The sequence below is a fragment of the Aeromonas sp. MR7 genome (genome assembly GCF_963899385.1).
Classification (GTDB): Bacteria; Pseudomonadota; Gammaproteobacteria; order Enterobacterales; family Aeromonadaceae; genus Aeromonas; species Aeromonas bestiarum.
Map to the genome: position 1 here is coordinate 1 of NZ_CAWQXH010000032.1, position 57,671 is coordinate 57,671.

The 57,671-nt window shown below is 56.6% G+C and carries 47 protein-coding genes, 1 tRNA gene and 1 pseudogene; 2 read left to right on the top strand and 47 right to left on the bottom strand.

The window, feature by feature from the left end:
* The 17 genes from AACW87_RS14615 to AACW87_RS14690 all read right to left on the bottom strand — a co-directional run.
* The coding region (locus tag AACW87_RS14615; RefSeq protein ID WP_277606791.1) for a contractile injection system protein, VgrG/Pvc8 family at nt 1-340 on the bottom strand (340 nt) is incomplete at its 3' end.
* Nucleotides 341-351: 11 nt separating this feature from the next.
* Nucleotides 352-639 (bottom strand): type VI secretion system PAAR protein, encoded by a 288-nt coding sequence (locus AACW87_RS14620; RefSeq protein ID WP_241325324.1) that lies wholly within the window; start codon nt 637-639, stop codon nt 352-354.
* A gap of 189 nt (nt 640-828) precedes the next feature.
* Nucleotides 829-1,347 carry a type VI secretion system effector Hcp1 gene (gene hcp1 / locus AACW87_RS14625; protein WP_042867131.1) on the bottom strand — a complete coding sequence of 173 codons (519 nt, stop codon included), beginning with the start codon at nt 1,345-1,347 and terminating at the stop codon, nt 829-831.
* A 232-nt stretch (nt 1,348-1,579) separates the two neighbouring features.
* Complete coding sequence (locus AACW87_RS14630; RefSeq protein WP_241325326.1) at nt 1,580-2,350, bottom strand: LuxR family transcriptional regulator; 771 nt, start codon at nt 2,348-2,350, stop codon at nt 1,580-1,582.
* 363 nt (nt 2,351-2,713) lie between these two features.
* Complete coding sequence (locus AACW87_RS22630) at nt 2,714-2,854, bottom strand: hemagglutinin repeat-containing protein (protein ID WP_429068260.1); 141 nt, start codon at nt 2,852-2,854, stop codon at nt 2,714-2,716.
* Between the two features lie 311 nt (nt 2,855-3,165).
* Nucleotides 3,166-3,438: a hypothetical protein gene (locus tag AACW87_RS14635; protein ID WP_241325328.1), complete on the bottom strand. Its 273-nt coding sequence runs from the start codon at nt 3,436-3,438 to the stop codon at nt 3,166-3,168.
* 388 nt (nt 3,439-3,826) lie between these two features.
* Entirely contained in the window at nt 3,827-4,135 is a 309-nt protein-coding gene (locus AACW87_RS14640; RefSeq protein WP_241325329.1) for a hypothetical protein, read from the bottom strand.
* Between the two features lie 116 nt (nt 4,136-4,251).
* Nucleotides 4,252-4,785, bottom strand: coding sequence for a hemagglutinin repeat-containing protein (locus AACW87_RS14645; RefSeq protein ID WP_339385740.1), 534 nt, complete (start codon nt 4,783-4,785; stop codon nt 4,252-4,254).
* An 88-nt stretch (nt 4,786-4,873) separates the two neighbouring features.
* Nucleotides 4,874-5,113 carry a hypothetical protein gene (locus AACW87_RS14650; RefSeq protein ID WP_241325333.1) on the bottom strand — a complete coding sequence of 80 codons (240 nt, stop codon included), beginning with the start codon at nt 5,111-5,113 and terminating at the stop codon, nt 4,874-4,876.
* Nucleotides 5,110-5,469: a hypothetical protein gene (locus AACW87_RS14655; RefSeq protein ID WP_241325334.1), complete on the bottom strand. Its 360-nt coding sequence runs from the start codon at nt 5,467-5,469 to the stop codon at nt 5,110-5,112. Before AACW87_RS14655 ends, AACW87_RS14650 begins: the two co-directional genes overlap by 4 nt.
* Nucleotides 5,470-5,597: 128 nt before the next feature.
* Nucleotides 5,598-5,840, bottom strand: a complete 243-nt coding sequence (locus AACW87_RS14660; protein ID WP_241325336.1) for a hypothetical protein — start codon at nt 5,838-5,840, stop codon at nt 5,598-5,600.
* The gene (locus tag AACW87_RS14665) at nt 5,837-6,565 is read right to left on the bottom strand and encodes a hypothetical protein (protein WP_241325338.1); all 729 of its coding nucleotides are present in this window, start codon (nt 6,563-6,565) and stop codon (nt 5,837-5,839) included. The genes AACW87_RS14660 and AACW87_RS14665 overlap by 4 nt, the downstream gene beginning before the upstream one ends.
* 494 nt (nt 6,566-7,059) lie before the next feature.
* The gene (locus tag AACW87_RS14670) at nt 7,060-9,279 is read right to left on the bottom strand and encodes a DUF637 domain-containing protein (RefSeq protein ID WP_339385741.1); all 2,220 of its coding nucleotides are present in this window, start codon (nt 9,277-9,279) and stop codon (nt 7,060-7,062) included.
* Between the two features lie 784 nt (nt 9,280-10,063).
* Nucleotides 10,064-10,222: a hemagglutinin repeat-containing protein gene (locus tag AACW87_RS22635; protein ID WP_445206857.1), complete on the bottom strand. Its 159-nt coding sequence runs from the start codon at nt 10,220-10,222 to the stop codon at nt 10,064-10,066.
* 660 nt (nt 10,223-10,882) lie between these two features.
* Nucleotides 10,883-11,329, bottom strand: a complete 447-nt coding sequence (locus AACW87_RS14680) for a hypothetical protein (RefSeq protein WP_241325342.1) — start codon at nt 11,327-11,329, stop codon at nt 10,883-10,885.
* A gap of 12 nt (nt 11,330-11,341) precedes the next feature.
* A complete protein-coding gene (locus AACW87_RS14685; protein ID WP_241325343.1) occupies nt 11,342-23,755 on the bottom strand; it encodes a two-partner secretion domain-containing protein in 12,414 nt (4,137 codons plus the stop codon).
* Between the two features lie 13 nt (nt 23,756-23,768).
* Complete coding sequence (locus AACW87_RS14690; protein ID WP_241325345.1) at nt 23,769-25,448, bottom strand: ShlB/FhaC/HecB family hemolysin secretion/activation protein; 1,680 nt, start codon at nt 25,446-25,448, stop codon at nt 23,769-23,771.
* A 234-nt stretch (nt 25,449-25,682) separates the two neighbouring features.
* Here AACW87_RS14690 and AACW87_RS14695 point away from each other — a divergent pair.
* Nucleotides 25,683-26,836, top strand: a protein-coding gene (locus AACW87_RS14695; RefSeq protein ID WP_241325346.1) for an IS3 family transposase whose coding sequence is annotated in 2 segments (ribosomal slippage) — nt 25,683-25,920 and nt 25,920-26,836 — 1,155 coding nt in all. Because the reading frame shifts where the segments join, the coding sequence is not laid out codon by codon here.
* Nucleotides 26,837-27,122: 286 nt separating this feature from the next.
* Here AACW87_RS14695 and AACW87_RS14700 read toward each other — a convergent pair.
* The 11 genes and pseudogenes from AACW87_RS14700 to AACW87_RS14750 all read right to left on the bottom strand — a co-directional run bounded on the left by AACW87_RS14700 (nt 27,123) and on the right by AACW87_RS14750 (nt 39,704).
* A pseudogene (locus tag AACW87_RS14700) lies at nt 27,123-28,486 on the bottom strand (tetratricopeptide repeat protein).
* A gap of 482 nt (nt 28,487-28,968) precedes the next feature.
* Nucleotides 28,969-29,391: an Imm26 family immunity protein gene (locus AACW87_RS14705; protein WP_241325348.1), complete on the bottom strand. Its 423-nt coding sequence runs from the start codon at nt 29,389-29,391 to the stop codon at nt 28,969-28,971.
* Between the two features lie 2 nt (nt 29,392-29,393).
* Nucleotides 29,394-30,125, bottom strand: a complete 732-nt coding sequence (locus AACW87_RS14710; protein ID WP_339385738.1) for an RHS repeat-associated core domain-containing protein — start codon at nt 30,123-30,125, stop codon at nt 29,394-29,396.
* A 223-nt stretch (nt 30,126-30,348) separates the two neighbouring features.
* Entirely contained in the window at nt 30,349-30,828 is a 480-nt protein-coding gene (locus tag AACW87_RS14715) for a hypothetical protein (protein WP_241325349.1), read from the bottom strand.
* Nucleotides 30,821-35,272, bottom strand: coding sequence for an RHS repeat-associated core domain-containing protein (locus tag AACW87_RS14720; protein ID WP_277606792.1), 4,452 nt, complete (start codon nt 35,270-35,272; stop codon nt 30,821-30,823). Before AACW87_RS14720 ends, AACW87_RS14715 begins: the two co-directional genes overlap by 8 nt.
* Nucleotides 35,273-35,281: 9 nt before the next feature.
* Entirely contained in the window at nt 35,282-35,689 is a 408-nt protein-coding gene (locus AACW87_RS14725) for a DUF1795 domain-containing protein (RefSeq protein ID WP_241325350.1), read from the bottom strand.
* 9 nt (nt 35,690-35,698) lie between these two features.
* Nucleotides 35,699-37,552, bottom strand: coding sequence for a type VI secretion system Vgr family protein (gene tssI, locus AACW87_RS14730; protein WP_241325351.1), 1,854 nt, complete (start codon nt 37,550-37,552; stop codon nt 35,699-35,701).
* Nucleotides 37,553-37,879: 327 nt separating this feature from the next.
* Nucleotides 37,880-38,398, bottom strand: coding sequence for a type VI secretion system effector Hcp1 (gene hcp1 / locus AACW87_RS14735; RefSeq protein ID WP_042653482.1), 519 nt, complete (start codon nt 38,396-38,398; stop codon nt 37,880-37,882).
* Nucleotides 38,399-38,628: 230 nt separating this feature from the next.
* The gene (locus AACW87_RS14740; RefSeq protein ID WP_277606793.1) at nt 38,629-39,102 is read right to left on the bottom strand and encodes a helix-turn-helix transcriptional regulator; all 474 of its coding nucleotides are present in this window, start codon (nt 39,100-39,102) and stop codon (nt 38,629-38,631) included.
* On the bottom strand, nt 39,086-39,391 hold the full coding sequence (locus AACW87_RS14745; RefSeq protein WP_277606794.1) for an autoinducer binding domain-containing protein: 306 nt from the start codon (nt 39,389-39,391) through the stop codon (nt 39,086-39,088). Before AACW87_RS14745 ends, AACW87_RS14740 begins: the two co-directional genes overlap by 17 nt.
* Nucleotides 39,392-39,616: 225 nt before the next feature.
* Nucleotides 39,617-39,704, bottom strand: a tRNA-Ser gene (locus tag AACW87_RS14750).
* Nucleotides 39,705-39,902: 198 nt separating this feature from the next.
* On the opposite strand from AACW87_RS14750, the gene AACW87_RS14755 reads away from it, so the two are divergent.
* Nucleotides 39,903-40,652, top strand: coding sequence for a DsbA family protein (locus AACW87_RS14755; RefSeq protein ID WP_043554743.1), 750 nt, complete (start codon nt 39,903-39,905; stop codon nt 40,650-40,652).
* A gap of 180 nt (nt 40,653-40,832) precedes the next feature.
* Here the strand turns inward: AACW87_RS14755 and galE are convergent, their stop codons facing one another.
* The 19 genes from galE to AACW87_RS14850 all read right to left on the bottom strand — a co-directional run bounded on the left by galE (nt 40,833) and on the right by AACW87_RS14850 (nt 57,665).
* Complete coding sequence (galE, locus tag AACW87_RS14760) at nt 40,833-41,858, bottom strand: UDP-glucose 4-epimerase GalE (protein WP_241325353.1); 1,026 nt, start codon at nt 41,856-41,858, stop codon at nt 40,833-40,835.
* 85 nt (nt 41,859-41,943) lie between these two features.
* A complete protein-coding gene (locus tag AACW87_RS14765) occupies nt 41,944-42,951 on the bottom strand; it encodes a hybrid-cluster NAD(P)-dependent oxidoreductase (protein WP_241325355.1) in 1,008 nt (335 codons plus the stop codon).
* Nucleotides 42,952-43,082: 131 nt separating this feature from the next.
* A complete protein-coding gene (hcp, locus tag AACW87_RS14770; protein ID WP_241325357.1) occupies nt 43,083-44,732 on the bottom strand; it encodes a hydroxylamine reductase in 1,650 nt (549 codons plus the stop codon).
* A 218-nt stretch (nt 44,733-44,950) separates the two neighbouring features.
* Entirely contained in the window at nt 44,951-45,418 is a 468-nt protein-coding gene (locus tag AACW87_RS14775; protein WP_021140949.1) for a Dps family protein, read from the bottom strand.
* A gap of 129 nt (nt 45,419-45,547) precedes the next feature.
* Nucleotides 45,548-46,105, bottom strand: coding sequence for a DUF3833 domain-containing protein (locus AACW87_RS14780; RefSeq protein WP_241325359.1), 558 nt, complete (start codon nt 46,103-46,105; stop codon nt 45,548-45,550).
* Complete coding sequence (locus tag AACW87_RS14785; protein ID WP_241325360.1) at nt 46,105-46,647, bottom strand: chalcone isomerase family protein; 543 nt, start codon at nt 46,645-46,647, stop codon at nt 46,105-46,107. The genes AACW87_RS14780 and AACW87_RS14785 overlap by 1 nt, the downstream gene beginning before the upstream one ends.
* A complete protein-coding gene (locus tag AACW87_RS14790; RefSeq protein ID WP_241325361.1) occupies nt 46,604-46,822 on the bottom strand; it encodes a TIGR02450 family Trp-rich protein in 219 nt (72 codons plus the stop codon). The genes AACW87_RS14785 and AACW87_RS14790 overlap by 44 nt, the downstream gene beginning before the upstream one ends.
* Nucleotides 46,819-47,298: a DUF2878 domain-containing protein gene (locus AACW87_RS14795; RefSeq protein WP_241325362.1), complete on the bottom strand. Its 480-nt coding sequence runs from the start codon at nt 47,296-47,298 to the stop codon at nt 46,819-46,821. Before AACW87_RS14795 ends, AACW87_RS14790 begins: the two co-directional genes overlap by 4 nt.
* Before the next feature lie 2 nt (nt 47,299-47,300).
* Nucleotides 47,301-48,557, bottom strand: coding sequence for an SAM-dependent methyltransferase (locus tag AACW87_RS14800; protein WP_241325363.1), 1,257 nt, complete (start codon nt 48,555-48,557; stop codon nt 47,301-47,303).
* Entirely contained in the window at nt 48,557-49,309 is a 753-nt protein-coding gene (locus tag AACW87_RS14805) for a DUF1365 domain-containing protein (RefSeq protein ID WP_241325364.1), read from the bottom strand. Before AACW87_RS14805 ends, AACW87_RS14800 begins: the two co-directional genes overlap by 1 nt.
* Entirely contained in the window at nt 49,306-50,565 is a 1,260-nt protein-coding gene (locus AACW87_RS14810; protein ID WP_241325365.1) for an NAD(P)/FAD-dependent oxidoreductase, read from the bottom strand. The genes AACW87_RS14805 and AACW87_RS14810 overlap by 4 nt, the downstream gene beginning before the upstream one ends.
* Nucleotides 50,562-51,296 carry an SDR family NAD(P)-dependent oxidoreductase gene (locus AACW87_RS14815; protein WP_241325367.1) on the bottom strand — a complete coding sequence of 245 codons (735 nt, stop codon included), beginning with the start codon at nt 51,294-51,296 and terminating at the stop codon, nt 50,562-50,564. Before AACW87_RS14815 ends, AACW87_RS14810 begins: the two co-directional genes overlap by 4 nt.
* Nucleotides 51,293-51,721, bottom strand: coding sequence for a nuclear transport factor 2 family protein (locus AACW87_RS14820; RefSeq protein WP_241325369.1), 429 nt, complete (start codon nt 51,719-51,721; stop codon nt 51,293-51,295). The genes AACW87_RS14815 and AACW87_RS14820 overlap by 4 nt, the downstream gene beginning before the upstream one ends.
* A gap of 1 nt (nt 51,722) precedes the next feature.
* A complete protein-coding gene (gene phrB / locus AACW87_RS14825; protein WP_241325370.1) occupies nt 51,723-53,144 on the bottom strand; it encodes a deoxyribodipyrimidine photo-lyase in 1,422 nt (473 codons plus the stop codon).
* The gene (locus AACW87_RS14830) at nt 53,141-54,028 is read right to left on the bottom strand and encodes a MerR family transcriptional regulator (protein ID WP_241325371.1); all 888 of its coding nucleotides are present in this window, start codon (nt 54,026-54,028) and stop codon (nt 53,141-53,143) included. The genes phrB and AACW87_RS14830 overlap by 4 nt, the downstream gene beginning before the upstream one ends.
* Before the next feature lie 160 nt (nt 54,029-54,188).
* Nucleotides 54,189-55,133, bottom strand: coding sequence for a YbgA family protein (locus tag AACW87_RS14835; protein ID WP_241325372.1), 945 nt, complete (start codon nt 55,131-55,133; stop codon nt 54,189-54,191).
* A 173-nt stretch (nt 55,134-55,306) separates the two neighbouring features.
* Entirely contained in the window at nt 55,307-55,936 is a 630-nt protein-coding gene (locus AACW87_RS14840; RefSeq protein WP_042867063.1) for an outer membrane beta-barrel protein, read from the bottom strand.
* 207 nt (nt 55,937-56,143) lie between these two features.
* Entirely contained in the window at nt 56,144-56,692 is a 549-nt protein-coding gene (locus tag AACW87_RS14845) for a DUF3157 family protein (RefSeq protein WP_065402276.1), read from the bottom strand.
* Between the two features lie 100 nt (nt 56,693-56,792).
* Nucleotides 56,793-57,665 carry a hypothetical protein gene (locus AACW87_RS14850; RefSeq protein WP_043554728.1) on the bottom strand — a complete coding sequence of 291 codons (873 nt, stop codon included), beginning with the start codon at nt 57,663-57,665 and terminating at the stop codon, nt 56,793-56,795.
* Nucleotides 57,666-57,671: the final 6 nt, after the last annotated feature.

Sequence of the window (57,671 nt, forward strand, 5' to 3'; positions counted from 1 at the left end):
CCTGAAAGATACGCGAATTCTGGCGAAGGGAGAGCCGCCACAGCGCCGGCTGTACCATGAGCTGATAGCGGGTACGGCGAAAGCCGCTGTCCCCTTGCGCAAAATCACTCACGACCCCGCACACCCGTCGCTGCAGCTCGCCGTTGTACCACACCAGCAGTTCGCACGGCTGGTCCAGCACGGCACCGAAGTCGACGTCCGGCTCTGGGCTCGCTAATTCCAAGCGCAGCTGGAAAGGCCCGTTCAGCGCCTCTTCCAGCGCGAACTCGGCCACCACGAAGGTGCTCTCGGGCAGTGCCCCCACCTTGACGGTAAATTGTAATCCTGTGCTGTCTGCCATAACGCTGTTCCTTATCCTGCCTGTCCGCTGCCCGAGCCAATCACAACGCCACCGCAACCTATGGCGGTGCCGGTCACGGCGATGGGCTTGCCGTTGACCAGCACGGAGCCGACGCCCCCCGAGATGCTGCGCGGATGGGGAGGATTGTTGGGTTTGACGTGAGGGGCCAGCGGATCGCCCTGCCGGGCCACCGGCTTGCCATCGAGGAACACATCGGGGCTCGCGGCAATCACGGGGGATGGGTGAAACCCATCGTGATCGGTGCCAATGTCACCGAGCAATGCAATAGTGGGACACATCACGACTGACCTCTGTTGTGCTTTGCAATAAGGTCGATGCCTTCAGCCATATGGCAAAACACAAAAGCTCCGACCACGTCCAGATGAACAGGCCGGAGAAAGCTTGCACGGGCCTGGCGACCACTGACACTGTGAACGCCAGAACCCTGGGGTGCATTACAAGGAATAACGTCAATAAGGGCTCGGGGCTTAGGCCTCGATAGGTGCACGCCAGTCGTCAGAGCCGGAGGTGCCAGCCACTGTGTGCTCCCAGTCAATCTTGCGATAGGCCAGAGAGACCTGAATCAGCTGGGTGAAGTCAGACTTCGCCGGATCCTGGCAGTGGGGCATCTGGCAGTCGATGTCGACTATGGTGGAGTCAGTCAGCACTGTGGAAAAGAAGTGCTCCTGCTTGCCTTCGACCGAGGTGCGGTACCATTTCAGGGTCACTTTCGGCAGCATCTCGCCGGAAGCCAGGGAGTTGTACATCAACGGCACGGCCTTGTTCAGAGCGACGGTGAACTTGAACGGCTTGTGGACGCGCTGGCCGGCAGGCTGACCGGATTGCGGATCGGTCGGCACGGTAACAACATGTTGGAACTCTTGTACCAGCATCTCGTCTTCATGGCCCTGCACGAAGATGTTGCCGACGGAATCGGAGGTGAAGGCACCGGCAGTGATATTGCCCTGGGTTTTACCTTCGATGCTGATATAACATGGAGTTGGCATGTGTATGCTCCTGATGGGTTGGTTAAATGAGATAGCACTCGACCAAACCATTAGCAGCGACCATGCCACTCTTTTTAGCCCTTACTTTTCAGCATCTTAAGTAAAACACCCAAGCAAACCTCACTCATGCAGCGCAATAAGTTGTGCGTTACCGGCCTTTACACCATAAATAGTTGCCCACTCAGTTGAATATTTTGCAGATCGCGCAACTACTTGCTCAATACCAATGAAATCACTGTTTCTCATCCACATTGGCAACCAGCGCCATCTCCACGTTCAACCTGACCATCCCCTGCTTCAGAGCCCATGAGATGGCCTGGCTCTTGCTGCTGGCCCCCAGCTTGCTGACCACATTGTTCAGGTGAAATGTCACGGTACGAGGGGTGATCCCCAATATCTGGGCAATATCGCTCACCTGCTTGCCCTCCGCCGCCCAGCGGCACACCTCCAGCTCCCGCAGACTCAGCGCATCGTGGGGTGACAGACCGGCCAGACAGACCCGGGCCACCGCCTCGAAAATGTGCATGGAGAGCCAGCTGAGAAAGGGCACCGCAGAAAGCCACTGCGCCCTGGTGCGAGATTCGCTGGTGATGAAGGAGAGCAGGCCCACATGGCCGTTGGCTCCGTGCCAGGGAAACGTCACGCCATCGCGAATGCCAAACTCGCTGGCCAGTTGCATCACCTCCCGGCCCTGCTCATCACCACCCTCTTCATCGCGTACCACATCGGCCCACAGAATGGGGGTGCTCTGGGTCATGCCGCGTTTGACGATGGGATCGATGGCAAAGAAACCGCTGGCCGTGTAGGTATCCACCCAGGCTTGCGGGCAACCGTTGAAGATGATGACGTCGGGGCGTTGAATGGTGCTGGGGAAGATCAGACCGAGTCTGAAAAAATCGAATCCCATGTGCGCGGTCAGTTCACGCAACAGGGTCACTATGGTGCGCTCATCAGCGGCCGTCTCAAACTGGGCGATGAGATCCAGCGCATGTAGGGTATTCATCTCTAGGGTATGGGTATTGTGCACAAGGTAGGCTAACCAAACATGGAAACATGCTGAATGTTAACAAGCGTCAATAGATGACACACCCCGGCACATCGGAAAATCAGAACTGCCCCACACTTTATGCTACTGAAGAGAAATTTTTGTAATAAAACGCTACAAAAAGTCAAAGGAATCGGGGCGCTCCAGCCTAAGGTACCGGTGGAGAGGCTGTTCTTCCTCATCCCCGCGCTACCGGCCAGTTGGGCGCGCTCACCCGGATATCAAAACCCTGCTTGCTGGCAAAGACGCCGGTCTGTTCAACTACACACTCAAAGTCACAGTTGCTCTTCTGACGGCAGGTATTGACGTAGCCAGAGGCGCTCATGATGTCAAAGGTAAAGCTGCCGCCAGCCGAGATACAGCTCTGCTGGCGCTGGTATCGTTATCCTGCGGGCTGGTCAGGCTCAGCTTGTGGCCGATGTCGGCGTTACCCTTGTTACCACTGGCCTGAGCACCCAACAATAACGTGGCATCCCACGCCCTCTGTGCGAACGCCCGATTACGCTTTGCTAGTCAAGTCTATAGCACTGCCTAATTGAACAACCCAATTGCCACTATGGCTAGCTGACAATACAAAACACCGGTTCAAGGCTAGTATCAGGTGATAACCAAACCTGTACAACCAATCAATCTCAACTGCGAAATGCACAGAACCTTATGTTTTGGAGTTTGGAGTATTGTAATTTTCAGGAGATTTATATCCTTTTGGAATTTCTGGCCAAGTCTCTAGTCGAAGAATAATTTCAGAATCTTCTACAATAGCATCAAAAAAACTAGACAGGCTCATCACATTGGTTCTTAATCTCAATAAAGTAGACTGCATTGCAATGCTCATCATTTTTTTCTTTGGCCATACTCAGCGAATTAACTTGTTCCTGCAACAGGTATAGATATTGTGCAAATCTATCATCCAGCTCAGTTCCATAATCGATGAATAGATCATTTTCATCTACTGGAACAGGGGACTTTCCTCCCAACATATATAAAAAAATCTCTTTGATACTGTCAAAAATTAAATCTCTTTTAATTTTAGTAATCTCCGCCATTCTTTAATTTCAAGTTCCCCTGTCTTTCGGCATTAGGACTACTAAAAATGTTCTTTTTTCTAGCACAGTTCAATGCGCCTTCCTCTACTCACCCTCCTTCCTGTTCACTGATGATTTATTTCTAAACTTCTCTAAAAAAGTAATTATCAACATATATAAACTTATTGCTGTTCCTGCTACAACCCCAAAAAAAACAGCCCTACCAATTTGATCTAATGGAAAGGTGAGCACCCCAACTCTCACATAAAAAAATAGCGATATGCTTCCACCAACAAGAAACAACAATAAAACAGCGCAAGAGCACAAATATATATAAATTAAAAAAAACCTACCTATGGTCATTGATTCGCCTTTTTCTCTTTCTCATCTAACCCATGCGAAAAGGATTTTACGTGTCCAGCTGAAACACCGAAGTAACTCCACCAAAATAGTCATACATAACACCTGGATCTTTAATGTCAACTGGTATTTTATCCATCCTTACAGGAATATATCTCTCAACAAAACCACCCGCCAAAGAGCCGATAATAGTTCCACCTAATGTTTCAACATCAATACCATCTGTTATTAAAGTAGCTCCAATCGCTATACTTGTATCCTCCCATATCCCTCTACCAAGTGATAGTGCACCTGTAAGAGCAGCGCTAGTACTTGCCCAGTAATCCCAAAATTTATTTTCACTCCAAGGCTGACTCATATCAAACCATTTATATGTACCATTCGCCAACACAGATATAGTTGAGCCAGTAGCTACACTTCCTACTGAGGCTACAGGACCTAGATATGCAATCCCAACAATCAGCGCACCATTTTTTATTGTCTCTTTAGCGGCTTCTTCATTAGCACGTTGAATAATAGGTGCCCCTTGCGGTAGAAATGCTCATCGGTGGCGGTCAACAGCTTGAGCATGCCGTCCGTATCCAGACTCAGGGTTTCGCCAGCCTGGATGTCACTGCCTTTGAGGGTCATGTCCCCCTGACTGGCCAGGCTCACGTTGCCACCGGCAGTGATGGTTGTCCCCTGCGCCATCACATCCTTCTGCTCTATTTCGGTAGATTTCGACTTCAGGAAGCCTTTGCTCTTGCTTTGCTCGAAGTGATAGACCTCGTTGTCTGCCGTGAGTAACTGCAGTTCACCACCGGCCTGCAACGCAGCATTCCCTTTCGCATCCAGTATACTGGCCTGAGCTAACAGGTTGTTGCCGGCCTCGAGCATCAGATTGTTGCCACTGAGTTCGACGCCCTGCTGGGTAGTGGTGCGATCGATGGAGTGTTTACAGCCACCAACGACAGGTCTGCCAGCAGGTTGCAGCCCCAGCGTTTTCTTGAGCCAACAAGCTGCCCCTATAGGCTTTGGCTCCCCAAATTGTGAAAGAACAACTAACTACAAAAATGTGGGTGTCCCAGATTTCTGTGTCGTTTCAGATTTTTTAAAATCATCGACGACCGCCATATTGCTTATATAAAAATGATGCAATTACCGACATGACACCACAAAAAGCACTTATTTTTACGTTTAAATAAAACTCATCAAAGGAATAACCAACCTTTATTACCCCTTGAAGATAAACAAGGCTAACAACCACCTTAATAATTACTGTTAAAAATGAAAAAAGCAGCATAGAGATGCTCCATGCCATAAAAAAATAAGCCATGTAAAAAATTACTTTTTTCATTTCACTTCCTTTATTGACTTTATAAGGTACTCTGTGTTTTTACTGGCCACTTCTGATGCAGCAGCACTTAAAGAACCAACAGCGACAGATGGGAAATTGTTTTTAGGATATGGATACACTATCGGTGTATTAGGGGAATATCGCCATTTCATATTATTCTTCTCTGGGTTTATCCATTTATTTAAAGGAGCTTCGCCCTTTCCAATCAAATACCCTGAACTAGAGCCTGCAACACTTGCCATCATTGGAACCCATGGACTTTTCTGCTCAATAAGACTAGTAATACCACTTCCTGCAGTATTTACTGTTGTCGCCCCCCAATACCCCATATTTACAGTAGCACCACCGGTTACCATTGAAGCACCAAAGGTAACCCAACTAAACGGTTCACCGTAATATATTTGCGCTCCAGCATTAGCAGCCCCAAAACGGTGGGTGTCCCAGATTCCTACTACCCATATTATCTACCTACTGGGGGGGATTATCACTCTCTTTTATTAATCCAAGAAATTATACAAATACCGATGCCTGCTGGAACCCCTGATGCTACACCCACCTTAAACGAATAAACAATGTCATCATTCCAATAAAAATAAAAAACACCAAACTGCATGAAATGAAAGGCAGAGACTGCAAGCCGAATAAAAAGGATAGCCCCTGTTACTATAAAAGCAGAGTACCCCGTCATTTTTAATAAAAGCAACACCCCTTTTAAATACACCTTCACTTATTCATCCTTTCCTTGCTGGAAATATCTTCAATAGCTCTTCCTGCCGCCTCAGAACCAGCTGAGCCGGTAATGTTGCCCAAGATCTCAGCCGCATTTTCTTTTACAATTGGTTTTAGCTTGTCAGAAACTACTTTACCAGATGCAGAACCTATTGCAGCACCAACCATTGCACTCTCTGGTTCTTCGTCTTTGATCTTACTTCCAATATAAGCCCCGCTGACACTAATAACTTCCGTACCAATGATACCTTTTCCTTGTGTTAAGCTCCCTGAACCAACCGCAATCAAAGCATCAACGTAGTTAAACGGCTTATTATCATTAGTTATAATTTGGGCGCTACCATTTGCAGCGCCACCAATTACACCTCCTGTAACCACTGAGCTCATACCAGTTGCTCTACCAACCCGCATCGCAGCGCTGTTGCTCATAAACAATACCCATTGCTTCAAAAATTCAGTTGCAGGCTGTTGTGCTCCAGTCCCAACTCCTCTTGTGAGGTCATTTTGTGCTTGAGAAATTTCACTCGGTGTAGCTCCATTATCAGCCATGAATTTTCCTAATGATTCTGCCGCCATCCCAGCATCAATCAGTCCACTTGGCAGATACATGTGTTCCAAAGCGTTGTATCGGTGCACCGTCTCCGCCCGGTCAGCACCAGTATCAAAGTCGTTTTCATCCCCGGTGACGGCCACGGCCGCCAACCCACCCAATACTTTGTTCAAAGCAACCTGATGCTCGGTATCAGAGAAAACCTGACTGCCCCCGCAGCAAACTTGCCACCGGTGCCACTGACCATGGCGTTCTTATTCTAGGTATGGGCCATCACCCAGGATGGGCACCAACTGAGCCAGATAAAGGGTCACGACACTGATAGATGTATATACAACAATCTTCTCCAATAAATATCCACTACTAATAGCTACTATTTATTCCTCTCAACTCATCACCAACGACTTGAAAAAGAGAGCTCTAACGCCGCCATGATAAAAATTTCGACCTAACTATCGAACATATTAAAAGCAGAAGAAAGACACCACTAAGCGATACTCCATACATTGCACCTTTCTCTGCAAATGAAATTAACAACGACCATGACAGATTCAATTTACGTCCATAGACGATGAATGTAAAGAAATTTACAGAAATATAAATAACACCGCCAATAATGGAAAATATAATTGGCGGACATAGAAAAAAAACACTCCAGAAAAATACCTCACCAGTCAGCCTCTTTTAATTCACTTTCAAAAAACTTGGTTGATAGTTCCGATGAAATGGAACCACCTGCATTTCCAAAAGAACTCGGAATAATACTTTCCGGTTTGTTCTTTTGTATAGTCAAACCTATGTCAATGAACTCATATTTTATACCATTTTGGTTCACGTTAAATAAATTTTTTGCCAATGGCTCAACGAATTTACCGGCCCAATATCCAGTACCAGCTCCCAAAGAACTCGCGAAACCACCGACAAGTGGATCTTCTCCTTTCAAATGGCTCGTATAAGCTCCACCTGCAGCATTGACAGCTACAGTTGGCCAGAAGCTCCAACCTGCTGTACCTGCACTTAAGTAAGTAGAAAATACAACCTCGCCCATATCAACTTTACTTAAGTCACCTTTATTATCCCACAGCTCAAACCCAAATTTGGCCCCTCCCCCGATTCCCCCCGCAGCTAGCAACTCTGATGGAAGCAGGGGCAAGCCCACTAATCCCAAACCAGCAATCATCATTTTTTTACATTCTGCCGATTCACCACAAGTCTTGTATTGATTTCTTTTAGCCTCCATCAACTTGGCAAATTGTTCAGGATCGCGCGCTTTCAGCGCGGCTAACGTATGTGCCATCGCATTGTACCGATGCACCGTCTCAGCCCGGTCTGCACCAGTATAGAAGTCGTTTTCATCCCCGGTGACGGCCACTGCCGCAAGTCCACCCAATACCTTGTTAAAGGCAACCTGATACTCCTCGTTGCCGCCAAAGGCGCCCAGGCTCCAGTTGCTGGCGAGTTCCGACATGGCACCACCGGCCGCCCCCGCCGCAAACTTGCCGCCAGTTATCTCTGCAATGGCACCGCTGGTCACCCCATGGGCAGCGATTTTCCCTGCCTCTGCCAACGGGCTGTTGGCAGCATCAAATTTAATGCCTTGATCCCCTATCCAGTTGGCCGTGGCTTTACCCACTTCCCCCTGAATATTGGATAACAGGCTGGCTTTAAAGGCATCCGCAAAGTGGGAGCCATTGATGGTGGTGTTAATCCCTGCGGTCACGACCGAGTGACTGGTCACCCGGTTGAAGGTGTCCCAGGAGAACAGATTGGAGGCCGCAGGCTGGCTGGCTGCATTGCTCGCTGCTGGTGCAGCACTCGCCACTCCCATCGCCTTGTCCAACCCCTGCAGTGCCCCAGCCGTTGCCACCGAGGTCGCCAATTGCTTGATGCTGGCACTGCTGCCCAGTTCTTTGAGTACCGCCCCCAAATTGCCGCCATTGTTGATGGTAGAGATAGTTGCCTGACTCACCAAAGTACTAAAAGCAGCGTTGGCCATGGCCGCTGACGTTGCACCGACGGCACTCACGCTGACCCCTTGTACTGCAGCCAACGCGGCCACCCCCCCTCCCATGGTGGCGACCGCCAAGGCAATGGCAATAATGGAAGACGCTACAGGGCTCAAGCTCTGCTGGCTGTAGTTCCACTGCTCATAAGCCTCTTGCACAACTTCCATCTTCACACCTGGCATACTGCGAACCTGCTCAACCCAGGCCATACCGGGTTGCGTCGCCAATGTATCCAGCCGTGCCTGCAGGCTTTCTCCCTCCTTCTGCCCCACTTGCAACAACACACCCTGACCCGCACTGATATTGATATCCGCACCGTCCAGCTGGTTCTGACGCTCGGCGGTACTGTTGGCGCCATTGCCGGACATCTTCACCATGACACCGCTCTTCTTCTCATCTTTGCGGTAGAAATGCTCATCGGTGGCGGTCAACAGCTTGAGCATGCCGTCCGTATCCAGACTCAGGGTTTCGCCAGCCTGGATGTCACTGCCTTTGAGGGTCATGTCCCCCTGGCTAACTAGGCTCACGTTGCCACCGGCAGTGATGGTCGTCCCCTGCGCCATCACATCCTTCTGCTCTATTTCGGTAGATTTCGACTTCAGGAAGCCTTTGCTCTTGCTCTGCTCGAAGTGATAGACCTCGTTGTCTGCCGTCAGTAACTGCAGTTCACCACCGGCCTGCAACGCAGCATTCCCTTTGGCATCCAGTGTGCTGGCCTGAGCTAACAGGTTGTTGCCCGCCTCAAGCATCAGATTGTTGCCACTGAGTTCGACGCCCAGCTGGGTAGTGGTGCGATCGATGATGTGTTTACGGCCACCAACGACAGGTCTGCCAGCAGGTTGCTGCCCCAGCGTTTTCTTGAGCCAACAAGCTACCCCTATAGGCTTTGGCCCCCCAAATTGTGAAAGAACAACTAACTACAAAAAGGTGGGTATCCCAGTGTTAGCAAGATGTAGCACTATTAGGATCGGTTAATTAGAACGGCCACTCTCCCATAATTTATTTAGGATATGAAACTGCAACCTTACATTCGTCGCAAATAAATCCTTCATCCGCCTTGTTGTGAGGTGTTATATCTGTTGAGAAATACCTTAATGAGGGTAATTCAAGTCTAATTTCAATACGCAATTCAGGTGACATTTTTTTTGAAAAAAAACCACTTGTTCTAAAGTAGAACAACCATCATATACTTCCTGCACCGAGTTCCCTTCTAAAAGGGACAGATTAATAGCATGATTTATGTAAGGTGACTTTGTCATTTATTTATCCAAATTTATTGCATCTATTAATTTCAATTGATTGCCAAAATCCTTTATAAAATACTGATTTCCATCACCAGGACCAAGTAAGGGATTGGCTATCACCTGGCCTCAAGGGACGACACCCACCTTTTTGGCTTGCTCCAAAAGGTGGGTGTCCCAGATTTTCCAGATTTTTACTCGTGCTTTCAACCTTGTACTCGGCACGATTAACAAGGTCGCTCCACCCCAGCGTACCGGTGGACAGATGATTCTTGCCAGCATCCTCACTACCCGCCAGTACGGCACCATTGAACTGGGTATGCTCACCCACCCGGATCTCAAAACCCTGTTGGCCGGCAAAGACGCCGGTCTGCTCTACCACGTTCTCAAAGTCACCGTTGATCTTCTGACAGCTAGCATTGATCTAACCAGAGGCGGTCATGCTGCCAAAAGTAAAGCTGCCGCCAGCCGAGATGCTACTCTGCTGGCTCTGGTAGTGATCGTTATCCTGTTGGCTGGTCAGGGGCAGGCTGCGGTCGATATCGGTATTAACCTTGTTACCACTGACCTGATCGCCCAACAATAACGTAGCATCCTACGCCCTCTTTGCGAACGCCCGATTACGCTTTGCTAGTCGAGCCTATACCCCAGTATTCACAATACATTCGTTATTGAATGAAATTTAATTTTACCTGTTCACTATACCTATAAAATATAATTAGCGATCTCCAGCCCTCCTCTTCTAGAAATAGCGACATCTTTAATTTTCATTATTATCCCAAACACTTCGGCATTATTAATACCCATCCTTGCATCAGTAGTTGCCACCCCTTCACTCTCCACAGCTAAAACAGCATCTATATATCCATCACCAATATCAACTTTATAAGAGAAAAATCATATCCATCAACAATACCCTCATCAACAATTGCAAATAACTTGTTAACCAAAGCAAAACTTTAAGTTATCATTTTGATATCTCCGGAAGTTTATTAGCCTCGTTTATTTAGCTACCGAGAAACAATTCTCTACCGTTAATATTTTATCCAAGTAAACTTAAAAATTTATTCTGTCGGCTGTTACCGCGCATCCCTTTACTATAAAATAATATCAATGTTGTATTACATAAGCATGGGGTGCAGGGATGACCATCCTGTTAAAAACATAGATTGAAGTCGTTATAGCCGTCTAAATAAAAACCTAAGACTTCTGTCACCTTCCATTTTAATAATTAAATTACGAGTTAAAAACCATAATGAAAGAGCATAAAGAATGACATTAAATAACATAGTCTAGAAACCCAAATGAAAATAGAAAATCTAGATAAATCATACTTTAAAAGCAATTCCTTTAAAAAGGAAAGCTCACCGGCATCATTATTTTTCATATAAAACAGTCTGCAATGCAAAAACAATGAAATAACGCCAAGAAAACCAATGCAGTAAGAAATAACTCGTTCATGAGGCTCTCCATTTACCCATGATAAAGCCAGCCCCATAGTAGATGATATAAAAAAGAACATAGACGATAGATTGGTTAGCCAACAAGACTGAAACATAATCCTGTCAATAAATAATAACACTCCTCTTGAGTCATTGAATTTTATTTTGTTTTTAACATAAAAATATATTTGGCAAAAAATAAGTAACACAAGAAAAAGTATCATACCTGATGCAAAAAATATCTTCATTCCCGCCTCCTGTTAAAAGTCGTACTTGTATATTTCTTTACCAATTTTTCCATTACCTTCCACATCGACACTCTTGATTTCTTTCGATACGCCCCCCCAACCAATAGATGGCCCAACTCCAACGGAAAAACCTACTCCATCTTTTCCTGAGGCAATCCCTAAAGATACCCATCCCAAGCCCATATCAAAAGATGAATCATTATTTGTTGGTATAAATCCTGGTAGATAAGGCCCAAAATCCAACCCTATAGTGGCACTTCCCCGTAGTCCAAAGGTCGGAGTGAAACCTCCATTAATGGAAAAAGAATCTTCATTCGCAGCCCCTTCAGCAAACATTCCTATTGCAATTCCCGCCGCACCCTCTACTTTTGCCGTAGGCTTTACTTTATATTCATCACCCAATGTGGGGTTTTGATGAGATAAAACCAGCGCTTGAGCAATTTCATCTTGTGATTTTCCTTGAGATAGCAGTTGAAATGCTAAATAAGCATCTTGCTGGGTTTGTGGAGGAATCAAACTCCCCCAATCTGATAACGCATTGTTCTCCACCACCGTCTTACCGGTCTGGGCACTGGCCAAGGCACTGGCGGTGCTATCGCCTGTCAAACCACCCGCTAATCCGGCTGCCAGAGTCGCCAAGGTGGAGACGGTCTCCTTTTCCCCCTCTGTCAGCTGGCTGGCGTCTTTGTGGTAAAGCTCGGTCGCCATCATACCGGCCAACTCACCAGTCGCGGCGCCGGTGGCACTGACCATGGCATTCTTGTTCTGGGCGGCGGCCAGCGCCCCTTGCACCAGCGCATGGGCCATGACCCTGGAAATACCATCATCTGTTTGTTGCTTGACCATCTGGGCCAGGTAGGGGGCCGCAGCCCCTGCTGCTGCCTGAGTCAGGTCGCCCCCAGCCAAGCCTTGCAGTGCCGCCGTCGCTGCCTGCATACCGCGCTGGAAGTCGCTGCCCACACCCCATTTTTCCTGCAGCGCCTTGTACTCTTTGCTGTTGGCGTACTCGGGATCATCCTTGGCCCGCTCGTTGGCTTCAGCCAGATGGTGGCTGACCACCATCTGGGTCGCCTGCTGCCCGACCTCACCGATAAGCTGGGCCTCCTGCATCCTTGCCAGCTCTTTTTGCTTGTCAAAGATGGGAGAGAGACCATTGACCGCCTGGGTGGGATCACGATGCAAACTCACCAGATCCTGTTGCTGGCCAGTTGTATTGCGGATCTCTATATCACCTACCCCGATTGAAGCGAAGGTGGTCGAACTAGCGCTGCCGCTGCTGTTGCTGCCGCCCAGTACAGTTGCGGCAGTCGGCTCACCCTTGCCTGAGAAGCCCTGCTTGGAGCCACCACTACCACTGATGCCAATGCTCTGGCTTTCAACCTTGTACTCGGCACGGTTGACCAGGTCGCTCCACCCCAGCGTACCTGTGGACAGATGATTCTTGCCAGCATCCTCACTACCCGCCAGTACAGCACCATTGAGTTGAGTATGCTCGCCCACCCGGATCTCAAAACCCTGTTGGCCGGCAAAGACGCCGGTCTGCTCTACCACGCTCTCAAAGTCACTGTTGATCTTCTGACGGCTGGCATTGACGTAACCAGAGGCGGTCATGCTGCCAAAGGTAAAGCTGCCGCCAGCCGAGATGCTGCTCTGCTGGCTCTGGTAGTGATCGTTATCCTGTTGGCTGGTCAGGGTCAGGTTGCGGCCGATATCGGCCGTTACCTTGTCTCCACTCACCTGTGCACCAAGCAAGGTCGCATCCCGTCCCGACTTGAGGGTCAGGATATCACCGGCCGTGATATTGGTTTCGGTATAGCGATCCGAATCCCCGTTCTCCTTGCCTTTGGCGGCGTTCATGTTGGCGAAGATGCTGATCCCCGCACTCCCCTGACTAACCCCAAAGCTCACGCCAGCATTCCAGCCACTGCTGTGATTGCTGCCGCTGCTGTCACTGCTGTTGACGGCCGATTGCAGTACAAGGTCACGTGCAGCGCCCAGCGTCACATTCTGCCCCTTGATGCTGCTGCCACTCACGATCAGATCGCCGCTTCCATTGGCCTCATCCCCCTTGGCCAGCACAGTGATATCGCCACCGGCATTGAGCTCCGAGGTCAGTGCATTGGTTTCGCGGCTCTGGCTGTTGGATTGACTGCGCTGGTTGCCCACTGAGATGGAGATCCCGACAAAGGAGGGATCAGGCACCCCACCGGCATTCGCCATCGCCTGCATTCCCTGCCAGGCCTGATAACCGTTCATGGCCGCCTTTGCCCCCTGCAGCGCCACCAGACGATCGTTACTGCTCTCCTTGCTGGTCTTGACGGTGTCATAGGCGCTCTGCAACGCAGTGACGGCGCCACCGGTCAAGGCCACCGTAAGCCCGGCACTCTTGCTCTTGAACTCCTCCTTTTGGGTGACTTGCTGCTCAGCCGAGGTGATGGCGACATCTTTGCCTACCAGCAGCAGGTCCTTACCTGCAATGACATCGCTGGCGCTTATCTGCAAGCGGTTGCCGGCTTGCAGCGTGACATCCCCCTGAACACTGCCGACACTGGATCCTTCTCTGATCTGCGTAGTGCCCGCCATGTCGCTGCTTTGTTGCTGCTTGCCGATGGTAAAGCCGATCCCACCGCTCCCCATCAGGCCGGAACGCTTGGTCTCACGGAAATGGAGCTCACGATTGAGCAGATCGACGGTATCAATGTTCAGGTCGCGCCCAGCCAGCAGGGTTGCGCCAAGATCCCCTACCACATTGCTGCCTTTGACCGCCATATCCTGCTGAGCCTTGAGCAATACATACTGGCCGCCCAGCTCGGTGGCCTGTGCCATGTGCTGTTCGCTGATATCGTGGCTTGTGGTGGTCTTCTTGCTGAAGGCCTTCTTCTTGCTCTCCTTGGTGTAGGATTCGCGATAGTCCATTGCATCACCCGCTTCCAGCAACAGGTCTCGGCCTGCCGTGACGGCGAGCTCACCTTCTGCCTGCACATGGGCTGCACGCATCGCCAGATCACTGCCAGCGCGCAATGCAATGTTATCTGCGCTCAGATTGGCTCCCACCTCTTCACGCTGCTGAACGATGTCGTACCCATTGCGACGAGTGGTGTATTGGTTGGCATCATTAGTGGCGGTCTTGAGCATGAGCTCATTGCCGGCAGTCAAGGAAGCATCCCCTTTTGCAGTCAGGGAAGAAGCCGAGATGGCGATATCCCGCTCGGCTGACAGACTCAGGGAGTGACCCGCCTCAAGACCACTCATCAGCTGCTCAACCCGGGCGAAGCGGCTGTTGCCCTCCTCCCATTTACGGCGATCTTCCACACTGCCGATGCTGATGTCCCGCCCCGCCGACAACGACATGTCGAGCCCCGCCAGCAGGTTGCCGGCCGACAGGGAGATATCCTGCCCTGCCTGCAACAGCAGGTTGCCCGCCGACTCGATGCGGGCAATCTCACCCACGTCGGTACGGCTGAAACGGGTTTGCTCGGTCAGCTCACTCGACAGCACACCGTTGACATCCACATGGCGTTGCGCCGTCTGGGTTTCATTGCGCACCGAGCCATCCAGCGAGGCAATGACAACGTCGCCCCCTTTGATGAGGTTCTGGTTGAGGATATCCCCCTTGGCGAGCAGCTCAAGCCGCCCGCCCGCCTGGATCTGCCCCTGGTTGACCAGGGTACTGCCGCTCTTGAGCGACAGAGTGCCATCGGCCAGCAAGGTGCCGCTGTTATTGATGCCTCCGGCAGTGAGATCGATGTTGGTGGCGGTGATGACGCTGCCGGCGAGGTGGCGTTTGTCGGCCTCGGTCAGGTAGAGCTTGGGCGCCAGCACGATCTTGCCCTGATACCAGACCGGCTCCCACCACACCATGCTGCGGCCCAGCTGCGCCACCTGATCGGCGCTCAGGGCCACCCCGGCCGTCAGCCCCAACTCGCGCTGGTTTTGCACCGCGCTGTCGATGAGCATGCGCATCTGCGCCAGATCCGAGCCCATCTCGTTATTGATAAAGCGGCGGCCGGTCTGAGCCAGCACCGCATCCCGGATGACCCGAGTATCGAAGGCGACATCCCCCAGCAGCTTGATGTCTTTCTCCGGCGCATAGTTCATCTGCGAGAAAAAGTAGCTGGAGCCGAGGAACTGGTTGACCTGGGTCAGGGTCGGGCTGGTTTCAAGCTGCGGCTGGGTCGCCAGCGCCGGCACGGCTTGCAAGCCGGTCTGCACCGAGCCCGGCTCCGTTACCGCCACAGCCGTGACCACGGGGGCTTGCCAACCCGGCTGCAGATGCTGTTGCCACTGACCTGATGTGGCGACATGGCCACTGTTTGGCTGTGTAATGCCATTTACGGATTGCAGATCAGGGGAGTTGACCCCGCCGCTTGCACGGCCCGGCAGCGCCCAGTCAGCATTTTGACCAACCACTTGGGCAATGCCTCCATTGCCCGAGACCGCATCGAAAGAGAGTTGTCCCGCGCCCTGCAACTGCTGCTGGAGCGCAGCATCGATACGGTCCAGCATGCCGTTGCCGGCCTGACCCAGATTGGCCAATAGCGGGTTGACCTCTATCAGGTAGGGGCTGTCGCTCTTGCCGTTGACGGTAAAGAGCCCCTTGTCGCCGCTGGGCAACTGGAAGTCAGGCAACGGCACGCCGTTGTCCGGGCCGACCGGTTTTAGCTGCTGGGCCAGGTATTGGGCATCCCCCTGTAAACCGGGGGCGGCACCGGTCCCCAGGGCTTGAAGTAATGACATTCCGGGACGTTGGGTGATACTGCTGACTGGGCCAGCGTTGGCTTTGATCGTAATATTATCGATCATACCGGCAACGGTGCCGATTAAGTTACCGCCGGCAGATATAATAGCGTTACTACTCGTCCCCACAAGGGTATCTGATTTTACAACATTATTGTAACGAATGAATATTTGTAGCTCAATATCCCCAAGAATCCCGTTTGGGCTTTTATCTTTATCATATTCTGCATATTCATAGTTTCCACCAGAATAAAAACCATTATTAGTGAGATGAGATGCTTGTATTGATATATTTCCTCCGGCAGCTATATAACTGTTAGAGTTGTTAATATCGGCACCTGTTAATTTTATACTGCCAGACGTAGCAATCAATGACCTTTGGCTATCTTTAGTGACAATAGACTCACTTTTTGTAATGTAAAGTCTCATCTTATCTTGAAGAGGACCTTGGCGCACTACATACAACCCTGGCCAACCATACGCGATACTCTCCCCATCTTTTAGCTTCGACCTGAGAAGTTCATAATACGCTCGACTTTCTTTAATAGTTTTCTCAAAATACTCATCAGAAGGGTTTTCATATACAGGCACTAGGACTCCTGGGAGACCATCAGCTGTCTGTTGATCAACTGGCATTGGTATTTTTTCTTTATTACCTGGTTGATATTCGAATACAGCCTTTTTATTAACGATCGTGCTAGCTCCTAACCACAAGTCGCCACTTCCAGCATCAATCGTCCCAGATGCATTCACCAGCTGACCATTATTCACCTTGATAGTCGCGCCCCGCTCCGCCAGCAGAGTGCCATATTCATTGGTTAAATTACTATTGGCAGTCAGGCTCTGACTACCACCGCTATATACGGTCCCGCCATTAAACAGCGACTCACCTAGCCACCCCAAATCACCCTGGCTGGCCAGCATACCGGTATTGCGCAGCTCACCCTGCGTATTGAGCGTCAGCCCTTGCCCACTTTGCACGCTGCCGCTGTTCTCCAGCCGTTGGGCACCCAACTGCATGACACCATTGCTCACCAGAGCCCCGCTATTGATTAGCTGGCCGGTGACGCCCGCATTGAAACGCTGTCCTGCGCCCCACTGTCCCTGATGTTGCCAGTCCCCCTGCACCTGCAGGTCCAACGTACCCTTAGCGCTGAGCGTGCCCTGACTGCTTAGTGAGGAACCCACCTTGAGTGCCAGGTCTCCGCCAGAGAGCCATTCACCTATGCCCGTCACCCGGCCAGCATCCAGCGTCGCCTTCTGCCCCGCCAGTATCTTGCCCGGTGCATACAGCTCGCTGCTGTGCAGGGTCAGCTGTTGCCCAAACAGGGTGCCGCTGTTGGCCAGCCGTGCCAGTGGCGAGGCCTCCAGTAAATTGGCACTGATGAGACCACTGTTGTCGAGCTGGTTGCCCTTGAGTAAAAGTTGACCGGCCGAGGAGAGCTCGCCGGCATTGGTCAGCGTTGTGGCAGTGATGTCCCCCACATGCTGGCCGCGCAGAACGGCCCCCTGGCTGTTATCCAGTTGCTCGGTCGTCAGGTTCAGCGTACCGCCCTGTACCCGCCCCCGGTTGACCAGGGTGTCATGGGTCAGTGTCAGGGTATTGCCTAGCAAGGCACCACGGTTGTCGAGCTGGCGACTGCTGATGGTGAGGCCATCCCCCTGCAAGGTGCCCCGGTTATCCAGCCGCGCACCGCTGATGCTGCCCTGGCCGGCCACCAACATCACCCCATCATTTTGCAGCTCACCGCCGCTTTGCAGGCGCGTCGTTTCAACGCGGCCCTGCTGCTCGATGCGAGCGGCATTCATGGCCAGTTCGCCGCCGCTCAGCAGATTGCCGAGCTGACTGATCAGAGTATTGGCATTGAGAGCAACATTGCCTTTGGCGGCCAGGGTCCCCTTGAGGGTGAGCGCGGGCGCCGAGAGGGTTGCATTGCCATCGACCTGCACAGTGCCTGCAAGGGTCGCCCCCTCGGTCAGCTCGGCGTGCAGTCTCCCGTTTGCCCGGGTCTTGCCACCTTGTTGCCAATAACCGCTGCGCAAGAGCAGGTCACCGCCAGCCAGCAAGTCACCCTGCTGCTCGAACCGCGAGCCCTTGAGGCTCATGCCACGCGCCGACTGCCACAGCCCTTGTTGCGTCAGGGTACCGCCATCAAGCGACAGTGCTCCTCCCGACACCAGTTGGCTGCCAGCCTGACTGGTCAATGCCCCCCGACTGGTAAGCGTCAGGTTGCCGCCAATCACCAGCGAGCCCCCCAGCGTCATGGTATCGGCCTGAATGTCTGCCTCGCCACGAATACGCCACGGGCCAGCCAGTTGCAGCTGGCCGGTACGCAGCTCAAGCGCGCCGCCACTGCCGACGCCACCGCTTCCCTGCCAGCTGGCACTGCGCAGCACAACCTGATTGCCTTGCAGTTGGCCATGGTGCTGCACCGCACCACGGGCATTGACCGCTAGGTCGCCACGGCTGGTCAGCTTGCCGCGACTGGTCAGTGTGCCGGTGTCCAGCAACACCCGCTCCCCTTGCAGGTCACCGTCCAGGGTGACGGACTCACCCTGCAGCGTCAGCGCACCATTGGTCACGGCACTGCCGCTGTGCGCTAAATTCGCGCCTTGCCAGCTCAGATCACCCGCCGATGACAGCGTCCCTTGGCTGGTCAATGTGCCCGCATGGAGTTGCAACTGGCCATTGCTGGCCGTGGTGCTACCACTGCCCAGCGTGGCTTCGTTGGTGTTCAGAACAAGGTCTTTATTGGCCAGCAGCTTGCCGCTGCTGCTCAGCTGGGGCGCGTTGATGGTAAGGCCCGCACCGGCAAGCAACGTTCCGCTGTTATCCAGTGCATCCAGTGTCAATGTCTGACCCAAGCCGCTGACCCACTGGCCGCTGTTGAGCAGCCGGTTGGCCGTCAAGGTGATGCCCTGGTCCGATTGCCAGTGGCCCCGGTTAGTCAGGGTGCCAGTCTTCAGGTTCAGTGCGTCCTTGCTGACCAGCGCACCACCGTTGTCGATGTGTGCCGCCGTCAGCGTTATCGCTTGCGCCGACACCTTGCCATCATTGCGCAGGGTATCGGCAACCTGCAGTGACAGTGAGCCACCGCTGGCCAATACCCCCTGTTGTGACAGCTGGGTGGCTTCAATGCGTTGGTCCTCTCCAGCTACCGCACTGCCCTGCAGCGTCATCTGGCCAGCCGTCAATTGTTGCCCCGCTTTGGCCAACAATTGACTCTGCTGACCGGTAGTCAGGGTAGTCGCCGTCACCTGTTGATGGTCCCCCTTGAGGATCCCATCCAGCGTCACTTGTTCACCACTCAAGGTGGTATCTCGTGCTGCCGCCGTGCCCGACATCACCAGCGTCTTGCCGCGCCACTGCAGCTGGTCGGCCACCAAGTTGCCGGCCAGCGTTGCCTGGTCCGCCGTCACAACCAGCTCACCGTCTGCCTGGGTCAGACCATTCAAATTCAGTAGCGAGGCACCCAGCCGCATGTGGCCATTGCTCAGCATGTCACCCTGCGAGTCGAGGGTCGCCGCCGTCAGGCTCATTCCCTCTTTACCAACCAGCACGCCGCGGTTGTCCAAATGGGTGATCGCCGTCATGGTCAGTTGGCGGGTACCCACTTCACCGCTGTTGAGCAAGGTATCGCCCGTCAGCGTGGCACGCCCTGCCAACAGCGCGCCCAAGTTGCGCCACTGCGTCCCCTGCCAGTTCAGCTCGCCGCCACTTTCCATACGGCCACGGTTTTCAACCTCGTCCAACTTCAGGCCAAGGCTGGCGGCCCGCAAAGTGCCGCTGTTGACCAGCTTGCGTCCTTCCACCTGCAAGGCGCCGTCACCCAGCCACTGACCTTGCTGGGTTATCTCGTCAACCGTCAGGGTTTGGCTGCCATTACCCAGCCAGCTCCCTTGTTGCAGCAAGCGCTGGCCGGTCAGGTTCAACGGCCCAGCGGCGACCAGGGTCGCGCCCTGTTCGTTATGCCACTCTTTCACCTGAAGATTGGCGGCCTGTTCGCTGGCAATACGTCCCTTGTTGGTAAGTGCATCAGCCTGCAATTGCCACTGGCCCGCCTGCCAGTCGCCGTTTACCATCAGCTGGTTACCGGTGCTTTTCAGCAACCCGCCGACCCGCCAGACGCCAGCCAGCTGCTGCGTATCCCCCTGCAGGGTGAGGGCACCACCGATGTTTGCATCGCCACCCAGCGCCAGCAGTTTTGCCCCCAGCTGGACCGCCCCCTGACTGACCAAGCGCCCGGCCAAAGTGGCCTCTTCCGCCTGGAGGGTAATACCTTGTTTGCCCTGCAACAGCCCGCTGTTTTGCAGCCCCTTGGTTGTCAGGGAAAGCGTATTGCCTGCCAGATTGCCCCGGTTGGCGAGTCGCTCCGTGGCGTTGAGTTGGTGGTCGCCACCGGCAATCGCCGTGCCCTCGTTCTCGAGTGCACGGCCTGTCAGTGTGAGACTGTCGCCAGCCTGCAGCCATCCCTGGTTGGTCAGGGTGTCGCTCTGCCAGCTGAGTTGCTGGCCTATCAGATGCTGACCACGGCTTGTGCCCACCTGGCTATGCAACTGCACCGTCTTCGCCTGAGTAGTGCCATCCAGTTGTAGCTTGGTCGCATCGATACGCAGCGCCTGGGCCGCATTCATGGTCCCCTCTTGCTGGTACGAGTTTGCCGCCACCGCCACATCGCCCTTGGCGGCTACATCCCCGGCCAGGGTGATGTCATCACCGCTCAGGCTCAGCGCGCCACCCGCTTGCAGTAGGCCGTCGGCCTCTTGAGCCAATTTGTCGCCACGCCAGACCAGCGCATCGTCAGTGGTCAACTCCCCACGCTGTTGCCAGTTCACCGCCGCAATATCAGCCTGGCTTGCCAGCAGCTTGCCACTGCTGGCAAGCGTCTTGGCATCCAGCTTGAGCTGCTTGCCAACCTCCAGCTCACCACTCACATCGGCCTGGTCAGCCTGCAGTTGCAGGTTACCGCCAATATGCTGAGTGCCTGACAGCGCCAACAAGGTCGCCCCCAGTGCCAGATCAGTACCGGTGCGCAGTTCGCCCCCCAGTTGCAACTCGTCGGCCTTTATCTGAGCGGATGACTTGCTTTCCAGCGCTCCTTTCAACAGGAGGCGGGACCCCGTTACGGCCATCTCATTGGCAAACAGGCCTCCTGTGCTGCTCAGTTCTGCAAACGTGAGCGCCAGTTTACCGGCCGTCACTGCCGTACCCTGGTGAGTCAGCTGCTCCCCGCTCAAATTCATGGCCTGGCCGGCCTGCAGCCAACCATTGCCATCCAGCTGCTTGCTATGCCAGTTCAGCGTATCGGTGGCCAAGATGCGCCCCTGCTGGGTCGCACGCTCACTGGTCAGGGTAATTGCGCGCCCTTGCACCTGTCCGACCAACGCCAGCTCATCTGCATCGACCGTCATCATCTGGCCACTGGCAAGCTGGCCACGTTGCGTGACCTGCTTGCCCTTGATGGTCATCTCCTGGCCCGCACCAACCGTGCCGCCCAGCACCAGCTGGTCGCCGCTCAAGCTCACACCCTGATTCGCCAGCAGCTCACTCGCATTCCCCGTCACAAGGCGTTGCCCTTCCCACGCAATGCCTTCCCGACTGTGCAGCTGGCCCTCGCTCGTGGCCTCCTTGACCGCCAGCACCAGCGACTGGGCCTTCAGCACACCATCGAAGTTGCCTGTCTCAGCCGTTACCCTGGCCTGGCCGCCGACCAGACTCTGGCCACTCAACTGCAGCAACCGGCTACCCAGTTCCAATTCACCGTCAGTCAGTTGCTGCCCTGTCAGGGTCAGCTCATCCCCTTTGAGGGTCAGCCGGGAGACTCCAAGTAGCGTGCCGCTGCTACGTAGCTGGCGCCCAGCCAGCGTCGCGACCTGACTGGCGATGCGCCCCTCGTTGTTGAGCGTGTCCGCCTGCAACGTCAGGCCGTCGCCTCCCGCCAGGGTGCCCTGGTTCAGCAAGGCATCGCCCTTGAGCACCAGCTGTTTGTCCCCCTGCAGGGTACCGCTGTTGGTCAGTTGGCGGCCTTGCCAGTTCAGGGTTTGCCCTGCCTGCACCTCGCCCCGGTTGGTTAGCACACCCGCCTGCAACTGCACCGCGTTGCCCTTCACCTTGCCCGCCACGGTCAGCTCATTGCCGTTGATATCTAGCGTCGGGGCACCAACGTCACCCGCCAGACTCACCTGTTGCGCCTGCAGCTGCAGGCGCTGACCTGCGTTGCTCTTGCCCTGCTCTCCCTGCTCCCAGCGTGTACCAGCTCGTATCGCCAGGTTGTCGCCCGCACTCAGCTCACCGTTGTTATAGCCTCGCTCGCCCAGCGCAACGGTCATTGCCTGCCCGCTCTTCAACGTCCCCTGATTATCCAGCGTCTTCGCATCGATGGTCAGGCTCTGCGCCGCCTGGGTCGAGCCATCATGGTGCAGCGTGCCACCCGCCAATCGCACCGAGGTCCCCTGAATATTGCCCGCCTGGCGCAACTGCTCGGCCTCCAGTGTCACGTCCTTTGCCGTCAGCGCCGCCAGGGTGTCCAGCTGGCGAGCAGTGGCATGGATAGTCTCCCCCTGCAACGCCCCCTCTCGGATCACCACGGCATCGCTCGCTTGCAGCGCCAACTTGCCACCGCTGCTGACCTTGGTCCGCTGCAATTGCTGCGTATGCGCCCTCAACGTGGCATCGCCTTTTGCCGCGATATCGGCATCTTGCGCCGTCAACTCACCGCCGGCCTCCAGATGCGCTGTGCCACCGCTGTGGATGGCACCCGTGGCAGCCAAGTCACCCCGGCTGCTGACTTGCAGGTTGCCAGCGGCGCTGCTGTCACGCAGCCTGATCTTGCCGTTGGCATCCAGGGTCAAATCCCCCTGCGTTGCCACCGCATTGGCCAGATTGACTCCCACCCCTTGCTCGGTCGACACCAGCCGGATCTTGCCGGCATACATACCCCCCATGGCTGCCGTGTCGATGGCCACTTCCGGCACAGCCCCGTCACCCTGCTGAGCATGGATCTCCCCCGTCTGCCGGTTGACCTTGTTCGCCCCGGCGATCACGTTGACTTCCTTGCCATGCAAGGCGCCGTTGAGCTGCACCGCTCGGGCAATCAGGTCGACCGAAGCCTGACGGCTGCCATCCAGCCCCTTGCCCCCCACCGTCAACGCCCCTTGTTTCACATCCAGCATCTGCAACTGGCCATGGGCATCCAGCACAGGCTTGCCGGTGGACAACGTGACATTGGGGGTATTGATAAAGCCGCAACCATCGCAGGTCAGGCCATTGGGGTTGGCCACCACTACTCCAGCCTGCTGACCTGCCACTTCCAGATAGCCTTGCAACTGGGAAGGGCTGGTACCGACCACTTCGTTGATGATGACGTTGGCCGGTGCACCGGTCAGATGAGGGTTGTTCTGGATAAGCCCGCCGAGCTGGGTCTGGGTCAGCTGGCCGGTGGCGTTGTTGAGGATGACGCCAGGCTGCGCCACATTGAAATCCTGGTAGAGGTTGTGTGATACCCCGGCCCCGTTGGGCGTCGCGATGTCGACAACCGGTACACCATTGCCCGCCTGATTGAGCGTAGTGCTGCCCGTCGCCACCGCGATCCCCTCGGCAAAAGCGGGGTGCGCGGGCTGCAAGGCCAGCAACGCACTCAGATGGTAGGCAAGCAGACGAAGAGTCAGGGGCAACTTGGATGTCGACATCACAGTGTTTCCGTTAAAAATTGATACTCAGGCGGTAATTCAGAACATAGGGATCGGCATTGAGCCAGGCCGGGGCGCTGATCGGGAACCCCACACTGAGGTTGCCGGCAACATGGCGATAGCGCTGCTCCCAGCCAAGGGCCGTGCCCACCATCCCGCGCCAGCGGTCACCCTGATTGCCAAGGTCAACCCGTCCCATGTCGAGGGCCAGCCACCCTCGCCACTGACCGAGCCAGGCTGGCGTCTGGGCCTGCCAGCTCAGCTCGTTGCGCAGGTAACCGCCGACATCGCCACTTAAACTCTGCTCTTTAAAGCCCCGTACCGAGGCATCACCCCCCAAAGAGACCCGCTCCACGCTGTAGAGCGTGTCCTGGGTCCATTGACCGTAGAGGGTCGAGAGCCAGCCAAGCTGCTGCCAGGCCGTGCTGTAACTGCCAAACAGCCCCCACTTCTCAAACTGGGCCCGGGGGGCAGCGACTGGCCGGCCGCGGTCACTGTCGGCGCCAAACCAATCCGTGCCCAGAGTGAGCGTCGGATTGAGCGTGAAGAAATGATGATCGACCCGGGTCGCCAGGTTGAGCCCGCTGCGCAGTGAAGAGAGCCGGTAGCTGCTGCTCTCCAGCAGCTGCTCCATGATGAAATTGCGGCTTTGGCGGTGGGTGATCCCCAGCACTGCGGACACCTTACTCTGCCCATCGCGATAGAGGGTGCGCGAAAGGGTGCCGGTGCTGGTACGCGTGTTGCCACGGCTGTCATACACATAGCCGCGCGACAGCAGGTCATTGCGATAATCGCTGTACTGATAACCCGCATCAAACAACCAATAGCCATATGGCAGGCTCAGCCCGGCCTGCCAGCTGGTCGCATCATGGGCCGCTCGCCCATCCGTGCTGCGTGAGCCCCCCACGCTCCATTGCTCGGCCAGCGACAACAGGTTGTCAGCACTCAATGACATCCGGCCCTGCTCTTCCCCCGTGCTCTGCTGCCCGCTGTTGTCAAACTCGATGCTGCCCTGCAAGGGGATCCCGCGTGACCCTTTCAGGTTGACGATGGATTGGCCTGCCGCCGTCCCCGGTTGAATATCCAGCTGGTAAGAGAGGGTGCGCAGGCGGGACAGCTGATCCACCCCTTGCTCAAGATCCCGCAGGTTGAGCACCTCGCCCACTAGGCCAGGAAAGAGGGTGCGGGTTATCCGGTCGGGCCTACCATCGATGACGATGCGCTCCACCCGCCCTTCCAGCACGGCAATCGTCAGCATGCCGCTGGCCAGATCCTGCTCGGGCAAGAAAGCGCGGCTGGTGATAAAACCCTGAGCCAGATACCACTGGCTGACATCGCGGATCAAGGCATTGATATGGGGTAGCCCCATGCAAGTGTGCAGAAACGGGCGAGTCAGCTTGGCATGGGCATCCGCGTCAAGCTGACCGGCGCCCTCAAACTGGATGGCAGTCACCAAAAAGCAGGGGCCCGCCTCTTCGGGAGTGGGGGCTGATGCGGCTGCGGGTAACTGAGTTTGTCGAGAAACTTCGTCGCGCTGGCGCGCAGCCTCCTCCAGCAGGATCCGCTGGCGCTGCTCGACATCATTCTGATCCAGCGGTGAGGGCAGTGGTCCGGCTGCATTAGCACACTGGATACACAGCAAAAAAGAGACGGCAGTGCGCAAGCACCAACGCAGACGAAGGCGACAACCCATTGTTATTGAATCTTTTAGTTATTTTTACTACCACCTTGCCAACCATCAACTGCATCCATAGAGCAGCATTAAACAACGGTGACAAGACCTGAACGGGCGCGAATTATACAACAAAGGCCTCACATGCGACACGGATTGTCGCAAAAATGTGCGCTATGCCACGGAGGATAGTGAATCGCCCCTACTTTCCTAGACACCTCAAGAGCCTCAAACTGAGGTCATTCAGGAGGTGTTATGAGCAAGCAGCAACGTTACATGGAAGAATTTAAACTGGCCGCCGTCAAGCAGGTGACTGAGCGCCATTACCCAGTGGCAGAGGTCGCTGAGCGGCTTGGTGTTTCCAGCCACAGTCTTTACGCCTGGATCAAACGCTACAGCCAGCCCGAAGTGCAGCAACAGCATGACTCCAGCCAGCAAGCCGAAATTCGGCGCCTCAAGGCTGAACTGCGCCGCGTCACCAATGAGCGAGATATCTTAAAAAAGGCCGCCGCGTACTTTGCCAAGCTGTCAGGTTAAGGTACGCCTTTATCCGGGAACACGAGTCCACGCATCCTGTCCGCAGACTGTGCCGGATGATGAATGTCCACCCGAGCGGTTATTACGCTTGGCAGCGACAGCCCTTATCTACCCGAGCACAGGAGGATCAACGCCTCCTGGGCCAGATCAAGCAATGTTGGCTAGAAAGCGGAGGTGTCTATGGCTATCGCAAGATCCGGGATGACCTGCGAGAAATGGGCGAGACCTGTGGCAAGCACCGGGTGGCGCGATTAATGCGACATGAAGGGTTACGTTCACAAACCGGCTATCACCGCCGTCCAGGCCATTATGGTGGCCGGCCAACGGTGGTTGCACCGAATCATTTGGAACGCCAGTTCGATGTGACCGAGCCCAATAAGGTCTGGGTAACGGACATCACCTACATTCGCACGCATGAAGGCTGGCTCTATCTGGCTGTGGTATTGGATTTGTTCTCACGACACGTCATTGGTTGGTCGATGGGGCAGCGGATCGACCGAGAGCTGGCCATCAGTGCGTTACTGATGGCGGTGTGGCGACGGCGACCCGAACAAGAAGTGCTGGTTCATTCCGACCAAGGGAGCCAGTTTAGCAGCTATGACTGGCAGGATTTTTTGCGGGAAAACCAGCTCAAGGCCAGCATGAGCAGGCGCGGCAATTGCCATGATAACGCGGTGGCGGAGAGTTTCTTCCAGCTCCTCAAACGCGAGCGTATCCGTCGCAAAACCTATGCGGATCGTGAGGAAGCCCGGCAGGATGTGTTCGATTACATTGAAATGTTTTACAACCCCAAACGCCGGCACAGTTTCAACAACGGGCTATCGCCAGTAGAGTGTGAAAAGCAATATTTCGAACGGCTCAAAAGTGTCTAGATAAGCCGGGGCGATTCAGTCCCCCTGGCCGAATGGCAACTGCTCATGGTCATGGTTTTCGTTCTAGCTTTCGAGATTGGTGTAGTGAACAAGGTTATACAAGAGACCTCGCTGAACGAGCGTTAGCCCATACAGTGCAAAACAAAGTGGAAGCTGCGTACCACCGCACCGACTTGCTGGACCAACGTCGGCCCATGATGGATGCGTGGACTAAGTTTGTGGCTGGTGATTTGCCAACTGAATAAGAGGGAAGCAACCATCTGGTCGCTTCCCTCTATATTCTTTTTTAGCTTTTCCTGACAGTTGATGACATCTTGCCAAACCAGTGCTCAGACAGCTTCTGCGCCTGTTTTACTTCTGGCTTGGTCATCGCGGCTTCCAGCTCATCACGGGCCTGTACAGCCTCAGGCATCCCTTCTGTCGCTGCCAGTGACAGCCAAGCATAGACATGAACTCGGTTACGCGGGGCCCCAAGCCTTCCTCACGCAATGTCCCCATTCGGTATTGGGCCTGGCGGTCACCTTGCTGGGCAGCCAGACGATACTGTTTGAGTGCCAGTGCGTAATCCTCTTCCCCCCTTGCCCCAGACACAGCATTTCACCGTAGGTGTACTGCGCGGCAATGTTTCCTTGTTGGGCTGCCTTGGCATAACTGGCTCTGGCTTGCTCCAGTGCCCCTTGCTTATGCTGTAGCTCCGCCAGCTCAAACTACGCTTGGGTTATCCCCCCCTCGGCAGCCCGAGTTAACCACTCAATCTGCTGCCCCCGGTCAACCTGCTGCAAGCTCAGCTGGTACTCGGCCTCGTGGGAGCTATGACCAGCAGCCAAATTCAGCCAGTGACAACCCAATGCAAGGTTTGTGGGGGCCTTTTCTCCCGCCAGATAAGCCATGCCGAGCCAGAGTTCAGCCTCGACAGAACCAGCATTAGCTGCACATTGATAGGCCACAAAAGCATCAGTAGGTGCTGCCTGTTGAGCTTGCCGTAGCAAGGCAACCGGTTTGCTGCGCCGCAGCCTTGTCATTCCAGCGTTGAGCATGATCTGGCCGTTTGGCTACCACTCGGCCTTGCTCATAACGCTCGCCCAGCAGGTACTGGGCATCGCGGTTACCAAGCCCCGCAGCCTTCTCGAGCCACTTGATGGCGTCCGCATCTGCACCCGGTTGTTGGCTGTACCACTTGGCCAGGATCAACTGCGCCTCGGTATGATCCCGTTTGGCCGCCAGCTCAAACCAATCGAGGCATTCACTGACCAGTTTGCCTCGATGCTGCTCCTGACACATCAGTCCCAGCCGATAGCTGGCATTGGTATTGCCAAGGCGTGCCGAACGCTGCCACCACTGTGTAGCGAGTGCCGGATTTTTGGGCTTACCTAACCCAGCCTGATACCAGTCCCCGACTTACCACGCAGCGTTAGCCCGGATCTTTTGATCGGCAGCCAATGACCCGGACTGCTCCGCAGCCTGCTGCATCCAGTGCATGGCATTGGGGTAATCGGGTTAGCTGGCCAGACGTTTGGCCAGCTCATACTGGGCGCGGCCATCCCCCTGCTTTGTGGCTTGGGGTAGCTCGGCGTCAGTGAGTGACGCAGTGGAAGAACAAGCGGCAATCATGCTGGTTGCCAGCGCCAGCCATAAGACCCTGTATTTCATGAGAAAACTCTTCGAAGAGTGAAAACATAGTGGATGAAGAGCTGCCGACTTACGGGCTGTCTAATCATTCTTTTCCGCAACCTGATGGCGGACATAAAGCTGGGCTTGAGGGTCTCTAGCACCCGCCCACAGGCATCAAGCCGATAGCCTAGCGCCTCGCGTCCGCACCGCTCGCCAATCAGGTTACCCGCACGATCATAACCGTACTCGCGGGTGAGCCCCGCCAGCAAGCGCCCCTCTTGCAGTTGACCGCTTTGGGCGCGAGTGGGCTGACCCTGGTCGTGATAAGGGGGATGAAAGGAGAAACGTCGTGATTATTACCGACAACGATAAATCGCGAAAGCCCGATTGCGCGTCGTAATCAGGCCTATGGTTGAATTTTTAAACTGAAATTACCATGGTAAATATTGGGCTTTACTTCGTTCAAAACCAACCTACGGTTTAGCCCAAAATACGAGGCGCTAGCTGATAAAACGGAGGTACTACAGGTTTGCCAGAAAACTATTAACAAGCTCGAAACCATACACCTCCATGACGGTGTATTTATTATACTCAGAAACAGGAATTCGTCTTATTTCCTCCTCTCCTTTATATAGACCACCTGCATAGTTAAATATTTTAAGCTCTTCTTTATCCTCGGTCAGTTCTGCATAACCAATGATCTCCCAAGAACAATCCTTAATTTTTTGATTTCCTGTAAATATTATTTTCACCTCTCTTCCCATATCCATAACCGGAATTGTGGTAAGAACACCGTCATTTTTAAAAACCTTATTTTCCTGCACAAATAGAACACAGAAACCAATTATCTGCTTAAATTTACCCCTTGGGGAAAAAACAACTTGGCAAAGGACAATCTTATCCTTTACAGGAATAATAAAAACATCGCCTTCCTTATATCTCACTTTCACAATCCTTTACCTCTCAAAATATAAAGAGCATCATCCAGCACCTTACCACCCCAATCACTACTATGACCAGTGATATCATATGACCCTGCGTTAGGATTGTTTGGACTGTAAGATCGAGTTTTATTAAGCAGATTAGTTACCGGATTTGTCAATTGTGTGCCACCATGAAGATCCATAATTTTTTGCTCTAATAATTTAGCTTCAGCCTTGGTAAAATTATTATCAAACACAGCAAACAACCTCAAATGAGGCTTTCGTGGGGTGTTTGCGTGAATATTCAAACGGGATGGAGCATCTCCTCGATCAACATATATAATATTTTTCCCATCATGTAATACATACAACCCTTGGCCCTTTATGGAATCATAAGTTGTACCAACGCCACCAGATTTACGGCTAGATGGTATTTCCATACAAGGGGTAAGCCCCAATGGATCAATCCAGTTTACGGGATTGGGCACATAGCCATAATTATTCTCGCCACCCAAGATCCCTATCGGGTCAGGGGATATATAACAGGCCCCTTGTGGGTCGCAGTACCGAAAACGGTTACAGTAGAGTCCGCTTTCATTGTCACGATGTTGGCCCGCGAATACCAGCCCAGGGTCACGGTTATCAGCATGATTGCTTAACCGTTGCCCCCACAGGCTGTTTTTCGCCGGTTGCCAGTGCAACTCCCCTTGCGGGTTATAGAGCCCCAGCAGTTCGCTATTCTGTTGGCTGACCACAAAGTCAGTTTGCCAGCTGTTGGCAGCGTGCGGGCCTTGCTCGATAGGAAAAGCCCGATTACAGGTCGTAGTCGGGCTTATAGTTTAAGCCTATCGTTCATCGTTCATCGTTCATCGCCAACCTACATTCTAAAACGTCCTCATTCACATCTACAGCCAACATGATAAACAGCAGACAGAAATAGTCTAATGTACCTTTAGGAGGGAGTGTCCAGATAGTTTTTTAAATAACTATATATCTTTCTTTTGTAAAACCTACAGGCCAATGGCCAGAATAATAAATCTCGGTAATTCTTTCCCAACGGCTCCCAAGAGAAAAATACCTCTCAGTAATAAGCTGTCTAAACGCAAAGCAAATCGCATTTCTTGCCGAAACACTAAAATCGTGTGGGGAAGATATAAATCTACCTTTATCAAGATCTCTTGTTGCAATTATGATGCGTTTATTTATCTCCTTGCGCAACTCAATAAGCTCTTTGGGACTAACTTGTTTTTCATAAAATGGATCATCTTGAGTGGATGAGGTTGGAAGCCACTCAGTTTTCTTATATAACCCTTTGAAATCATCATCCGATGGTTCAATAAACACCTTTCTTACATTTTCAATTAAAATCACATCACCTTCATGGAGATTATCAACACCCATTTTTTCGAAAAAACTAGCATTTTCTATTTTCTTTATCTCTTCATTTATATCAACCATATGGCAACCTTAAATCGGTTATCGTTCCAGGGGGTAAGGCTTTGCGCCCTTGTTGAATCGTTGTGCGAAGTGTTCCTCCGGCAGCATGAGGACCAGGTACTCCGGGAAGTGAATGATTAGGTAATGTTCCATTAGTTGGCATTAAATTCCACCATTTATTCGCACCACCACTTTCCAACGGAATTATATGATGTGGCGTGGCCCCAGTCGGCCATGACACACCCATGTTAGACTCCCATTGCCTCATTAAATAATCTTGGCTTTTCACAAATTCTTTCCTAGCCATTTGGTTTTGGAAAGCAGTACGTCGCTGGATTACCGGGAGATTATTTCTCAAAATATTAGCCTGCTTTGATGTAATAGCACCACCCGGTGAAGCCACTTTATTCGCATCTTTTATAATATCATCAAGCACAGAGCATTTCGACAACCCAAATGGATCAATCCACCCAAGCGGATTATTCACATACCCATAGTTATTCTCACCACCCAGCATCCCTATCGGGTCGGGTGAGATATAACAAACACCTTGCGGGTCGTAGTACCGAAAACGGTTATAGCAGAGCCCGCTCTCGTCGTCACGTAGTTGGCCCGCGAATGCCAGACCGGGGTCACGGATGTCAGCATGATTGCTTAACCGCTGGCCCCACAGACTGGTTTTTGTCGGTTGCCAGTGCAATTCCCCTTGCAGGTTATAGAGCCCAAACAGTTCGCCATTTTGCTGGCTGACGGCAAAGTCGGTTTGCCAGTTTTCAGCAGCGGCTTGCAGGTCTTGCTCGATGTAGGCCGTTGAGGCGCAAGCTTGGAGAGCGGGTTGTGCTTGTATCTGTTGACGCTGCTGCACCAGCAATTCCCAGCCACGCCAGACCCAGTGGCGGCGGACCTGTAACTGCCCTTGCTTGAAATGACGAACCTCGGCTATCTGGTCGCTATCCCACAGGTAGCGCACCTCTTCGCCTGTCTGCTCACAGCGTTTGCTGATGCGCCGACCAAACGGGTCGTAGCGGTAAAACCAGGTGACGCCATCGGGGGTGGTGACCACCCTCAGCTGGTTACGGCTATCCCAGCGGTAGTGCCACTGTTCGGGCCGAAACCCCGGACGCAGCTGGCGTTTGCTGACAAGCCTGCCTGCCTTGTCATAGTCGTAGTGGGTATCACCTCGCTGACTGACTCGCCCTTGCTGCCACCGGGTGTGTTCGCCGTTGGTTAATGGCAACCCCTGACGGGTGTAGCTAAATTGCGCCTCCCGCTGGTGGCCAGAGTTGGGATGCTGGCTGAGGATCTCCAGTACCCGACCACAGACATCGAGTCGATAGCCCTGCGCCTCGCGTCCGCGCCGTTCGCCAATCAGGTTGCCAACACGATCATAACCGTACTCACGGGTGAGCCCCGCCAGCAAGCGCCCCTCTTGCAGTTGACCACTTTGGGCGCGAATGAGCTGTCCCAGTACGTCATACTCTTGCTTCAGCCCAAAAGCACCGCCCTGGCGCTGCGCCTCTCGGCCAGCCAAGTCGTGCCCCAGGGTCAGCTCTGCCCCATCTGGCAAGCCAATATGGGTCAGTTCACCGACATTGTTTACGGTAAAGGTGGTGGTCAGTGGGGCTGGCTCGTCTTCCTTATCCCCTTTGGGTCCCTCAGGCCAGCTCAGGGTTCGGGTCAGGGTGTGGGCCTGCTCATCATAGTTGCGGCTGAGGGTGGCGCCGTTTTGCACCTCCAACACCACCCGGTCGCGGGCGTCATATTCAAAACGCAGATGGCTGGTGCTGGATGACACTTCCAGCAATCTGCCTGCCCCGTCGTAGTGATAATGAAGGGTGTCATCGTCACAGGTTTCGCGTAGCAGCAAGCCACGGCCATCAAACAGGAAGTGACGAGCCTGACCTTCACCATTGCGGACTTCGATGCAGTGGCCATCTTCGTCATAACGGTAATGGGTGAGAGTGCCCGCCATGTCTTGCTCGCGCACCACCCGACCATCGTTATCGAGCCACCACTGCCACACCTGCTGGTCTGGCCCAGTGACCTTGATGAGCTGCTGGGTATCGCGGTCATATTGATAGCACCAACTGCGGCCACTGGCGTCGATGCGTTCAATCAATAGGTCAAAGGCCCCAAAGCGCTGGCGCCAGTGCTGACCATTGCCATCGACATAGTCGGTCAGGTTTTTGTGGCGATCGTAACGGCGTTGCTCTTCTACATCATCAGGCCGTTTGAGCTGCTCTGGCAATTGCCAGCTGGGGCGGCGATAGCCTAACTGATAGCGGGCACCGTCGGCCCGCTGCCACTGCGCAACCCGGTCCTGGCCATCATAGCGCCACTGTTCGGTTTGCCCCTCGGCATCCGTCTGGCTCAACAGACGCTGGCGGTGGTCATACTGTAGACGTGCTTGCACCTTGCCACTTTGGTCGCTGACCGCCGTCAGCAGCCCATAACGGTTCCAGCTAAAATGCACTTCGCTGGCATCCGGCCCTGTCAGTTTGTCCGGATTCCCCATTTCCTCGAAACGCCACTGCCAACTGCGCCCAAGCGGGTCAGTGACGGCGCACAGCCGCTGCTGGTCATCATACTCGTAGTGCCAAGTGTGGCCGCTGCCGTCCACAAAGCGGGTCACCAACCCGGTGTCATCCAGGTATTCAAACTCGACCACCCGTCCCGCAGGGGAAATCTCCCGCAGCAGGTTACCAAATTCGTCGTAGTCAAAGCGGGTCACATGATCAAGGGGGGAGCGGACCGCTCTCACTAGGTCAAGCTCGTTAAGCTCATACTCGTGGCGACCCAACCCATCGGTCATCACCACCTTGCCTGGCTGATAGTCAAAGCGTGCAGTGAGCATGCCATCAGCGCAGGTTGTATAGACGCAGCGCCCTTGCACGTCATATTCATAACGCGCCCAGGTCTGGTCGTTATCATGCCAACGCGTCAGTCGCCCCTGGTCATCGTATTCGTAAAACAGGTGATAGTGATGGCTGGCATCTGCTTCGACTAATTGACCGGCGCGGTTTTGGGTGTAGTGGGCCAAGCGTGTCTGCTGGCCTCCATCTACACGGACAATTTTCTGCAGGTAGTCGTCTTGCCAAGCTAGCGCCAGCTCGATGCCATCGCTGTGGCGCACCCGGCAAAGTTTGCCTGCCTGGTCGCGTACCAAAGTAATGCGATTGTCATGGCGGTCTGACAGTGTTCCGAGCCAGTACCGGTCCCCCTGTTGATGGATAAAGTGACGGGTCTGCTGACTGTCTCTATCCCACAGCAGAAAACCGTGCTCGGTTCGTGTCAGGGTAAATTGGGGATAATGCGGGCAATAGACGCAGGTCACATCTTGATGAAAAGTGAAATCAATGTCATAGCCCTGTGCCAGGGTGATAGTCACGACGGTGTCTAGCCCCTGCGGACTGACGCTGGCGACTTCACTCCAGCTGTCATGCCACCCCTTACCGAGCAACCCCGTATGGTCGGATGCGGTGCGGTAAGTGCGCTCAAAGCGCAACGACAAGGTTTGCCCCAACTCGACATCCAGCCGGGATTCAATCACCTCTCCACTGGGGATATAGACGGGGTCTTTAAGAAAACCCTTGGCGGCTTCCTTGAAACGTGCCAGCCCTTTGTTATTTTTGAACCCCTGGCTCATGCAGCGAAGCGCAGTCCGCTTGAACTGCCGCACCGCCACTTTGGCCCCAACCAATGCTCCCCGCAATACTGCGCGCGGTCCCTTGGTAAAAAGTTTGCCTATCCCTTTGAACATGCCACGACTGGGAGGCACCAAGAACTCGACCGCAATCAGCAGCCCCTTCTCCCACCAACTGAACTCATCTGCTATGTCGGCATAGGTTCTCTGGCCTGAGCCAAAGAACACGGTGGAAGCTCCCTCCTTGATGGTGGCACCACAGGCTGTCTGGTCATCCACTCGCGCGGCGGGGCTGTCGTTAACAAAAACAGACTCACTGCCTTGCGCAATGATGGGCGGAACCGAGTGCTTGGCGCACGCGACGGTATCAACCAGCGCACGGGAGACCGGCAGCCCCTCAACAAACACATTGGCCGAGCCAGTCGCAACCGGACCGAAGGACGGGGACGCACTATCAACCATGCCAGACACACTTCCTGACACCTTGGCGATAAGGTCCCCCGCTCCTATGGTGGCAGCAATGCCCAGGCCAAGCTTGGCGACCCCCACCACCAACGCCAGCCCCATCCCACCAGTCACGCCCGTCAATGCAACGGCCGCCGTTACCACAGCAGCTGCCATAGCAAAGACCGCCGCCGCCACCAAGGCACCGGCTATCGCCCCCGCCAACGCCCCCAAAAAGCTCTTGTGCTTAATCATTTTGCCAGGGGATGTGGGGGGCTTGCCCTCACCAGGTTTGGGTCTATCAGCGGGTGGAGAAGGACGGTTTCCCGCATGCATCGCACCAACTCGCGCTACCCGAGTTAAGATATCGCCAAACATGCGCCCCCCTTAGTCAGCCGCTTTAAAGGTTGCAATCACGTCAAGCAAGGCTTGTTTCTGCTCGTCTTGCAGGGTACCGGCTGCCGTGATGGTAAAGGTCAGCAGCAACATGCCCCTGACCTGCATCACCACGACCTGGTGCATCGGTCCTTCCGTTGAGCGCCAGGTGTACTCGATGGCTGGGGCGGCTTGCCCATCCAGCAGCACCTCCCAACTCGCCAATTCCTGATATCCCTTGAGGTGAGCCGCAAATTGCGAAAGCGTCTGTTGATAGACTGTCTCTGGCGCTAATCCAAACTCGAACGGTGAGCGATTGACCACCAGGTTGACTGTATCTCCCGGCAATACAAACACATGGAGGGACTCATCACGCCACTGCTGCGGTATCAACAGCGCACCTTCATTCATCTGATACATGTCACATCCTTAATTCAAATCAATGCGGGTGCCATTCAAAACCAGGCCCTTGCCGGTAATGGAGATGTTGCCATCTTTGTCGATAGCGATATAACCACCTGCAGTGGCAATGAGAATGTCCCCATCCTGCGATTGGATGGCGATATTGTTTTTCACCTGCAGCGACTCATTGTCATTGACCATGGTGCTGCGATTCTTGGTGACCGCTATCGTCTGCTCTCCTTGCACCTCGGTCACTTGGTCCAGCTTGACTGACACCGTCTGGTTACCTTGAACTGCGACTGTCTGACTCCCCCCCACCTGCTCCCCATGATTGGCATTAACAGAGGTTGAGCGGTTGTTGAGCACCACTGTATTCATATCGTGCTGGGCATGGATAAACACCTCTTCCTGACCGGCTTTGTCTTCAAAGCGCAGCTCGTTAAAGCCTTTGCCTTTGTGGGTGTTGCTGCGCAGTGACATGCGGGTTTTATTGGCAGGCAACCCCTCTGGAGGAAGGCTGGTCGCGTGGTAAGTTCGGCCAATGACGATGGGCTGGTCGGGGTCCCCTTCGAGGAACGAGACAATGACCTCATGGCCTATTCGAGGAATGGCCATCATGCCATAGCCGCCACCGGCCCAAGCCTGACCAACCCTCACCCAGCAAGAACTGTGCTCATCGCTGGCGCCATACCTGTCCCACGGAAACTGCAGCTTGATGCGGCCAAATTTATCGCAGTAGATTTCTTCCCCAGCAGGCCCCACAACAGTGGCAATCTGCGTCCCATCAACCAGAGGTTTATGAGGCATCTGTGCACGCCAGGTGGTGGTAGCCTTTACCACCCCAAAATCGTTGTAATACACCGTGGGCTCGCTACCACCTTCTTCCTCTAATGCTTGAGGCTGCTTGCCGGTGTGCGTCACATGCACTACTTGCCAGGCAATGTTGAGTGCAGGTGCAGGGTGTTCCGATAGTTCGAAACTCAGTCCAGGCATCAACCCAGCCTCTGTCGAGTGCCCATTTCCCGTCACCGCATCGGCTCGTAGCGCATCCAGTCGATGTTGGGCAAACGCCTTGCCGCTCGGGTCCTGCTTGAAGCGACCGGGATAGTCGAAGTGCTGGTAGCTATCGCGCTGATGTTCCAGCTCACTACCCATTTTCTTGTGCGACAGGCCATAAGCCGGGGTCTTGAAGCTGTAGTCTTTCAGCTCTACATCGCTCGGACGCACCGCTTCCTGATAATGGAACCGACGCACAAACGCCCCCTGCTGCAACCCTTGATTGGCCAGATTGAAAAAGAGGGCGGGCCCTTCCTGCAGCGCAGCAGCATCGTCGGCAAAAACGATCCGGTGCTTGCCTGCTTCAAATTCGTGGAAGTAGAACATCCCCTCTTCAGCCGCCAGTCGGTTCAAAAAAGCCAAATCGCTCTCACGGTACTGAACGCAGTATTCACGCAGGGCATGCTCGTTTTTCAGGGCAAAGGCGTAGTCGGTAATACCGTGCTCTTGCAGCAAGATGGAGAGGATCTCTTCAGGCTTCTGCGCCTGGAAGATGCGGGCATTGGTACGTAAGGAGAGCCGCCATAGTGCAGGCTTCACCACCATGCTGTATCGGGTACGGCGAAACCCAGTATCGCCCTGAGCAAATTGCGCTACCACGCCGCTCAGGCGGCGTTGCAACGAACCTTCATACCACACCATTAATTCACACGGTTGGTCCAGCACAGCACCAAAATCGATATCGCTCTGCTCACTAGCCAACTCGAGGTTCAGGTTAAATGGACTATTCAACCCTTCATTAAGCTCGAAGCTCGCCACCACAAACGTCGCATCAGGCAGCGCGCCCACCTTAACGGTGAATTGCAATCCGGTCTGATTAGCCATGATATCTCCCTATCACCTCTCGAAACTGCACCAGAAACCTGTCAAAACACCACGCGACCTCCCTCTCTGGTACATAAATAGTCACCAAAGAGCTAAGTAACGTGACGGGTAATACGATGTTTGTGTCTGCATAACAGAACACCCCTTATTGCTTTGCCATCACTCCGCATTCACCAACACGGCTTCGACTTATAGGCAGGGGGATGGCAAAGCATAAAGACTCCGGCAGCCCAAGACTGTCCGGAGAAATACGGGATAAAAGGCCGGTGCACACCGGCCACAACATACGAGATTACTTACAAGGAATAGCAAGGTAAGAAGCGAGGTTTAGGCCTCGATCGGTGCACGCCAGTCGTCAGCACCAGAAGTGCCAGCCACTGTGTGCTCCCAGTCGATCTTGCGGTAGGCCAGAGAGACCTGGATCAGCTGGGTGAAGTCAGACTTCGCCGGATCCTGGCAGTGGGGCATCTGGCAGTCGATGTCGACTATGGTGGAGTCAGTCAGCACTGTGGAGAAGAAGTGCTCCTGTTTGCCCTCAACGGAGGTGCGGTACCACTTCAGGGTCACTTTCGGCAGCATTTCGCCGGAAGCCAGCGAGTTGTACATCAGCGGCACGGCCTTGTTCAGCGCAACGGTGAACTTAAACGGCTTGTGGACACGCTGACCAGCAGGCTGACCGGATTGCGGGTCAGTCGGCACGGTGACAACGTGCTGGAACTCTTGTACCAGCATCTCGTCTTCGTGGCCCTGCACGAAGATGTTGCCGACGGAATCGGAAGTGAAGGCACCTGCGGTGATGTTGCCCTGGGTTTTACCTTCGATGCTGATATAACATGGAGTTGGCATGTGTATGCTCCTAAATAGATTGGTGAAATGAGTTAGCACTCGACCAACGCCATTAGCAGCGACCATGCCACTTTATTGATTCAATATTTATCAACAAGTTACAAGCGCCCATCACGACACAACTTCAATCAGCAGCAAAATATTGCGCTACATAGACCATTGCACCAGCAAAGATTGCATTCGCAGTATTAAAGCTCGCCATATTGCGCAATATGTTGCGCTACTTGGAGCTATTGGCCGTTCCCTACTAGCGTCATCTCCACGTTCAACCTGACCATCTTCTGCTTCAAGGCCCATGAAATGGCCTGGCTCTTGCTGCTGGCCCCCAGCTTGCTCACCACATTGTTCAGGTGAAATGTCACGGTACGAGGGGTGATCCCCAATATCTGGGCAATATCGCTCACCTGCTTGCCCTCCGCCGCCCAGCGGCACACCTCCAGCTCCCGCAGACTCAGCGCATCGTGGGGGGACAGACCGGCCAGGCAGACCCGGGCCACCGCCTCGAAAATGTGCATGGAGAACCAGCGGAGAAAGGGCACCGCAGAGAGCCACTGCGCCCTGGTGCGAGGTTCGTTGGTGATGAAGGAGAGCAGACCCACGTGGCCGTTGGCTCCGTGCCAGGGAAACGTCACGCCATCGCGAATGCCAAACTCGCTGACCAGTTGCATCACCTCCCGGCCCTGCTCATCACCCCCCCTCTTCATCGCGTACCACATCGGCCCATAGAATGGGGGTGCTCTGGGTCATGCCGCGTTTGACGATGGGATCGATGGCAAAGAAACCGCTGGCCGTGTAGGTATCCACCCAGGCTTGCGGGCAACCGTTGAAGATGATGACGTCGGGACGTTGAATGGTACTGGGGAAGATCAGGCCGAGCCTGAAATGATCGAATCCCATGTGCGCGGTCAGTTCACGCAACAGGGTCACTATGGTGCGCTCATCAGCAGCCGTCTCAAACTGGGCGATAAGATCCTGCGCATGCAGGGTGTTCATTTCTAGGGTATGAGGATCGTGCACAAGGTAGGGTGGCCAAACATGGAAACGTACCGCATGTTAACAAGCGTCAACGGATGGTACACTTGGACCTGTCACAAAATCGGAGATTGCCCACAGTTTATCCTGCAAATTCAGATATGCCTGTATGAAAGCACCGTTGAAAGGGCACTGAGCACATAGCAAAAAGGCCATCCTTTCGGATGGCCTTTTTGGCTTAATAAATGGCGGAGGAGGTGGGATTTGAACCCACGGATGGTCGCCCATCGCCGGTTTTCAAGACCGGTGCATTCAGCCGCTCTGCCACCCCTCCGCGACAGTGCGGCGAATATTACCCATGGCGATCCGGCTTGTAAATCCCCTCGCGGTGCGTTTGCCGATTTATTGGGCTAAATGACGCATAAAGTCGACAAACGGGGCATAAGCAGCGCTTTTTCAACCAGATAACTTGACTTGAAAACAGACTCACCCACTATAGTGGCCATCACGAAATTTCCAGCAAGATGGACTTATGAGAATCAAACATGCCCTGCTTTGCGCCCTGACTGGCGCCACCCTGCTTGCGGCGCCGGTTCAGGCAAGCGAGCTGACCAAGAGCGATGTCGAGCAAATCGTGCGCGACTATCTGGTCAAGAATCCGGAGATCCTGGTCGAGATGTCCAATGCCCTGCGCGCCAAGCAGGAGAGCCAGCAGGCGGCCAACGACAAGAGCCTGATCCAGGCGCATGCCAAGCAGCTCTATGCCAATCAGGATCCCGAGAGCGGCAACCCCAAGGGCAGCCTGACCGTGGTCGAGTTCTTCGATTACAACTGCGGTTACTGCAAGCGCGCCCATCCGCTGATCAAGCAACTGCTGGGTGAAGACAAGGACATCCGCTACATCTACAAGCAGTTCCCCATCCTGAGCGAGACCTCCTACTTCGCCGCCCGTGCGGCGCTGGCGGTGCAGCTGGGTCAGCCTGACAAATACCAGGCCTTCCACGAAAAGCTGTACGCCCATCAGGGCCCGCTGTCCGATGAAGCCCAGGTGAAGCAGCTGGCGGAAGCGGCCGGGGTGAACTGGAGCAAGGTCGAGGCCAAGATCAAGGACGGCAGCATAGACCAGAACCTCGGCACCAACCGGGCGCTGGCCGAAGCCATGAGCATCTCAGGCACACCGGCCTTCATCATAGGTGACCAGATACTGCGTGGCGCCCCTCGCGATCTGGCGAGCCTGAAAGGCTTTATCAAGGATGTGCGCGCGGGCAAGAGCATTCAGTAACCCAGCCCTTCGTACATAAAAAACGCCCCGGCATTGCGATGCCGGGGCGTTTTGCCATTCAGGCTTCAGTCCCTCAGGCCTGATGGGCCGTCGCGAGGAGCTGTCAGCAAGGCGAAGAGCTGCGCAGGGACCGGAATTTATATGAATAAATGAGGCTCCCGAGCAGCGCATGATCCTTGATCATGGCTTCGCAGTAGGACCATAGCCGTTCGGGTTCTGGCTTTGCCAGCGCCAGGTGTCCACCATCATCTGCTCGAGCCCGCGCTCCGCCTGCCAGCCCAGCTCGTCACGTGCCTTGTGCGGCTCGGCCCAGCATTCGGCTATGTCACCGGGGCGGCGAGGTTTGATCTGGTACGCTATGGTGCGGCCGCTGGCCGCCTCGAACGCCCTGATCATCTGCAGCACGGAATAGCCCTGACCGGTACCCAGGTTGTAGGTAAAGACACCGGTATCGGCAGCGATGCGGGTCAGCGCCTTGAGATGACCGAGGGCGAGATCCACCACGTGGATGTAGTCACGCACACCTGTGCCATCCGGGGTCGGATAATCGTTGCCAAACACCCCCAGCTCCTTGAGCTTGCCGACGCCCACCTGGCTGATATAGGGCAGCAGGTTGTTGGGGATGCCGTTGGGATCTTCACCTATGAGGCCGCTCTCGTGGGCGCCCACCGGGTTGAAGTAGCGCAGCAGCACTATGGCCCAGCGCGGATCGGATTTGGACAAGTCACGCAGTATCTCTTCCACCATCAGCTTGGAGCGACCATAGGGATTGGTAGCGCTGGTGGGGAAATCTTCCCGCAGCGGCACAGAGGCCGGATCGCCATACACTGTGGCGGAGGAGCTGAACACCAGCCGGAACACACCCGCCTTTGCCATCTCCTCGCACAGCACCAGGGTACCCGTGATGTTGTTCTGGTAATAGGTGAGCGGGATCTGGCTCGACTCCCCCACCGCCTTGAGGCCGGCGAAGTGGATCACTGATTCTATCTTGTGGGCGGCAAACAGCTGCTGCAGACAGGCTCTGTCCAGCACATCCCCTTCCACGAAGATGACCGGCTTGCCGGTGATCCGCTCGACCCGCTTGAGGGACTCGGGGGAAGAGTTGGACAGGTTGTCCAGCACCACGACCTGCTGCCCGGCATTGAGCAGCTCAACCAGGGTATGGGAACCTATGTAACCGGCGCCGCCCGTAACCAATATTGTCATTTTTTATCCCGTGTTCTGGTGAAACTGGGGCAGAGTCTACCCGCCCTGCCCGCTCGGGAAAAGAGTGAGATACTAATGACGCCCCTCAATAGTCGAGGCTGACATCCCCCCTGGCGGTACAGGAGCAGGCCAGTGCGACGCCGCCCTCCAGATCCTGCGCACTCAGCGTCATCACGCTCTGCCGTTCGATCTCGCCAGTCGTGGTACAGCGACAGGCGCCACACACTCCGGCGCGGCAGGCAGCCATCATGGTCTCGCCAGCCCCTTCCAGGGCGGCCAGCAGGGTCTGGCCCGGCAATATCTTCACCTTCTTGCCGCTTTTCTTGAGGGTCAGCCAGAAATGGTCGCTGGCGGCCGCAACCGGCGCCGCGCCCGATGTAACAGCAGGCAGGCCGAACGACTCCTGATGCAACTGCTCCGCTGGCAACCCCAGCTCCGCCAGCATGGCGCAGACGGCGGTCATGTAAGGCGCAGGGCCGCACAGATAGGCGTGGCGATCGAGCAGGTCCGGCGCCAGCTCCTTGAGCATGGCGGGAGTGAGCCGGCCAACCCAGGGATGAGCGGCCGGCGCCTGCTCCAGCACCAACCCATGGCGCACGCCGGGGTGAGCCTCGGCCAAGGCAGTCAGTTCGCTTGCGAAGATCAGATCCTGGGGCGAACGGGCGCTGTGAATGAAGCGGATGTCCGCCTCGGGCCGTTTGGCCAGCTCGTCGCGCAGCATGGCCCACATGGGGGTGATGCCGGAACCGGCGCTGAGCAGCAGCGGTCGCTCGCAGGGCAGCGCCGTCAGGTTGAAGTCGCCGAAGGGGCCGTCGACCCGGATCTCGTCCCCCACCTGCAGGCTCTGGTGCAGATGGTGGGAGACCCGCCCCACATCCTTGATGGTGACTTGCCAGCAGGCATCCTGCGGGCTGGAGGAGAGGGTATAGGCACGGCACATGGGCTGGCCGTCTATCTCTGTGTGCAGGGTCACGCACTGGCCAGCCAACACGGGGGGCAGACTGCCTGCAAGCGGCGCGAACTGCCAGCTCACCACATCATGGGTGTCGGCGCGACGACCGATGCAACGCAGGGTGAGAGAGGTAGAGGTCATCACAAGGCTCCTCATTTTGAAAACATGTTTTTGAAACACGACGCGTTGAAAAAAGGCGAGCCATCAGGCTCGCCAAAGGCTTACAACACGCTGAGATGATCAGGCCGGCGCGGCCTGCGCTACCACCGGATTCAGGCCGCCAGGATCTCGGCGAGATCCGCTTCGGCCGTGGTGGTCCCTTTCAGCCCGAACTGCTCCTCCAGCACCTTGAGCAGGGCCGGGGTCAGGAAGGCCGGTGCGGTCGGACCGGTGCGAATGTCTTTCACACCGAGCGCCAGCAGGGTGAGCAGGATGACGATGGCCTTCTGTTCGAACCAGGAGAGCACCAGGGTCAACGGCAGGTCGTTGACGCCACACTCGAACGCCTCGGAGAGCGCCAGCGCCAGCTGGATGGCGGAGTAGGCGTCGTTGCACTGACCCACGTCCAGCAGACGGGGAATGCCGCCTATGTCGCCAAAGTCGAGCTTGTTGAACTTGTACTTGCCGCAGCCCAGGGTGAGCAGCAGGCTGTCTTGCGGGGCTGCCTTGGCAAACTCGGTGAAGTAGGCGCGCTCGGCCTTGTCGCCGTCACAACCGCCCACCAGGAAGAAGTGGCTGATCTCGCCCGCTTTCACCTTGTCGATCACCGCTGGTGCCGCCTGCATCAGGGCATTGCGGGCAAAGCCGATGGTGATGAAGTGCTCGAGTTCTGTGTGTTTGAAACCGTCCAGCGCCAATGCCTTCGCCACCACGGCGGAGAAGTCATCCCCTTCCAGGTGAGTCACGCCCGGCCAGCCGACGATGGAGCGGGTGAAGATGCGGTCGCTGTAGTCGCCCACGTTAGGGTCGATGATGCAGTTGGAGGTCATCACAACGGCGCCGGGGAAGTTCGCAAACTCCTTCTGCTGGTTCTGCCAGGCGGAACCGTAGTTGCCCACCAGGTGGGGGTACTGCTTGAAGAAGGGATAGGCCAGCGCCGGCAGCATCTCGCCGTGGGTGTAGACGTTGATGCCAGTGCCTGCGGTCTGCTCCAGGATCAGCTTGAGATCCATCATGTCGTGGCCGGAGACCAGGATGCACTTGCCCGGCACCGGGGTGACGCGCACCTGGGTCGGTTCCGGGTGGCCGAAGGCGGTGGTTTCACCGAGATCCAGCATCTCCATGATTTTGAAGTTGAGCAGGCCGATCTCCATGGCACATTTGAACAGGGGATCCAGCTCGCTCGGGTCCGTGCTGAGCCAGCTCATGATGCGATGGAACTCGGCGGCCACGGCGCTATCCTGCTGACCCAGCACCCGGGCGTGCTCCATGTAGGCGGCGGCGCCCTTGAGGCCGTAGAGGCAGAGCAGACGCAGCCCCATGATGTCTTCGTGCACCTCGCTCTTGCCGCGATTGACCGCGGTTTGCGGCGCATGGGCCAGCTGGGCGAGCAACTCGTCACCCGGCTCGAAGCCGGCGGCCTCGGGCAAGCCGGTGACTTGCACCGCCAGTGCAGCCAGACGGTCGGCCAACTGCTGACGATGAGCCAGTGCCTGGTTGACATAGGCAACGATGCGGGCGGAGTCGAAGTTGACGTTGGTGAGGGTGGCGAAGAAGGCCTTGGGCACGAAGGCATCGATCTCGTTGTCGATGACGCCGTGTTCGCGAGCGGCCAGCGCCCAGGCACTGAGGCCCTGCAGCGCATAGATCAGCACATCCTGCAGATCCGAGGTTTCAGCCGTCTTGCCGCACATGCCTTGTGCATAAGCACAGCCATTGCCTGCCGGGGTACGAATTGTCTGTTCACATTGCACACAAAACATCATGCCTCTCCTAATTGGACATTTCAGTTACTTGTTTTGTGGCGATTCTATGCCCCTCGCCAAAAACTTAATAGGCATTCAATTTGCCAATTAAGTTTTCATTGATGCAGATCAAAAACAAAAAAGCCGCCCAAACAGGGCGGCAAGCGGGTGGATAAAAGGAGAGACAACTCGGGTTTACAACAAAGGTTTACAACAAAACTCGCTTTAACAAAGGGTCAGGCCAGATAGGCGCGCAGCATCCAGACCAGTTTTTCCTGCTGCTGCACATAGTCGGAGAGGATGGATGCAGTCCCCTCGTCACCGGCCTCGGCGGCTTGTCCCAGGATCCGGCGTTGGGCGACCAGCAGCTCGCGGAAGCTCTCAAGCAGGGATTCGACACAGGCACGGCCGTCATGCAGTCCCTTCTGCTCCGGGATGGCAGAGACTTTCAGGTAGTCGCTGAAGCTGTGCATGGGCACACCATCCAGGGTGAGGATGCGCTCGGCCAGGGCATCGACCTTCAGCAGCAGATCGTTATAGATCTCTTCAAATTTCAGGTGCAGTTCGAAGAACTGGTTGCCGCGGATATTCCAGTGGAAGCCACGAACGTTCATGTAGAGGATCTGGTAGCTGGCCAGCAACTTGTTCAGCTCGGCGGCCAGGGCTTGTGATTGAACGGTATCAAGACCAATCGGACTTTTCATGTTTCACCTCCAGATTTGACGACGGAGCCAGATTAGCTCCCTTCAGACTCAAAAGGTAATAGTTGCTGCCTAACTGATTGATAGCGAGCGGCTATCGCCAAGTGCACCCATCAGATGATCTGGCATGTCTCACCCCGGACGCCGCTCGATATAGAGGATCACCTCGCCCACGTGAATGCCGAACTTGCTGATCTCGGCCCGATTGATCAGGCGATCTTCATCCAGCAGATACATCCAGTCATCGAAGCTCACCCGCACCACTTCCCCGTCCGGCAGGGCCAGATCGAGTTGATAGCGCCAGTTGAGGGCAAATCCCCGGGTTTTGCCTACTGCCTCCCCCACCACGTCCGATGCCGCGCCGCGCCAGTGACCATCCGCCCCCTTGCTCAAGAACCAGGTTCGGGTCTGTTGCCGGCCGTCATCGAAATAGAACAGCTCGAACAACTGCCCTTTGCCACCCTGCCAATGCCCCTGCATCTCGACCCGGAAGCGACTGGTCACTTCGCCGCTGCGGTCGGTCACCAGGCCATGAGCCACCAGCTTGCCGTTGAAGAAGCGGGCGAGATCCCAGTTCGGCCCCTGACCACGGTAGTCATCCAGATTGCTGCCACACCCCGTCAGCACCACGAGTGGCAACAGCAGCAGAACGCGACAATAACGATAGAAAGACAGTGAGTATTCCAGCATCAGAGTTGACCCCGCAGGCGGCGGGTGAGTGCGGGATCGAGACTGTTGTCGGCGAGCCAGATGGCCAGAAAGGCTGCGGAGAATTGGGGATCGGCGAGGCTGCCGAGCGGCCGTTCGTGCCACCAGAAATGGCCAAATCCGGCCTCATCCACATAGAAGGCAAGCCTGTCTCCCGCCCCCACATCGGGCCAGAGCGCCGCCAGCTGATCGAGCCAGCGCCGGCGATCGGCATCGCTGCCAAGCCCGAGTCGCTGCCACTCCTCGGCGGTGGCGGTGAGCAAATCACTGCGTTTGATATCTCTGGCGTAGGTGAGGATCAGCGCCTGTGGATAGTGGCCCGGCTCATAACGGCCACTTGCGCTGTAGAAGGTAGCGTCGTAGAGCTTGAACCAGAGCCAACTCATCTCCCCCTGCCCCACGGCTCGCAGCGGCTGCCAGGGAGTGTAAGGGGCCTCTTTGGCCAGTGAACACGGGCTACTCAAGGCCACGATCAGCAGGCTAATTCCACCCCATATGCCAGCTTGAGGGATCTTCCAGTTCATGCCAATCCATCTCCTGTTCCAGCAGGGTGTTGATATCCTGCATCACCACGCGGGCCAGTTGCCCCTGCGCATCCCGCTGGCATGACACCACCAGATAGAAGCGCTCGGTCAGCTCGTGCTGGCTCTCTTTGGTCCACTTGGAAAACAACAAGGTGTCGGTCGAAAAGGTGTTCATCTCGCTTCACCCTCCAGCTTGACCGTTACCCACAGGAGTACGGGTAACCACCACATCCAGATCACCGCCAGCAGTGCCGTGCTGATCCAGATGCCCCAGGGTAAGTGTACTGCGCCCATGGCTGCTCCCGCCACATAGGAGGAGACGCCACCCGCCATGCCAAACAGCCCCTGCTGCCAGCGGGGCAAGGGGCGCAACCAGCGCATGCCGTGGGCCAGCGTCAGGGCAAATCCCAGCCAGAGCAGCACCAGCCAGAGGGGAAAACCGGAAGGGAACTGGAACAAGCCGAGCTGCCAGAGCAAGCCATCGAGCAGACAACCGGCCAGGGCCACCGGCCATAACCGCAGATCGCGCCTGCGGCTGGGGGAGAAGAGAAAGTGGAGCAACAGCATCAGCAGCAGCGGGCCCGGCTGCTGCCACTTCACCGCCAGCAACCAGTAGAGGTTGAACCCCAGCAGCTGGGCCCACTGCCACATGGTCAGTGACCGCTTACTGGCAGATCCCCCGACCAGCCGAGGGGGCCCGGTTTGGCCGCTTCCAGCTGGACCAGGCTGATGGCCCGCTCCCAGAAGCCGCCTTCGCAATAGGCAAAGTAGAAGTGCCACAGCCGGATGAAATCCTGGCTGTAGCCGAGCCTCGGCAGCTCAGGGGCCAGCGCCAGAAAACGCTCGCACCAGTGCGCCAGGGTGCGGGCGTAATGGTGGCCGTGATCGTGCAGCCGCACCAGCTGCATGTCGGTCTCGCGGGCCAGCAAGCCCGCCATCTGGGAGACGCTCGGCAGGCAGCCGCCGGGGAAGATGTAACGCTGGATGAAATCGACCCCGCGCAGATACTGGGCGTGGCGCTGATCGGCTATGGTGATGGCCTGAATGAGCAGGCGACCACCGGGTTTGAGCAGGCGCGACAACTGGCGGAAATAGTCCGGCAGGAAGGCATGGCCCACCGCCTCTATCATCTCGATGGAGACCAGCTTGTCGAAGGCTCCCTCCAGCTTGCGGTAATCCTCCAGCAGCAGGGTAATGCGATCGTCGAGCCCCTCCCGCGCAATCCACTCCTTTGCGTAGTCGTGCTGGGCCCGGGAGATGGTCGTCGTGGTCACCCGGCAGCCGTAGTGGCGAGCGGCATAAATGGCCAGCCCGCCCCAGCCGGTGCCTATCTCCAGCAGGTGATCGTCAGGCCCCAACTCCAGCCGCTCGCAGATGGTGTGCAGCTTGGCCTGCTGCGCCTGCTCCAGGCTTGCGTCGGCACTCGGATAGATGGCACTCGAATACTGCATGTGACCATCGAGAAAGCCCTGATAGAGGGTATTGCCGAGATCATAGTGGGCGGCGATGTTGGATCTCGAGCCTGTCAGGGTATTGCGGTTGAGCCAGTGGCGCGCCTTGTTGAAGGGGAAACTGAGCCAACTGAGCCGCCGCTCCAGGCTGTCGAGCAGCGTCAGGTTGCGGGCCAGCAGCCGCACCAGCGCCACCGGATCCGGGCTGGTCCAGAGCCCCTCCACCCAGGTTTCACCGGCGGCTATGCTGCCCCCCAGCAACAGGCGGCGATAGAAGGCCGGATCCTGCACCACCACCTCGGCGTGCAGGTCAGTGCCGGCCACACCGAAACTGTGGCGCTCGCTGCCATCCCGCAGCAGCAGTTGACCATGCTCGAGACGCCCCAGCAGATTCAGCAGCAGTTGCCTTGCGCCTTTGTCGATGAAAGAGGCAGAGAGGGTTGATTGCACAAGTTCCATTAGCGGCTCTCCGGATGAGTGAAGATGGGGGTTCGTTTGATAAAAAGACGCAGGGCCTGCCAGTAGATCCCGAGCAGCACCTTCAGGGTCATCCAGGGCCAGCGGGCGAGCAGCGCCACCAGCCCCATGCGCGACAGCGGCTCACGGCTCAGCGCCAGGGTGGCGTCAAACAGCTTGGCCTCCCCGGATACAGGATGACTCTCGATATGGATCAGTGTCTCCTGCCCCGGCGGGCGAATGCGCCAGTGGTAGCGCATGGCCAGCCCCATGAAGGGAGAGACGTGAAAATCCTTGTCGTGGGGCGCCAGCGCCGCCAGATCCAGCAGGTAGTAGTGGCGCTCGTTCCAGGGGGTGTTCGACACCTCGGCCAGCAGGTAACGCGCCTCCCCCTGCCGGTAGCAGAAGTAGAAATTGACCGGGCTGAAATAGAAGCCCAGGCAGCGTACATTGCCGAGCAGCAAGACGCGCCCGTCCGGCTCGGCCGCGCCGCCAAGCTCGGTCACCTTGTCCCACACCGCCTGCTTGAGGCTTCCCTCGCGGCCTTTGAGGTAATCATTGCGGTGAAAGGAGAGCAGCCCGGCCCGCTCCACGGCGAACCAGCGCCCCTGGCCTAGGCTCGGCAGCTCGTCCAGATCCAGCCCCAGCATGAAGAGGCTGTAGGAGAAGGCATGGGCCCTGGGTGCGAAGCGACGATGGCGCACCGAGCCCTGCCAGATGGCGCTGACGGTCTGAGCCATGGCGGCAGTGCTCATAGCTCGGCCCCGAAGCGTCTGGCCACGTCCAGCGCGCTGCGCACCCCGTCCTCGTGAAAGCCGTTGTACCAGTAGGCGCCGCAGAAATGGGTGTGCTGCTGGCCGCAGATCTCCAGCCGCGCCTGCTGCGCCTCAATGGATGCCTGATTGAACACAGGGTGGTGATAGACGAAGCGGCGCAGCACCTTGCTCTCGTCCACCTTGCCCCTGGGATTGAGGCTGACGCAGAAGGGCACTGGCGAGTTCACCCCCTGCAGAATGTTCATGTTGTAGCTCACCAGCGGACGCGCCTCGTCGTCCCCGTCCAGCTGATAGTTCCAGCTGGCCCAGGCCTTGCGGCGGCTGGGCAGGCAGCTGGCATCGGTATGCAGCCAGACGTCATTGGCCTGATAGGCCATGTCGCCCAGAATCGCCTGCTCCCGCTCGCTGACATCCTGCAACAGGGCCAGCGCCTGATCGCTGTGGCAGGCGAGGATCACCTCGTCAAACTGCTCCTCGCCATAGCGGCTCTGGATCGACACCCCCTCGGCCTGCCGCCGGATCCCCTGCACCGGACAGGCGAGGCGGATCTGCGGCTGCCAGCCTGCGGTGAGCGGGCCTATGTACTCCCGCGAGCCGCCCGGGATCACGTACCACTGGGGGCGGTTGGCCACATCGAGCAGGCCGTGGTTGGCAAAAAAGCGCAGGAAGAAGGCCAGCGGAAAGGCTCGCATGTCCGCCAGGGTGGAGGACCAGATGGCCGCCCCCATGGGCAGAATGTAGTGGCGGGCGAAGTAGTCGCTAAAGTCTCCCACCTGCAAGAAGTCCCCCAGGGTCAGCGCGGGACACTCGCCATGTCGTTGGCCGTCGGCCAGCCAGGCACGGGCCTCCCGGTTGAAGCGCAGTATCTCGGCCACGAAGCGGTAAAAACGCGGGCTCAGCAGATTGCTGCGCTGGGCAAACAGGGTATCCAGGTTGTGACCGTTGTACTCGAGCCCCTGCGGGCTCTTCACCGAAAAGCTCATCTCGGCCGGCTGGCGCGCCACGCCGATCCGCGCCAGCAATTTGAGGAAATGGGGGTAGGTGCGATCGTTGAACACGATGAAGCCTGTGTCGATGGCATGGCTGCGACCGGCCAGGCTGACATCAACGGTAGCGGTATGCCCCCCCAGAGTGGGAGCCGCCTCGAACAAGGTGATGTCGTGGCGCTTGTGAAGCAGAAAACCGGCGGTAAGCCCGGAGATGCCAGAGCCGACGATGGCGATTTTTTTCTTCATGAAGGGCGTCCTTTCGAAACAAGCGTGCTGCCAAGCCGTAGCCAGAGTCCCACCGGCAGTGCGCCAAGCAGGCGCAGCAACCAGATGAGGCAGCGGGGAAAGTGGATCTGGTGACGACCGGCAGCCAGTCCGCTCAGGATGGTGCGAGAGGCCTGCTCCACCGTCACCAGGCAGGGCATGGGAAAGTCATTTTTGGCGGTGAGCGGCGTCTGCACAAAGCCGGGGCGGATCAGGGTCACAGCTATGCCCCTGGCCCTGAGATCGAGACGCAGGGTATCGGCCAGATAGTCGAGGGCCGCCTTGGAAGCGCCATAGGCTTCGGCCCGTGGCAGCGGCAACCAGCTCACCGAGGAGCCGACGATGGCGAGCCGGGCACCGCGTTCCAGCAGCGGCAGGAAGGTGGCCAGCGCCTGGCCGGTGGCGATGAGGTTGGTCTCGATCACCCGGGCAAACAGCTCGCCATCGAACCCCTCTGCCAGATCCATGTATTCGCAGCTGCCGGCATTGAGGATCAGCAGGTCAAGCGGCGGCAGGCTGGCCGCCACCTCTGCCATGGCAGCCGCATCCCGGCCATCAAACTGCAATGGGGTGATGCCGTGGCGACCCAGTGCCAGCAGCCGATCGCCATCGCGGCCGCAGCCCCACACCTGCCAGCCCGCCTGCCGATAATCGAGTGCCATCTGGCGGCCCAGCCCGGAGCTGGCCCCCGTGATCAGCACACGTCCGCTCATGATCCCAGCCTCCCCTTGATGATGCGCACCAGAGATCCGAGCAGCGGCAACTGCTCGTAGAGCATGGCGCCGAGATCGAAGTAGTCGCGATGCAGACACACCTTGTCTGCGGCGTCGAACTCAAGTCGGGTCGCCCCTTCCACAGTGACGGGCCGCCCTCCGCCGAGCCTTGGGTGGGAGAAGGTCATGACCCAGCTTATCCAGGCCTCGCGACCCTGTTGCTGCTGGCTGACGATCTCGAAGTGACAGTCGGCGAGACGCTGATACAGAGCGGCAAAATAGTCGGTGAGCGCCGTCAGCCCCTCGATACGGTGGGCCGGATCGATGAAGATCACCTGCTCGGCATAGACGTCCGGCAAGCGATGCAACTGCTGCTTGTCCAGTTGCTGGTAAAGGGCAATAAAGCGGGCTAGCGGCGCGTTCATCCTATTTCTCCAGGTGTCGAAACATCTCTATGGCTCTCACCCGGGCGACGGCGTGATCCACCATGGGTGCCGGATATCCCCTTCCTCCCTTGAGTCGCAACCAGTCATGGGGCTGGTGCACATAGGCGGCGGGGACATCGGCAAGTTCAGTTACCCAGGTACGGATAAAGTCTCCTTGTGGATCAAATCGTTGCCCCTGAGTGGTGGGATTGAACACCCGAAAGTAGGGGGCCGCATCGGCGCCCGTACCTGCAGCCCACTGCCAGCCGCCATTGTTGGCCGCCAGATCACCGTCAATCAGCTGGCTCATGAAGTAATCCTCTCCGAGCCGCCAGTGGATGTGCAGATCCTTGGTCAGGAAGCTCGCCACTATCATCCGCAGCCGGTTGTGCATCCAGCCGGTGGCGTTGAGGCAGCGCATGGCCGCATCGACGATGGGATAGCCGGTGCGCCCCTCGCTCCAGGCGGCCAAGGCCTCCGGATCCCAGCCCCAGGGCAAGGCGGCTGTCTCGGGTTTGAACGGCAGGTTCATGGAGAGGGTCGGCACCAGCACCAGCAGGTGACGATAAAATTCGCGCCAGACAAGCTCATTGAGCCAGACGAAACCGGGCTGTGCCTTGGATTGGGGCCGGTAACCGAGCCGCTGTTGCAGCGCCCCCACGCACTGGCGCGGACTTATGATGCCGGCAGCCAGATAAGGCGAGAGGATGGAGGTGCCCGCGTGCGCCGGAAAGTCCCGGGTCTCGCCATAGTCGAGCACCGCCTGTTCCAGAAAAGCGTGCAGACGGCGAACGGCTTCCGCCTCCCCCACGGGCCAACGGGGATCAGCCGTCAGCTCACCCAATGCTTCATCAACCCACTCCCGCTCTGCCAGCGGCTGCCACGGCAGCGGCTCGCCCCGGGGTGCGGGGGCTCTGTGAATGACGAAGCCATCCTCCTCCAGCGCCTTGAGCCAGGCACGGCTGAAGGGGGTGAATACCTTGAACATCTCACCCGAACCGGTCAGCACCCGGCCCGGCGGCAGCACGCAGCAGCCGTTGAACCAGTGGCAACTTGTCTCCTGCTCCGCCAGCGCTGCGGTGACGGCCTGGTCACGGCGCTGCTCATCGAGTTCGATGGCCTGATTGGCATAGAGATGAGTGACACCCAGCTGCCGGCTCAGGGCCGCCAGCGCCGCCGGCAGCTCGGCAAAGGTCTCCACCCGCAGCAGATGGAGCTGGATGCCGAGGGCCGCCAGCTCGCGGCCCAGCGCATCGACCTGCGCCAGCATAAAGCGCTGACGGATGGGGGCCATCTTGTGTTGTCGCCACTGGGTCGGGGAGATGACAAACAGGGCGGCTACCTCCCCCGTCTCGGCGCAAGCGTGTCGCAAGGCCGGGTTGTCGGCGAGGCGCAAATCATTGCGAAACCAGACCAGCTTCATGGGGTCTTGCTCCCGCGCACGGCGCCGCCACGGGCTGCCGGTTGGTCCAAAGAAACCTGTGCAAGGGTGGGCTGCCAGCCGTGAGCCGCCAGCCAATCCGTGTCATAGAGGCGCCCCAGCTCGCCGAACAAGCGGGTGCCTGTCGGCCAGCCGGTGGCCAGATCCGGCTTGCCAAGCCCGGCCCCCAGCAGCACCAGCCAGGGAGTGGTCGCCCGCCCCTCCAGCAGGGCGAGGTGGCGCGGCTCGACCGCCCCCAGCAACTGCACCTCATAACCCTGGCCGATCAGCTCGTAGGCAGACCAGACCAGATCGAGGGGGCCGACCTGGCCCCAGCTCGCCAAGGTGATCGGCACGCCCTTCTCCTGCTCGATCAGGTGGCGGGCGAAGCGGGTATGAAGCCAGCCCAGCCACACCTGCTGCAGCAGCTCGCCATCGGGACGCTCGCGCCACAGGCCGAGCAACTGCTCCACCAGGGGTTGCAGCACCCGGCTGCGCACCAGCTCGAACGGGTAGCTCGCCAGCAGGTCATTCAGTTGCGCCTCCACCTTGCGCTGGCTGAGGGCGAGCACAGACTGGCACAGCTGCTCCAGGGTCTGCTGCCAGTGATCGCTCACCAGCTGGGATTGGGGCTCGCTCAGCAATCCCTTGACCTGGCCTATGCTCACTCCCCGCTCCAGCCAGCTCAGGATCTCGCCTATCTGGCGGATGTCCTGCTCGCTATAGAGGCGGTGACCCTTCTCGGTGCGGGCCGGCTGCACCAGCCCGTAGCGTCGCTGCCAGGCGCGCAGGGTGACCGCATTGACGCCGGTGAGGCGGGAGACATCGCGAATGGGGTAAATCCCCTCATCCGGTCTGGTGACATCATCTTGTGGTAAATCTGACATGGCTAATTCCATTCAACAGGGTATGGGCGCCCCGGCCCTGATGCGGGCCCGGGGTCGCAACACTGGGGTTCAGAGCCCGTATCGCAGCTTCAGCGTATCTGGGTGCAGGTCCAGATAGACCTTGCGTGACCGGATAGGCACCAGGGCCACGAAGCTGGACTCAGAGCCCATAACGCAGCTTGAGCGTATCGGGGTGCGGATTGAGATAGACCTGCTGCGCCAGATAGGGGTTGGGGTATTCCCGCAGGTAGTGGCGGATCAGGGTCAGCGGCACCAGCAAGGGGAAGATGCCGGTGCGGTACTTGTCTATGGTGTCTGCCAGCTCCTGCTTCTGGGAGGGGGTCAGTACCCGTTTGAAGTAACCCTGCAGGTGCATCAGCACATTGGTGTGGCTGCGGCGATTGGCACGCAGGGTCAGGGCAGCCATCAATCCCTTGATGTAGCTGTCGGCCACCTGCTGCAGGTTGGCCTTGCCGAGGTTGCCCAGCAGCTTGCCGAGCGCCCGATAGTGGGTAGTGGCATGGGAGAGCACCAGATACTTGTAACGGGAGTGAAAGCGGATGAGCGCCGCGGCACTGAGCCCCTGGGCGCAGAGCTGCTGCCAGTCGTGGTAGGCAAAGACCCGCAGCACGAAGTTCTCCCGCAGTATGGGGTCGCACAGGCGGCCATCTTCTTCCACCGGCAGCAGGGGGTTGGCTTCCATCAACGCCTTGGCGAACAGGCCAATCCCCTCCTTGGCACTCCCCTCATTGTTGGCGCCATAGATGCGCACCCGCTCCATGCCGCAACTGGGTGACTTGGCGCAGAGGATATAGCCGGAGATGAAGTCGAGCTGGCGAGCCTTCTGCTCGCTGAAGGCGATCAGTTGCTCGGTGACATCGAAACTGCCGTTGCTCGCCTCGGCGCGGATTTCGCCATGGCGTTTGACCAGCCGGATGGCGGCGCGCGGCGCTCCCAGGCCGATGGCCATCTCGGGACAGACGGGGTGGTAATCGAAGTGAGCGCCAAGATCCCGTTCGCAGAAGCTGGAGCGCTTGTGGCCCCCGTCGAACCGCACTTCCTGTCCCAGCAGGCAGGCACTGATACCGACTTTAATCTTGTACATGTTGACGCTCCTTGTATAAGCCTGAGTTCAGTTATAGCAGTTATACAAAGAAAAGAAAGTTGTATAACTATTGCGGACTGATACGGCACAAGGGCGAAAATAGGATCACCAGAAAATGAAAAAGCCCATGACAAACGTCATGGGCAAAAATGAAGACACTACAGGAAACAGGATTAGAAGCTGTACTTCACACCCAGGCTGGAGATGGAACCCTGTTGCAGGTCCCACTTGCGGTAGGTGTAATCGGCGGTGAGGGCCAGGTTCTGGCTCACCTTGTAGGCGGCGCCCACTTTGAAATCGTGCATGTCGTCGGTCATGTTGGCGTAGCGGTAGCCGGTGGAAAGCTCGACGGCGCCGATGTCGTAACGCAGGCCCACTTCACCGTACATGCTGCCGCTGTTCTTGCGGGTGATGTTGTCCCAACCAGTGTTGTTCACGTTGGATTGAAGCTGGCGCTCCATGGTGTAACCCATCAGACCCGCTTCACCATAGAGGTTCAGGCCGGTGCTGAGCGGGGTGTAGACACCCAGACCCAGGCTGGAGAGGCCCATGCTGTCGTTGCCATCGTTGCGGGAGGTGTATTCACTGCCCAGACGGCCGTAGAAGTTGGAACCGAAGCTCTTGGAGAGATCCAGATTCAGACCACCGAAATCGCGGTTGTTGCCGTCTTTGCCGCCGATGTAGTCGGACTTGGTGTGTGCCCAGGTCAGGCCGCCCTTGGCGTAACTGAAGGCATCCTGTGCCAGAGCAGAAGTAGAAGCGAAACCGGCCAGAACCAGAACAGAAAGTGCCACTTTTTTCATTTTGATGACTCCACGTGTTGAGCTAGTTGAGACCTAGCTGGAATGGAACCATTGTGCCGAGCAGGAGGGGGAATGCCGAGCGGCAAGCTGTTGCCAAATCATGTCAGATGTAAGCAACTGTTGCTGGCGGTTACCGGATTAACAATTGAACCCAAACAGGCTCGGTGATGGAGCCTGTTTGGCAGCTGGTGTCTGTGTGGCGAGGGGTTAGCGGAACTCCACTTCCTCAATCTCGACCCGCACCAGGGGCTTGCCGGTCAGACCGGCCGGGCGCGGCATCTCCAGCACCAGGGAGGGACGCTGCTGGCCCTTGCGCAGGTAGGACTCCGGCAGGCGGTTCTCGCCCACCCAGAAACGGGCCTCCTGCTTGACCAGCTGGGCACCCTGCTCGCTGAACAGGGTGACGCTGCCGCGCACCCGCACCACGCTGCGGCTGCCCGTGTTGCTCACCAAAAATTGCAGCGACAGGGGATCCGAGCCCTCAATCTTGTCGAGCTTGACGCTTATCCCGTCCTTGACCGCCTGGGCCAGCAGATCCGGATTGGTCATCGCCTGCTCGGTCAGCACGGGGACGGCCACCGCGCCCGTGACCACCTCACCGCTCGCCGTCGGCTTGATCAGCAGGTATTCCCAGGTGAAGTCATCGTTGAGCTGCACCTGGCGGCCATCCGGCAGGGTGACCTGGGTCAGGGGCGCAGCCTGTGCCAGCAAGGGCGACAGACAGAGGGCAACCAGCAGGCGGGACAAGGGTTTCATAGGGTGATGGCTCGGCGTCGATGGAAAAGGGCGTCAGTATAAAGAGTCGGCTCCGACTTGCCTATGACCCGACTCACGTTCTTGCCCTCTGCCGCCGCCGTCAGCAAGCCAGCTCCTGCCGATCCTCCTCCTGCACCATGTCCAGCGTCACCAGATCGAACTCTGTGCTCTTGAGGGCATTGAGAATGTCCGGTTGCAGGTCGAATGCCTGGGCACGCAGCCGCAGCGGTACGCGCACCCGTGCCAGTGTGGTCGCCTGATCCGAAAGGGTATGAAAGAACACCTGCGCCTCCTCCAGCCCCATGTCGGCCAGCATCTGCTCCGCCATGTCCACCATGCGCAGATGGCGCTTGTCCACCAGCTCGGGATCGGAGAAGCGACGACTCAGGCAGCCATGGGCGCTCTTGCCCCAACGCCCCAGCTGCCGTTTGTTGAAGCCGTAACGAAAGTCCCTGTGGGTCATGCCCTGCTTGGCAAACAGCCAGAGGGTGTTGGCCGGCAGGCTGCCGAAGCGGCGCAAATACTCCTGCAACTCCTCGACCGGGGCAGGCAGCAGCATGGGCAGATGGCTCCAGTCGGTTTCAAGCGCGGTGAGATGGCAGATGTAGCGTACCGGGTCTATCACCTCGTTGAGGTGACGCAGGTGATCGCAGAAGATCATCTCGTCGGTCTTGATGACTCTCTGCTCTATGCCGTAGCGCTGGCAGTAGCGTTTGGCCCGCGCCACCTCCTTGCGGCTGCGGGTCGGGCTGTCCAGGGTGAGGGCCCGGATCCGGACCCCGCTGGCGCGGCACAAATCCATGCTGTAGCAGGATTCCAGTCGGCCGGAGAAGGAGACCACCAGTTCGCCGTAGCTGGCCAGGGTCTCGACAAGCTGCTGCTCCCTGGCCTGAAAGGTCTGATCGTATCCTCGATTCAGCACAACTATATTGGCATCCATAACGACTACACCGGATGATGAATTGGTCGCCATTGTGCC

Excerpts from the sequence above, each read along its gene's own strand:
- AACW87_RS14620 (WP_241325324.1), bottom strand. The coding sequence starts at position 639 with ATGTGTCCCACTATTGCATTGCTCGGTGACATTGGCACCGATCACGAT.
- hcp1 (WP_042867131.1), bottom strand. The coding sequence starts at position 1,347 with ATGCCAACTCCATGTTATATCAGCATCGAAGGTAAAACCCAGGGCAAT.
- AACW87_RS14630 (WP_241325326.1), bottom strand. The coding sequence starts at position 2,350 with ATGAATACCCTACATGCGCTGGATCTCATCGCCCAGTTTGAGACGGCC.
- AACW87_RS14635 (WP_241325328.1), bottom strand. The coding sequence starts at position 3,438 with ATGGCGGAGATTACTAAAATTAAAAGAGATTTAATTTTTGACAGTATC.
- AACW87_RS14640 (WP_241325329.1), bottom strand. The coding sequence starts at position 4,135 with ATGAGTCAGCCTTGGAGTGAAAATAAATTTTGGGATTACTGGGCAAGT.
- AACW87_RS14650 (WP_241325333.1), bottom strand. The coding sequence starts at position 5,113 with ATGAAAAAAGTAATTTTTTACATGGCTTATTTTTTTATGGCATGGAGC.
- AACW87_RS14655 (WP_241325334.1), bottom strand. The coding sequence starts at position 5,469 with ATGGTAACCGGTGGTGCTACTGTAAATATGGGGTATTGGGGGGCGACA.
- AACW87_RS14680 (WP_241325342.1), bottom strand. The coding sequence starts at position 11,329 with ATGAAGATATTTTTTGCATCAGGTATGATACTTTTTCTTGTGTTACTT.
- AACW87_RS14685 (WP_241325343.1), bottom strand. The coding sequence starts at position 23,755 with ATGTCGACATCCAAGTTGCCCCTGACTCTTCGTCTGCTTGCCTACCAT.
- AACW87_RS14690 (WP_241325345.1), bottom strand. The coding sequence starts at position 25,448 with ATGGGTTGTCGCCTTCGTCTGCGTTGGTGCTTGCGCACTGCCGTCTCT.
- AACW87_RS14715 (WP_241325349.1), bottom strand. The coding sequence starts at position 30,828 with ATGGTTGATATAAATGAAGAGATAAAGAAAATAGAAAATGCTAGTTTT.
- AACW87_RS14720 (WP_277606792.1), bottom strand. The coding sequence starts at position 35,272 with ATGTTTGGCGATATCTTAACTCGGGTAGCGCGAGTTGGTGCGATGCAT.
- AACW87_RS14725 (WP_241325350.1), bottom strand. The coding sequence starts at position 35,689 with ATGTATCAGATGAATGAAGGTGCGCTGTTGATACCGCAGCAGTGGCGT.
- tssI (WP_241325351.1), bottom strand. The coding sequence starts at position 37,552 with ATGGCTAATCAGACCGGATTGCAATTCACCGTTAAGGTGGGCGCGCTG.
- hcp1 (WP_042653482.1), bottom strand. The coding sequence starts at position 38,398 with ATGCCAACTCCATGTTATATCAGCATCGAAGGTAAAACCCAGGGCAAC.
- AACW87_RS14740 (WP_277606793.1), bottom strand. The coding sequence starts at position 39,102 with ATGAAGAGGGGGGGTGATGAGCAGGGCCGGGAGGTGATGCAACTGGTC.
- AACW87_RS14745 (WP_277606794.1), bottom strand. The coding sequence starts at position 39,391 with ATGAACACCCTGCATGCGCAGGATCTTATCGCCCAGTTTGAGACGGCT.
- AACW87_RS14755 (WP_043554743.1), top strand. The coding sequence starts at position 39,903 with ATGAGAATCAAACATGCCCTGCTTTGCGCCCTGACTGGCGCCACCCTG.
- galE (WP_241325353.1), bottom strand. The coding sequence starts at position 41,858 with ATGACAATATTGGTTACGGGCGGCGCCGGTTACATAGGTTCCCATACC.
- AACW87_RS14765 (WP_241325355.1), bottom strand. The coding sequence starts at position 42,951 with ATGACCTCTACCTCTCTCACCCTGCGTTGCATCGGTCGTCGCGCCGAC.
- hcp (WP_241325357.1), bottom strand. The coding sequence starts at position 44,732 with ATGTTTTGTGTGCAATGTGAACAGACAATTCGTACCCCGGCAGGCAAT.
- AACW87_RS14775 (WP_021140949.1), bottom strand. The coding sequence starts at position 45,418 with ATGAAAAGTCCGATTGGTCTTGATACCGTTCAATCACAAGCCCTGGCC.
- AACW87_RS14780 (WP_241325359.1), bottom strand. The coding sequence starts at position 46,105 with ATGCTGGAATACTCACTGTCTTTCTATCGTTATTGTCGCGTTCTGCTG.
- AACW87_RS14785 (WP_241325360.1), bottom strand. The coding sequence starts at position 46,647 with ATGAACTGGAAGATCCCTCAAGCTGGCATATGGGGTGGAATTAGCCTG.
- AACW87_RS14790 (WP_241325361.1), bottom strand. The coding sequence starts at position 46,822 with ATGAACACCTTTTCGACCGACACCTTGTTGTTTTCCAAGTGGACCAAA.
- AACW87_RS14795 (WP_241325362.1), bottom strand. The coding sequence starts at position 47,298 with ATGTGGCAGTGGGCCCAGCTGCTGGGGTTCAACCTCTACTGGTTGCTG.
- AACW87_RS14800 (WP_241325363.1), bottom strand. The coding sequence starts at position 48,557 with ATGGAACTTGTGCAATCAACCCTCTCTGCCTCTTTCATCGACAAAGGC.
- AACW87_RS14805 (WP_241325364.1), bottom strand. The coding sequence starts at position 49,309 with ATGAGCACTGCCGCCATGGCTCAGACCGTCAGCGCCATCTGGCAGGGC.
- AACW87_RS14810 (WP_241325365.1), bottom strand. The coding sequence starts at position 50,565 with ATGAAGAAAAAAATCGCCATCGTCGGCTCTGGCATCTCCGGGCTTACC.
- AACW87_RS14815 (WP_241325367.1), bottom strand. The coding sequence starts at position 51,296 with ATGAGCGGACGTGTGCTGATCACGGGGGCCAGCTCCGGGCTGGGCCGC.
- AACW87_RS14820 (WP_241325369.1), bottom strand. The coding sequence starts at position 51,721 with ATGAACGCGCCGCTAGCCCGCTTTATTGCCCTTTACCAGCAACTGGAC.
- phrB (WP_241325370.1), bottom strand. The coding sequence starts at position 53,144 with ATGAAGCTGGTCTGGTTTCGCAATGATTTGCGCCTCGCCGACAACCCG.
- AACW87_RS14830 (WP_241325371.1), bottom strand. The coding sequence starts at position 54,028 with ATGTCAGATTTACCACAAGATGATGTCACCAGACCGGATGAGGGGATT.
- AACW87_RS14835 (WP_241325372.1), bottom strand. The coding sequence starts at position 55,133 with ATGTACAAGATTAAAGTCGGTATCAGTGCCTGCCTGCTGGGACAGGAA.
- AACW87_RS14840 (WP_042867063.1), bottom strand. The coding sequence starts at position 55,936 with ATGAAAAAAGTGGCACTTTCTGTTCTGGTTCTGGCCGGTTTCGCTTCT.
- AACW87_RS14845 (WP_065402276.1), bottom strand. The coding sequence starts at position 56,692 with ATGAAACCCTTGTCCCGCCTGCTGGTTGCCCTCTGTCTGTCGCCCTTG.
- AACW87_RS14850 (WP_043554728.1), bottom strand. The coding sequence starts at position 57,665 with ATGGCGACCAATTCATCATCCGGTGTAGTCGTTATGGATGCCAATATA.